A 53325-nucleotide genomic window follows, 5' to 3' on the forward strand; every position below is an offset into this window, starting at 1 on the left:
GCCAGTCCCACGGGGCTGGATGTATAGGTCAGGGTGTTGTCATAGTTGTCCACGGTGTTGGTTGCGTCCCCTGCGCAGTCCTCGGGCGTGACGGTTATGGCCGGTGCCGCGGGTGAGGTGTTTATGGTAATTGTGAAAGGTTCCTCATCGAAGCAAACTCCACTCTCATCGTAGATGTAGTAGGTGCCCGAGCTAGTGATGTCCTCGCCTGGGAGATACTTCATTCCGGTACCTCCTGGATCTGTGAAATAGGCTTCATTACCTGTAAGGTTGGTTCCAGTGATGATGGGCAGGGTATAGGAGTCACATGCGATAATATCAGCTATGGGGTCGATATCCGGTGCCCCTGGTGATATTAGAGAGACACTAGGGTTTAGAGTGGAGGTACATCCGTTGACAGTTATCCTCAAATTATTATAGTTGCCCGCAGGTAGGCCATCGATGGTTGCACCGCCTGATTCTATGTTAACATTAGGGAAACTACCGCTGTCGTACACAATGGTATAGAAACCGTCCACTACCACGTTGGTGAAGAGCAATTCCATACTACCATCACTACCACCACAGGTGGTGGGGTCGGTAAAGACGTCCACACCAATTGTTGGTTGCAGATTATTGGTTATTGTGACCTCGTCGAATGAGTCCGGGCATGTTCCATTTGATATGGTCCATCTCAATGTGGCCGATGACCCCACAGGTGGTCCTGAGACACCGGTTATAGAACTAGCGGGATCGTCTATGGCGACAGCGGGACCTGCAATTTGGGTCCAGATTCCCGTGCCCACCATAGGTATGTTGGCATCCATAATGAAGGTACTGTTGTCGCATTGCAAGATGTCAGGTCCTGCATTGGCGGGTGTGGGGTCTTGATAAAAGGTGACGGTTATATTGTTTGAACTGGAACAGCTCCCGTTCACGTCGGTCCACGTGAATACATAAATTCCGTAAGCATTGACCGTAAGAGTCTGGTCCGGGTCGTTGGCGTTAGTTCCAAAAGCTAGGGCGCCTGGTCCGCTAGTCTTTGTCCATGTTCCTGTGCCTACGGCCGCAAGCGCATCGACATCGTGTGTGAGCCCGCATTCTTCGAACATGTTCTGCAGGGAGGGTTCATAGGCATCAGCCGATGGTTGTAGGTCATTGGTAATTGTTACATCATCGGAGGATGGGGCACATGTACCGTTGCTGATGGTCCATCTGAGTGTGGCTGTGCTTCCGGCGGAGAGTCCCGTTATTGTTGTCAAGGGGTCGCTCGGGTCGGTTATTGTTATTCCAGAGGGTCCTCCGACTTCAGACCATGTTCCGGTCCCCACCAAAGGGGTGTTTGCGGCCATATTGAAGGTGCCGTTGTTGCACTGTACAATATCCAGTCCAGCGTTGGCAGGTGTGGGTTCTTCATAGAAAGTGACGCTTATCTCATCGAAGTCGGAGCAGCTCCCGTTTACTTCGGTCCACTGGAAGGTATAGGTGCCGTAGTTGTCAACGGTGACATCGGTTACCGCATTATTTTCATTAAGGAACATGGCGTTCCCGACCAAAGGGCTTTCGTTGGTCCAGGTACCAGTTCCGATAGATGCCACCGCACTCGTGATAAAGGTATTAGCGATATCACAAACATCTCCTCCAGAACCAGCATCGGTAGTAGTTTGTTGATCTATTGTCAATATCATTTGGTCCTGTACATTGGGACAGGAACCATTTCCAATTGCTGTAATTGTGAGTACAACTGATCCATTAGAGATGTCGTTGGCTCCGGGGTTATAGGTAGGCATTAGGAGTGTGCTGTTGGGGGAAAAGGAACCATCCCCTGATGTGGACCATGATAGAGAGCTGGTGTTGGACTCACTTGGCACCGTTGTTGAAGTAGCGAGATTGTGAACACCACCCTCACAGATTGACGCATCTGACCCTGCATCCACAATTGGAGCAGATGTAATGGTCAGTATCATTTGGTCCTGTATGTTTGGGCAAGGACCATTTCCGGTTCCTGTGAGAGTGAGCGTTACCGATCCTACCATGATGTCGTTGGGCCCAGGAGTGTAGATGGGTGTGAGCAGTAAACTGTTGGAGAACGACCCATCTCCAGATGTGGACCATGATAAGGAGGTGGTGTTGGACTCACTTGGTACCGTCGTCGAAGTGGCCAGGTCGTGGACATTTCCTTCACAAATTTCCTCGTCTGAGCCCGCATTTATGTTAGGGTCTGGAATTATAGTAACGGTTACCGTTGCAGTGGCATCAGTACAAGGTGCAGTTGCGGTTACGGTATAGGTAAAGTCGTAGCTTCCGGGGAATACTGTGGAGAAGTCCATGTTGGTGGGGTCTCCCACGACAGAGTTTGCTCCGTTGTTGAAGGCATCGTTCTCATCGGTCCATGTGCCAACACCGTCCTCTCCAGCAAGCTGAGCGTTAAGGTCATAGATGGTGGCGTCGCCCTCACAGATGTCCAAATCGGTAGGGGTGCCGGCATTAGGCGTTGTATAGACCTCTATTGTATGGGTTACATCAATGAAATTACCAGAGGTATCTGTTACTCTGTAGGTACGTGTAATGGTTTCTGGATTAGACAAGCCGTCCGATACATCGCTTATATGGGCCACAGAATCCACGGCACAATTATCATCTTCATCATTGACTACATTAGGGTCTGGAGCCAGAACGGTATCACAAACGACTATTGAAGTAGGATTACTTGCGGTTGGGGGTTCTACATCAGCAATATAAGCAACTGTAAAAACGTCAACCCCACTGAAATTGACGTTGTCAAAAAATGCATGGTCAGCTACTATGCTTGTTGCCTCTATCAATGTTATTGCTCCATTGGTAAAATCACCATTTCCATCTTCGTCTATCATCAAAAATATCTCACAGGGATCGTTGGGTAGTATGTCCGACCCTGTAAGATCAACCCGTACACTTACATTTGAAATAGGATCAGCCGAAACAGACCGGGTTTCATCAATTTTCCAACGTCTTTGAATCCTCCCATCAACACCAACGGGGTTGTTCAGGGCCGTAACAAGCATTGAAGCGTGATCATTTCCCCAGACCAAGTAGTTATGTTCAATGGGTGAAAAGTGTCTTGCGTCAATTGGAGTTCTAGCGTCATCCAAATTATCTTCAGAGAAGTCCATATTTGTGGATATGGTAACCCTTGCTTCTGCATTTACACTTTTTGAGATGCGTTGGTGGAGATTATATCGTAATCTGTGGGCACCAGCGTCATTAAACCTGTCTTTACCTATGCCTGCAATGTCGTAGGGGTAGGTAGCATCGAACATCCATATTGTTGTACCATCAGCTGCTAGGTAGTTGAATGAATCATTTCCATTGATACTGCCCAAGGTTCCTGATGAATTAAGGGTAATGCCATATTTGATCGCTAAATAGCTTTCCATTCTTTGGATGTGATTTACATCAGCAATACCATCCATCAGCAATATTTCTGCAATATGACCAGATAGATTACTTGGATCTGAACCACCACCGGGATCTGTATCGTTAAAGTGTTTCCCCATTCGGTTGTAGTAGAATAGGGATTCATCTGCTGTTGGATCATTTCTAATTAACCCGTTTATGCTAGGATCTGTTAGTCCATTTACACGTGTGGAAAGGGTTTCTTGGTCTACACCCACTTGTCTTACAAAAGTTCCTATTGTAGGCCGGCCCAATAGATCAATACTGCCTGCTTGGAAAAATGTACCCGTGTCCCAAGTCCTACCAACGGAAAAACTATTATTGCTGGACACCCCTAAAGAAAGGTTGGTAAGGTAACTTATGTGTGAATCTATGTCTCCACCAAACAAGAGACTTTGTGTTTCTGCGGTGTTGCCTTCGCCAGTTGCGGAGAAAACGATAAAAACCACTATATTGTCCCTTGCATGGGATCGAAAATAGAGTGCATCACCCGTTCCAGACCCATCAAATTCCACCGCGGGGTTAAAGTTCCATACATCCCTTTGTAATGTTGGTATGCCTGGTATTGCTCCGGTTGGGGTTAAAAAACCAGGACCGCCAGGATGCTCAAAACCATGGTTGGGATAATTTTCCCAAGGTTGGTCATAATTGATTGGGTTAGGATGTTCCATAGCATCTTGGCGAAAATCTGGAATAACAAAATCAACTAAATCATACCATATGTTGACAGGTGTTACACCAGCGGGAGGATATGGAGTAAACTCATGCAAGGCTGAAGGAGTGGAAGGAACATTTATGGCCCTATCTGCAGAATACCAATTGTCTACCTCTTGGGCAGATAATTGGAATCCAGTGATAAAGAGTAATAGCCATAATATTAATTTTTTTATTCGACCGTATGACAAATAGAAGAGGTTGACCAAATTATTGGGGAGCAAATAATTGATAGAGTGTAAAAATTTAGTCATAAGCAAGTAGGTTTTGGCCTAGTATTCTTGGGAAGAAATACAAGGCTTTATGTTAACATAGATTTAAAGTAGCATACCTACCTTATATATAATGGGGTCAATTAACCTATGCGAGGTTAGAATTGATGAAAGGCATAAATGGATTTACGGGACAAAACTCGAAATGAGGTATTTTAATGGTTTATACGGAAGGTGTGCCTTAGTTCATTCTTGGTGTATCCATGTGCTTTTTGGAGTGATGGAAGACATAAAAAAGCCGCCAAGAAAACTTCTTGGCGGCAAACTATCACTGCTTTTTAAGAATACACGAGTTACACCAAACCTTACATTCTTAATTGAATTATGGACAGGATAGCTATTTGATCAGGTTGATTTCCACTCTTCGGTTTTGTTGTCTTCCAATTCGGGTAGCATTTGAGGCTATTGGTTTTTCCTCACCATATCCAATTGCGGACAGCCTTTCTGATGTAATACCCTCATTAATCAAGAAATCCCTAACCGAATTAGCCCTGGCCTCTGACAGTCTTTGGTTGCTTTCGCTGCTTCCCACACTATCGGTATGGCCTTCTACGGTAAATTTAGCGTTGGGGTATTCATTCAAGATTTGAATAATGTCCACCATGGTTGATACCGATTCAGGTTTAATGGTAGCTTTTCCGGTATCAAAAAGTATGGTACGGGCGTAATCATTCAATTGTTTTTGAACTTCCTGTGTTACTTCAGGGCATCCTTTGTTGCTCACTGGGCCTGCTATGCTGGGGCATTCATCATCAATATCCGCAAGGGTATCGCCATCCGTATCCGGGCAACCTTTGTGTTCGGCACTTCCCGGGATGTTTGGACAACGGTCTTCATTATCTATGATGCCATCTCCGTCCGTATCTGGACAGCCATTATACTCGGCTAAGCCAGCTTCGGTAGGGCAGTCATCATCTTTATCCAATACACCATCGCCATCGGTATCTTTCCAGGGGCAACCTTTGTTTTCTTCCGGGCCAACTTCGCTGGGACAGTCATCGTCCTTGTCCAAAATGCCATCGCCATCAGTGTCTTTCCAAGGGCAACCTTTGTTTTCAATTGGGCCTGCAACATCAGGGCATTGATCTTCTTGATTTATGATACCATCATTGTCTTTGTCTTTTAATCTATTTTGGTATACAGGAATTTTAAGCCCGGCATATAGATCAATGGCTTTTGTGTTTTTACCAGCCATTGCTGAAATGATGGACCCGGACCCTAAATATATTGGCCCCAATCTAAGTCCAGCCCCCCATTGGAATCCTGCTCCTTCAAGAATGCTTAACGGGGAATAAACACCAAGCCATGTACTTTCAAATCTTGGGGTAAGCCTAAATTGGTTCAAAATTCGGTTGGTGTTTATTTTTGTTTTTGATGTTAGGGAGACATCAGCATTTAGATTAAGGTAGAATTTGGAATTAATGTTCCAATCCGCATTGGTATGCAATGCGGTAGGTAAAGTAACACTGGCAGATTTGGTTTCTGAAATAAGCTGAAAGTTGTCCAAAAGCGCTTCTTCCAATACATCACCGTCAAAATTATCTATGTCTTGAGTGTTGATAAGGTCGTAAAATCGATCAACACCACTAACATCTTTTATTTTACCAATATCTGTGATCGATGCTCCAAATTTTAGTTTGTACTTGTTGGCACCTCGATCTATAATAGAATTTCCGTTGACATCGGTTTTAGTGTATTTGGCATATTGGGGCCTCCACTCATAAACAAATCCTATATCTGTGCCAATACCTCCACCTCCACTAAAATCAAAATATTTACCGCCATTACCTTCATCGTCAAGACTTGCTGTATTCCCATAGTGTAATTGGCCGGTAGTGGTAACTTGTCGGGAGCCTGAGTCATAATCTACTGTAATGTCGGATCCATTTATATAAACATTACCCATGCCTTGAATGTATTTTAAGGAAAGCCCCCCTTTTATAAAATGTTCTTCCTTGTCCAAAAGAATCCTAGCATACGTAGCGCCAATTTCGCCCCATAGATTAAAGGAACCTGCGATATTACCTTCATCCAAAAAGAAATCCTCAGATTCATCAAATCCTCCTTCTTTGTCCAAAAGTTCTCCATTTATCTCATTTACATTGAAAAACGCCCTTGCCCTTGTGAAAAAGGAGAAAGAATGCTTTTTGCCGAGACTGAGCATTACAGATGGGCCAAGCACATCAATGTTCCATCCTATAAAATTATCTTCGGAAGGAAAGGTTGCTGCATTGTCAAATGCTTTACTAAAATCACTGAAAGCATCATCAAGGTTAAAACCCACATAATTGTTTCCAACAAACGAACTAACCCCAATTAGGTTAATGTCTGTTTTAAGTCTGGAATCTGCAATATTGGCTGGGTTGGAAATAACACCATGAACCCCATTGTAATTGTCTTCCAATAAGCCGACGTAGGATTGAGCATGGCTTATTGCTGTTGTTAAGATGAGAAAGAATCCCATCAATACTATTCTTAAATTCATGTTTACTGTTTTTTGGTATAAAGTTGATTTACAGCCATCTCTCGATCGGATAGGCATTGTACAAAGAGAAAGGAAATATGTGTGGGAGTTTTATGGAAATGAACAAACGCTCCCTTTCAATTGATAAAACAAAAAGCTGGGTTCACCGTAGCTTTCCAAGGGAAGGTAAAAGACTGTTTATAGAGTAAGAAAAAACTTATAAATAATTGGAATACATAAATAGGTTCTCTGTTTTAAAGCCACAGATCTTTACAGGTGAAGTGACAGGTAAGGGTAAAAACAAAAAAACCATTACAACCAAGGAACCACTCTGATTCCTTGGCGTAACGGAAACCTCAACTAAACTAAACACTTTTATGACCAACAGTCTAAAAAAAGTGCATTGCTATATGTGCATGCGTTAAAATTGATCTTGCTTTTCAATGTGCTTTAACGCGTAATTGCACAACAAACATAAGTTGTATTAATAATTTATAGCTGTGCTATCTTATGGATGCCCCTTCTCAGCTAATGGATGGGCAATCTGGTTTGGTGGTTAAAAAAAAAGAATGAGATAAAATGCGCCTATTCATACCATGAAATAAAAAAGGCAGCCCATTTGAGCTGCCTTTTTGTATTCAAAAATATTTTTAGCTAGGAAGAAACTTCTTCGACAGCGGCATCCGGGGCATTTTTCTTTACAGAAGCAACACCATTTTCCATGGCCGATTCGCTGGAATACATCTCGCTGTTCCCAATAACCTGTCCATTGGATGCTTTTAGGTTAAAGTATGGACTTCCATCTTTTGCAGTGTTTCTTTCAAAATTTCCATCGTCCTGCGAATGTTTTCTCACAGACTCGATGCCATTATCGCAGGCAGCTTTGGTGGTATACCCTTGACTGCTTAAAATTACTTGGCCGTTTCCAGCTTTTAAATTAAACCTGAACTTGCCAGATTTATCTGTTTTAATCTCAAATTTTCCCATGGTAATATGTTTAGAGTACTAAATCTAGATATTTTCTCAAAAAATGACCAATATTTCAACCAAAAATTGCCTTTTTTATACTTATTCCAGTTTACAAATAAAAAAAGGCGCTGAAGTCTACCCCAACGCCTAGCTTATTTTAAGGAGATATTTTTTAAACTCTCACCTGCCCATCACCAAATACGTAGTATTTGTTGGTGACCAATTCATTCAATCCGAGCGGGCCACGATGATGGAGTTTATCTGTACTGATAGCCAACTCAGCGCCAACGCCCATCTGTCCACCGTCTGTAAATCTCGTGGAAGCATTTTGGTACACTGCAGCGCAGTCCACATTTTCCATAAAGGTTTGGGCCACACTGTCATTCTGGGTCATAATGGTGGCCGAATGACCGCCAGAGTTTGCGTTTATCTTTTCAATGGCCTCATCCAATCCAGTCACTGAACCAATGACGCATTTCATGGCCAAGAACTCTTCTTGCCAAACCGATTCATTTGGTATGATTTCCTCTCCGGGCAATATCTGTTTGACCTTCTCATCCACCAAAATGGAAACCCCTTTATCGCTTAAAAGTTGTTTCAGTTCTTTTAGTTTTTCCCCATAACCTTCAATCCCTGAATCCACCAAAATTTTGTCCAAGGCATTACAGGCAGAAATTTTATGGGTCTTGGCATTAACAATCACTCCTAAGCTTTTTGTCCAATCGGCCTCATTGTGAACATATAGGAAATTGTTTCCTCGACCACTCACCAGAACGGCACATTTGGCGTGTTCCTTTACAAAGGCGATAAGGCGTTCGCCCCCACGTGGTACGATCAAATCCAAGTCTTGATCAGGATTTTTTAAAAATTCCTGTGTCTGGGTCCGGTCCATTTCCAAAAATTGGATAAAATCTGTTGGCAGCTTATTCTCGGCCAAGGCCTGATGCCAAAACTTTACCAATGCTTTATTGCTATGATAAGCCTCTTTTCCACCCTTTAATAGGATTTTGTTGTTGGCTTTAAACGCTAGGACCGCAGCCTCCACGGTTACATCAGGGCGAGACTCATAAATGATCATTATGGTCCCAAATGGAGCCGTTTTGTTAATGATTTTGAGCCCATTCTCTAAATTTTTGGTAGAGATTTCTTGATTGACCGGATCTTTCTGCAATCGAACCTCTTTTACCGCCTGAATCATCTGGTCCACTTTTTTCTGGTTGACCACCAAACGATCATATAGGGCTTGGTCGTCCCGGTTGAACGCATCCAAATCTTTTTGATTGGCTTTGAGGAGCTCTTCACGATTCTCATCCAGAATTCGCTCCATATCGGCCAAGACTTTATTTTTTATTTCTGTATTCAATAATTTCATAGTTCTCATTTTTTATAGGGAAACTTTGGTCCCTACTTTTTTTCCTTCTACAATATCTAGTATTACATTATCTTTTTTTCCATTCACGATGTAGGACGGAATATTGTCAGCCGCGGCCATTTGGGCATAGCTTAATTTTGAGCCCATACCGCCACGACCTTCACCTTCGGCTTTGTTGCCTTCCTCAATGTACTTGTCCAAATCTTCCTTGGGTGCTACTTTTTGAATGACTTTTGATTCTTCCTTTTCTGGATGGCCGTTGTAGAGCCCATCAATGTCGGTCATGAGAATCAATTTATCGGCATTCATTAGCTGGGCAATCAATGTGGCGAGCTCATCATTATCCGAAAACATGGACATAGCCACGGAAACGGCATCATCCTCATTGGCGATGGGCACTACACCTTCGGACAGGAGTCCTTCAATGCAATTGATCATATTGTCGCGGTGCATCCCTGGATTAAAATCCCGCTTTGTGGGAAGCACTTGGGCGCATTTCATACCATAATCCCTAAAGATGTTGTAGTACAAACGCATCATTCTAGGTTGCCCGATGGCGGAGTACACCTGTCTTCTTTGGGTCTTGTCCTTAATGCTGGCTTTGCCCAATACTTCTTTTCCCGCAATTACAGAACCTGAGGAGACCAAAATGGTCATAATATCACGTTCGTATAGCTCCACAACTTGTTTTACCAGTTTTTTGAGCACGGGTCTTACAATTCTGTTGTCTTTGTTGGTCATCACATTGGTTCCCACCTTTATGACCACGAGTTCTTTATACATGATTTAGTATTCTTCGCCGAGTTCAACGGCACGATTAAAGGCTGCAAAGGCAGCTTCCTTGATCATTTCACTTACATTATTGTCTTCCATGGAGTCCAATGCGGCCCTGGTTGTTCCTCCTTTAGAGGCCACTCGGTCCATCCATGAGTCCGGGGTGAGGTTGTTCTGGTTGAAGAGTTCCACGGCCCCGGTAAAGGTCTGACTCACCAATACTTTGGATACATTTTCGGAAAAGCCCATTTGAAGGGCGGCCTCCATCATGCTCTGCATAAAGTAGAACACATAAGCAGGCCCACTTCCCGAAATTCCTGTGGAAGCATCAATATAGTTTTCGCTTTTTACCCGGAGTGATTTACCGGTGGTGTCCAAAAGGCCTTCCACCATAAAAAGCTCCAAACGGGAAACTTCCTCTGCCGAAACATAGCTGGTGAGTCCGTGACCCACTTGCGCGGGGAGATTGGGCATGGCTCTAACTACTTTGGTAATGCCCAAAGCTTCTTGGATATATTTAATGGTTACCCCAGCCATAATGGAAATGAACAATTGCTCGGGTTTTACCAGGTTCTTCATACGTTTGAAGAGATCTTCAGCATGATAGGGTTTCACGGCCAAGAATATGATATCTGCTTTGGGGACACAGTCCTCTAAGCGTTCCATGGCATCGAAATAGGCAATTTTGCCCACTTCTTCCAATTTTTCCTTTGACTTGTCCAATACCATAATGTTGCGTTTTTTCAACAGTTTGGATTTGGACATACCTGTGGCGTAGGTAAGCCCCATGTTACCTGCACCAATTACCAATACTTTCATTGTTTGGATTAAAAAGTTTATATAAAATTTAGATGGATATGTTGCAGTCTTCGCAATCTTTCACTTTACCGTAGTAGGTTTCCCTGTACTTGTGTAATGTACGTGTAGGGATTCCTAAAATATATCGCTTTATGTACGTTACCTGGGTGGTAAGTTCTCCCATTTTAACGCTATAGCGTTTTTCATACTTGGTTTCCCTTTTAATCTTTGAAAGTTTCATTTTGTTGTTAATGGTGTTTATACTATTCGTTTTCCCTTTCGTTAAGGTATTTGGCCTTGTATTGGGCCTTTTTTAATGTTTTTCTTCGTTCTACTGATTTTTTGGTGTATTCCTGACGGTCACGGATTTGCTCCAAACGCTTGGTGTTTCTATATTTCCTTTTATAGCGTTTTAGGGCTCTTTCTATGTTTTCGCCGGGTTTTACTTCAATTTTGAGCATATAGTGTTTTATCGGTTCAATCTCATTTCTGTGTGGGTTTCACCAAACCCGTATTTTTCAAAAAATTCTTTGTTTGGGCATTGGTTTTCGCTTGTAATATGGATGGCAACATCGCCTTTGCAATATTGTAAGGTATAGTCAAGAAGTTTTTCCTCAATACCTTGATTCCTGAACTCGCGGTGCACTACAAAGAAGACCATAAAGTTTTCAGGGATATAGTCTCCCATACCAGTCTTGTTCACTACGGCCAAAGCAAGTATGTTGTCCTTATCTTCCATGGAGAACACGTAACCTCCCAAACCAGGTATTTCCTTTGTGGAATACTGAATGGCCTTTCGAATGGCCTTTTGGGTGGCTCTTTTACCTTCTTGGTGTTCAAAAAGAAAGTTGGTGAACCGTGTGGCTTCCATGGTTGAAAGTCGGGTATAGGCATCGTAGGTCTTGATTACCATGCGTATGTTTTGCGATAAAATGATGTTGTAGTTTTTGGTTACAAATAGGGCTTAGTGCCATATCCAGAAAAGCATCGCTTTCCAAGATTGCGCATTGCAAGAGAAACCTTGGTTAAAGGTTGGAATTAAAGAGTAGGTGGGATGAATTTATCCGGTTGGTTACGAAATACCAGATAGGTAAAACTTAGAATCCTACAGTTTTTTCTCTCGTGGAGCTTGATTTTCATCGGGGCAAAGATAAGGCATGCAAGCCGTAAATCCCAATTTTACTGGGTTTTATATTTTTTATAACGTTTGAAAGACTGTACTTCTTAAAAGTTTTGAGCACTTTATACATACTGTATGTCCCTCCGGAAATCTTTAGGATATCCGTATAAAACAACAAAGGACTTTAGGTATTTTGTGTTAAATCAAATTTGTAATTTTAAAGGAATTACAAAATAACTACTTCAAGAGAGGTCTAATTTCAAAACAAATAAGATGAAAACCCAAATGGACAGACGCCTTTTTTTAAAATCTTCAACCTTGGCAGGCGGGGGAATGCTGTTGGGTTTTAGTTGGATAGTTTCCTGCAAGGATAAAACCAAAGGATTGGAAAGTGGTTTGCCCGAAAATTGGGTTGAGGTCAATGGGTATATCAAAATAGCTGAAAATGGGATGGTGACCATTATGTCGCCCAACCCTGAAGGAGGACAAAATGTGAAAACGTCCATGCCCATGATTGTTGCTGAGGAACTGGATGCAGATTGGGAACAGGTTATAGTGGAACAAGCTCCACTGGATACAGATAAATATACGCGTCAATTTATTGGGGGAAGTCAGGCTATCCGACAAAGTTGGGAGCATCTTAGGCAAGCAGGAGCCTCTGCAAAATATATGTTGATGCAAGCCGCCTCGGAGCTTTGGGAGGTGCCCATAGATGAAATTACTGCCCAAAAAGGGGAGGTATTTCATCCAGAAAGTGGGAAAAAGGCAGGATATGGCGAATTGGCTACCGCCGCTTCCCAAGTTGCCGTTCCAGAAACTGTTTCCTTAAAAGAAATAGAAGAGTTTGCCATTATCGGTACATCCAAAAAGAATGTCGACACACCGAAAATTGTGACGGGCAAGCCTTTGTTCGGTATGGACTATCAAAAGGAAGGGATGTTGGTTGCCATGATTGTACATCCCCCGGCCTTTGGATTAAAATTGAAAAGCTTTGATGCTACTACCGTTAAAGGAATGCCCGGAATTAAAGCTATTTTTTCCATAAAAACTTATGCTGAAGATTACAAATGGCAGTTTTTTGACACGAATTCTTTTACTGATTTGGTGGTGGTGGTAGGGGATTCCACCTGGCCGGTAATGAATGCCAAAAAAGCTCTTGAGCCCAATGTGGAATGGGAGGCCAGTTCTGATCTAACCATTACAAGAGATCGATTTGGAACTGAGCAGACCTTGTTTTTCCCTGCGGGACTGGAAAACACCTCAGACCATGATCGGAAAAAGAAGGAAATGTCCAAACAAAAAGGTGAGGTACAACGAAAGGATGGCGACCCGGAAAGGGCATTGCGTTCGGCATCCCAAATTTTGGAACGCTCATACACTGCCCCTTTCTTGGCGCACAATTGTATGGAACCCATGAACTTTTTTGCTGATGTGACCGAGGAACGGGCGAATTTTGCAGGGCCATTGCAAAAACCTGAGTTTACCGAAAAAACCTTATCCGCCCGTTTGGGGATTCCCTTGGAGAATATTGATATTAAAATGACCCGTTTAGGAGGGGGTTATGGTCGCAGGTCATACGCACATTGGTTGGTTGAGGCAGGAATCATTTCCCAACGAATGAAAGCTCCCATAAAATTGATGTATACCCGGGAAGATGATATGACCTCGGGAATTTATAGACCCACCTATCGTGCCACTTATAAAGCAGCATTGGATGCCAATAAGAATCTAACCGGATTGAGTGTTAATGCGGGAGGTATTCCCGAAAGTCCATTGTATGCCAATCGATTTCCAGCCGGAACTTTAGATCATTATTCGGCTGAGAGTTGGGTTGTTCCCTCCAATATCACTGTAGGTTCGTTTCGAGCGCCAAGTTCCAATTTTATGGCCTGTGCCGAACAATCATTTTTGGATGAACTTGCAGAGGAGATGGGGAAAGACCCCATAGAATTTCGATTGGAACTGCTTCGTAGGGCTGAAAATGATCCTGTTGGTGAAAATAATGATTATGACCCTTCACGCTACAAAGGGGTCCTTGAGTTGGTTAGGGATAAGTCCAATTGGGGAGAAGAAAAGCCCGGAGTTTATCGAGGTGTGGCAGCTTATTTTTGTCATAATACCTATGCAGCCCAAGTTTTGGATTTGGTGATGAATGATGGTCAACCCCAAGTTCAAAAGGTATATTGTGCTGTGGATTGTGGGATTATAATCAACCCCGATGCGGCTACTAATTTATTGGAAGGTGCCATTGTGGATGGAATTGGAAATGCCCTGTTTGGTTCATTGGCCTTCAAGGATGGTAAACCCAACAAGCAAAATTTTGATCGCTACCGAATGATTCGGATGAAGGAAGCTCCCAAAGAAATTGAAGTCCATTTTGTGCAAAACCAAATTGACCCAACTGGATTGGGAGAGCCGGCCTTTCCACCTGTGTTCCCTGCATTGGCCAATGCCATGTACAGAGCCACTGGAAAACGATTGTACGATCAGCCTTTTATTGCGCAGTAAGGAGCGTGATTATTGGTTCTTCAGCGTAAGGAAAATCTTTTCTTAAATGATTTACCATACCCGTGAAACCCTAAAAACATTGTTTCCAGCTTAAACTCCAGGGTATTCCCCCAAGTAAATCAAAATAAAAGCCAAAGTGTTGGAGACTCCATGGGCTATTATTGGAATAGTGAGGTTTTTATTTGATTTAAGAAAAATGATACCTAAAAAAAGGCCACTCAATCCTTCTTGGATCCATCCAGTGATGCCTTGTTCTGTGTGCCCCCAGCCAAATAGGATACTGGAAAGAACCAAAGCCACTATCCAAGCGGCGTTATTGCTCCCAAATACGTTGGCAATCCTGTTCATTAAAAACCCCCGAAAGCAAATCTCCTCCCCAATGGCAGCCAAAACCCATGACAATATGGTAAATAGGAGTAACATGGCCAGATTGCCACGAATGCCTTTTAAATCACCGAGGTCTGGCTCCGTATTAAAATAATCGCTCAGTAGTGGAGTGGTGACATAAGTGGCAAAAAGTTCCAGCACAATTCCCAATCCAATACCAATGATTATGGCTTTTTTAAGGTCAATGTCCTTAAAGCCCCACCCAATGGAGGCAAATTTTTCCTTTTTTAATTTTAGAACAATCCAAATAAAGGGTATAATGTATAGCGTTTGGGAAATGGGTAGATAGCCCTTTGCATCCAAAACTACCAAGAGGACAAAAATTAAGATTTCAACTAGCAGTATTGCTTTTTTCATATTCAAAGTATTAAAGTTGTAATATTTTATTCATAATTATTTCTGTCCGTTGTACCACGAACATTCCTTTGGGTGCGGGAGCATCATTGAATCCCATAGATCGATACATCTTAAGGGCAATTTCCAGTTTGCCAAAGGTTTGGAGGTACAGATGCAGACCGCCTTGCTCTCTGGCAAACTCAATGCATTTTTGCACCAATTTTTTACCTATTTGCATTCCTCGGGCCTCTTTTGCCACCACAAGTTTGCAGAATTCATAATCGGTTTTGTTCAATTTTTTTACGGCCACCACACCTAAACACTGCCCTTCTTTATTGGCATAGAAAGCCATTCCCCCTGTATTTATATAGTGTTCAACAGGATTTTGAACTTCCAAAAGATCTTCTGCTTGAGGATGAATACCCATGGTATTTGTTAACCAATCTACCCAGATTTTTTCAAAATCCCCTTTATTACGTTCAGAATAAGAATCAACTTTCATTATTGGTCCAGAATTGAAGGTAAAATATCCTGCCAAAGCATGGGTTCGGATTTTCTTGTAATTGCCCCATTGCCAGCTGTGGAAACCACCACTAGACCTAAATGAGGGACTATCCAAATAAATTGACCGCCATATCCTACGGCATAATAAATATCCTCGGTGTTAATATGATTGTATACGTAATGGCTGCTCGAATATCTCCACCAATGATATGCATAATCATTGTACTCCGTGTTTTCAATCTTTTTTGAGGTGGAATTTTCCACCCAACTTTCGGAAATAACTTGAGTTCCTTCCCAACTTCCCCCATTTATGTACAACTGACCAAACTTCAACATATCAATGGGCTTTAAATAAAGCTCTCCTGAGGTCCAAGTGAGCCCGTCAGCACCATGGGCCCACTCCCAATTCTCTATTCCAATCTTTGAAAATAGGTTGGTTGCCGCATACTGTTCAGCAGACAGTCCAGTTTTGTTCTGAATGATTCCCGATAAGAGAATGCTACAACCGCTGTTGTAGTTAAAATGGATACCGGGTTCAGATACCAAGGGCAAATCCAACATGTATTTGATCATGTCATCACTGTCCCAAAGCTTGGTGGCAGAATTGTTTGGATGACCGTATGGATAGGAGAATTCATCCCATTCAAACCCAGCGCTCATGGTGAGAACATGTTGCAAGGTCATATTTTCTTTTCCTTCGGTTAAATTGGCTATGGTACTGTATTCGGAGAAGTAGCTGAGTATTTTTTCGTTTAGACTTTCAATTACACCTTGGTCAAAGGCAATACCAACTAAGGCAGAAGTGACGCTTTTGGTAACCGAAAATAATCGGTGCAACTCAGTTTTATCATACCCATTAAAATACTCTTCCAGTACAATTTCACCATTTCTTGAAATCAGTAGACTGTGTATATCTCCAAAATGACCATTTCTGATTTTGGTTGTCAGGCTTTGTAACTTAAGAGTATCAAGATTTTGTTGATGAGCTGCCAAAAAAGAGTTGCCCAAAGAACTTGCATTGGTATTGATTACTGGCTTGTCTTGACTACAGCCTACAAGGAATGTGAACGCAAGGCATAAAAATGTCATATTGGCTGTTCTATGAAGACCTTTCAAAATATACTTCATTTCTTATTTACTGTTAATACGAATCATTGCTGTTCTAAGAACTCTCCATCCAAGATCAATAGTTTTGCACCAGTACCGGAAATGGAAAGATGGGCGTCCATCCCATCCGAAACTATATAAGTCATCCCTTTTGTGAGAATGTGTTTTTCACCATTATCCAACTGGGTGGTCAAAACCCCTTCCAAGCAGTGTACAACATGTCCTTTCTTGCACCAGTGGTCAGCAATATAGTTTTTGGACATTTCCACAATCCTTACCCTAAGTCCACTATATTGAGTTGTTTGCCATTGTGCTGTTCCAGATTCTCCTTCATGCTCGGTTATTGGAACTGAATTCCAATCTATTGTCTGGAAGGGGATATTTTTTGTGCTCATATGTCTATTTCAAATAAATAAGCAGAAGTTGATTCGTTGTAAAACTAGGTTGAACATGCAACAAAAAGCTCTTGATTCCTGAAATATGGATATTAAAAAAGTGTAAAGGACCAAGGGCCTGGCGTCTAGATTTCCCAAAGATTTTTTAATCAAGTTTCCCTGGTAACCGTGCTACAATGAAGAACGTGAAAGTATTCTTAAAACATGTCTAGATTTAAGTAATCGGGATAAGCCTCCTCGGATAGAAATGTAAAGTTGTGAAAGCAAAGGTATTATGAAATCACAGCCTGTATTCACGACAATCTTTATCCTTTTTTCGCTATGGTCTTATACGCAGTCCACGCAATCCACTCGAGATCAATATAGATACCAAATGTCCGAAGTTGGGAATTCAATAGCTATTGATGGCATTGAAGGGCCAAACGAATGGGAAGCCATACCCATGATTGATACATTTTATAACCATGACCCAGTGGATAGCGGGAATGCCAAAAACAAGACTGAGGTTAAATTGGCCTACAGCAGGACCTCACTCTACATTTTGGTGAAATGTTATGATGAAGGAAAACGCATTGTTCAATCTTTGGACAGGGATTCAGATAATGGACATTGGGGCAGTGATTCTTTTTCCATAGCCATAGACCCTATCAACGAAAAGCAAAGTGGTTACTTTTTTGGTGTTAATGCGGGTGGTGCAGAAGTGGAGGGAAGTCTTGTGGTTGAAGCGGCCAATACAAAGTTTTCGTACATCTGGGATGAAAGATGGTTTTCATCGGTAAAACAGTATAAAGACCATTGGTTGGCTGAGATGGAAATCCCCTTTACCAGTATTAGATATAATGCCAATAATCTAGAATGGGGCATAAGTCTTTTACGAGGTGACAAAGTTGAAAACATGTATTATACTTGGACTCCGTTTCCGGTAAATTTTAGTGGGTTTGATGTAAATTATATGGGGTCATTGGTATGGGGTAAAATCCCAGAAGTCAAGGGTAAAACAATCTTTGTGAAACCTTATTCAACGGTATCTTCCCTAAAGAACAATGTAGCCGATGATAGTGCTGCTCGAACCGAAATAGATGCTGGTGTTGATTTAAGGGTGGGCATTACCAAATCTGTAAATGCTAATATTGCCATAAATCCTGATTTTTCGAATGCAGATGTTGACCAAGAGGTAGTCAATATTACCCGGTTTGATATTTCGCTACCTGAGCGGCGTGAGTTTTTTATAGAGAATGCAGACTTGTTCACCAATTTTGGAAGCTATGATGTTAAACCATTTTTTTCTAGGCGAATTGGTCTTAAGGATGGCAAAAATATTCCCATTGTCTATGGTGCCAGGGTCACCGGAAATGTTACAGACAATACAAGGATAGGTGCCATGAACATACAGACCAAAGCTGAGGGAGGGGTAGATGGTCAAAATTATACCGTGGCGGCAGTCAACCAAAAAGTGTTGAAACGCTCGCAATTGCAAGCCCTCTTTATCAATAGGCAAGAAACAGGGAACGATACCATTAATGATTTCAACAGAAACTATGGAGCGGAGTTTACTTTTATCTCGGACAAGGGAAACTTCAACACCAATATAAAATACCACTCCACGATTACCGATGAAGGGCAGAAGGGCGCTTACTATGGATTAAAGGGGAACTACATCAACAGAAGATTAGGAACTGGCTGGTTGATTGATGTGGTGGAAGATGGGTATAGAGCAGAACTGGGATTTGTTCCCAGACAGAACAGTTTTGACCCCAATGCCAACGAATCGGTAAGGCGCGGTTATTATTTACTGAACCCTTGGGTCAATTATCGTTTTTTTCCAAAAAGGGAAGATCATATTCTTACAAAACAAGCTATAGGCTCTTGGCATAATATGTACTATAACATGGATGGTAGTTTAAATGAAAGCGACAATAACCTATCTTACGAATTCTTCTTTAAAAGTACCGCCCTTCTTGCAATATGGGCAAACAGAAGAGAGGTGAACCTAAGATATGAGACCGGTTTGTTGGGAGGGGATTTTGATCCACTTCCTGCAGTAAATTATGGCTTTTGGAGCGGAAATCTATCCTATGATTCAGATATCAGAAAACGGTTTACTTACAATACTGTACTGTCCTACGGAGAGTTTTATAATGGACACATTACGTCTGCCTCCATTACCGCCAATATGCGCTTTGGGTTCTGGGGTAATTTCAATATAGCGTATTCCTATGATAAGGTAAGCCTGCCCGAAAATTATGGGGAGCGGGAGTTTAATCTTGTAAAGTTCAATGGACTATTGAGTCTTACAAACAAATTGTTTCTCAACAATACCGTTCAATACAACACACAGAACAACAATTTCAGTGTTTTTTCAAGATTGCAGTGGCGGTATTCTTCCCTATCCGATATATTCTTGATTTTTAATCAAAACAACGATACAGCAAACAGTTTTGGACTCGCCAATAGGTCTATCATTCTAAAAGTGACCTATAGATTTGGTCTGTAATTCAATTTAATCTAGGTCACCATAGGCCTACAAATAAGCATTATTGCCAAAGCTTTGGTCTTAGAAAACAAAAAAGCTCCGATTTCTCGGAGCTTTTTGCGGTCTGGACGGGACTCGAACCTTTTACCAGAAGAGCCCATTTTTCAGGGCTTCCCAAAGGGTTAAAATCAAGAGGCACCGAATTGCTCACCTTTTAACAAATTTTAACCTTTTTAACATTAAAAATGATGAATTTTAATACTTTAAAGACTCCAGGTTTCAATATTTTCGAATTGCGGATCTATAGATTCGAAAAACATATTAATTTGTGCGGTTATTGAAATGGATTTTTACTGCTCTATTATAGCCCATAAGTTCTCACTTGCTTTTCAATTTTTCTGTTAATCTTAAAATGTCAAGTTAAGCGAATATCGTGTGCTTTTGAGTTCACCTGTTTTGAGGAGTACCAGTTTGTCGACCAGGTCCTTTAGGTCCCTTGTGGCAGTAGACGCAGATGTTTGGGCAATCCGGATATAATTATCCGCACTGAGCCCCCCTTTAAAGCCCTTATATCCTGCTTTGAACATACGTTGGACTACTTTTAGCTGACGCTCGTTCATCAATGTGGAATATTTATCAAAGAACCTGGCTTTTTGAATCAAAAAGTCAATGGTTTTGATGGTGTGTTGTTGTGCCGCAAGGATTGTTTTCCCAAAGTATAGTAGGAATTCAGTAAGGTCTAATTTGAAATTATGAGCTTCTATGGAAGAATAATATTCATTTTTGTTTGCCTCGATGGTCTGTGATAGGGATATAAGTGCCGGTCTTCCCAAATCCATAGAAATGGATTTTTCGGAAAGCCCTCTAGCAATACGCCCATTTCCGTCTTCAAAGGGGTGGATGGCCAAAAAATAATAATGTGCCAATCCTGACTTGGCCAATGGAAGTATTTTGGATTTGTTTGTCGTGTGGGTTTCGTTGAACCAACGAACATAGGCTTCCATTTCATGTATCATTTGTGATGAGGGAGGGGCCTCATAATGGACTGTCTGTTTGTCGAAGCGTCCTGAAACGACCTGCATGGGGTCTTCATGGGTGCGATATTTTCCAATGTCCATTAAATCCCTTCTGCCATTGGTGAGCATCTGATGCCACTCAAAAAGTTGTTCATGGGTTAATGGTACTGCATATGTTCGATATAGATTAACCATCACTTCAGATATTCCATATTCAGCTTGGGGAAGTTTCTTTCTTTCCGTTTCAAGTCCCAGGTTTTTTTTGATGGATTCCTGAATACTCCCACGGTCAAGATATTCCCCTTCAATGGCCGAAGTAGTTAGGGCCTCATCCGACAGAACTTCAATTAAAAGCTCATTTTTGTCTTCCTCATCAATATGTTTAATGGAACCTAGAGCTACTCCACTAGTTTGGACAAACTGATATTCCAGGTCCTCCAAAGCTGCCTCATCATACCTGAAATTGGGCCAGTCTTTTTGTTTCCAGTTCCATTTAAAAGCTGTCATGAGCTAAATAATTAAGTTTTATAGCTCAAAAATAACAAAAAAATGAGCTATAAATTACATATTTATAGCCCAAAAGGAGGTGTAAACTCATTTTTAAGTCTATATTGAATCAGCCGGATGGTTGAGATTACCAAAAACGGAAAATGAGAACCACCTAATTTTTGGATTTAGTGATTTTAAAATCAGGCTTTTGCGTTAGTCTTGAGGGTGCTCAATTCTATCCGGCGAAGGTGGTATACTATGTCCAGCGTTTCCATATTGACATTGTATTCCCGTAATTGAATAATACGTTTTGGTAATTTTCCGAATCAAATTTTCAACTCGCTTTTTTTATTGTAGTTGCTCCAACCTTTAGGACAGGTTTTCTACAAAACTAGTATAATTATCGAGCTGCTTTTTATTAGGTTTATTGGTCTTTGATAGTCAATGAACAGTTGTCTACTTTTTTTGTTGTATTGTTCTGAATAAACAACTCAACTCTTTAAGGATTTGATCCGAATAGAAAATCTAATCGGCTCATTAGATATAATAGACAAACTAAAATATGGAGGGACCAAGCTTCAATTCGAGGAATAGTTTTATTAAAGAAGCCTAACGATATTTTGGACATCGCCCGGAGGCTCCAGAACCTATAGCTCAAAACCCTAATAAATAAGGGATTTTCGGCCTTTCAAAATTTTATGCTCACCGAATAGGTGACTTTAGATAAATGAAGGGACTGTTTACTTAGAACTGTACTTAATTCTAAACCTATTTGATTCGATTTACCCTTTCTTCAATTAGAGTATTGAATTTCTTTTTTTGTTCTTCCTTTAAAAAGCTTTCATCAATTAAAGAGGGCCATTTTTTTGCTCCCACTACCATTCTGCTCCAAAGGTTTTCCATTGCCTTTTGAGGAACGCGAGCTTTGGCCATTGCCATATCGAAATCTTCTTTTGAGATTTTTCTTTTTTTACCGTTCAAGGCCAAGGCCAACTCCTCAGGATCATCAGGTATCAATAATTGGGCTGAAATCATATCATAGGCAGGAGCCAAGGAGTAAGATTTTCCATTCTTTGCAATAAGAGAGAAGTTTTTAAGATGCATATCATTATTTCCCATCAAGAATGATGCAATGACTTGCTCATAAAATCGGACTACATCGAATAATGGGTTTTGTGAGTAGGCCATTATGGCTTTGGCAATCTGTTCGTAAGAACCTCTGTATTTATGTTCAGTGAGGCGTTCTGTAAACTGGCATGCGTCTTCCATGGCAAATTTGTTACTCTTTGCATCCCGATCTATTCTTCTGGTCAGATAGGCCAAATACCCATCTTTTAGTGGAATCAACAAAAAAGGTACCGTATCAATGCCACATGCCTGTGCCAACAACATCGATAATGCTTCCGTCTCAGGCATTTGAGGATATTCGGAAAAGGGTGGTTTTAAAATGTATCTTCCGTTCAAAGCGCCGACAATGGTCAGTCTGGAATTGTTTTCTTGGGTGAAGCCCAACGAAAGCTTGGGTTGAACCCCGGTTACAATGACGCGTTGGGCCACATTTTCTTTGGCCAGTTCCTCAATTTGTGAAAGTTCATAATCCAATGCAAGTACGGGCGTGTCTTCTTGCCAAAAGGACTTTAGGCAATCTGGGTGATATAGTTCCTCTTCAGGGGAAAGTTGTTTTTGACAGGCTAGACAGTTGCTCATTTTTCCAATACACTTATGTTGCCGATACAATCTTTACAGGTGGCCAATAAAAGCCCCATACGGTCCCGTGGATTTAGTTTCCAATTCTTTTGTGCAATTTCCAATAGCCAGCCTTCGGGTATCAATCCATCAAAAAAAGAAAACAAAAAATCTGAATGAAATGGTTTCTCTTGCAAGGGCAATGTCAGGGATACAGCAATGGGATTTTCTGATTTCAGATATTCATTGGAATAGGTAAAGTGATACCCTTCCTCATCTTCCATCAGGATTCCTGCCAAATTATTATCCACCCAAATTTCTCCTTGTCTCATCACTTATGGGTGTAGGGGTTAATTCATGTCCAAAGAATAAAAGTACCTGATTGATCTTATCCGTCATCAAGTTGGGTTTTCCTTGCTCCAATTCACGGACAAATCGTAGCCCAACTCCAGTGGTATCTGAAAGTTCAACTTGGGTCAAGTTAAGTGCTTTACGTCTTTTCCTGATAAATTGAGCTATGGGATTATTTCTATTCCAATCTTCCATAGATATACCTTAGCGGGTACAATATAGATAAAATAATTCAAATTATACCTTTTAGGGTATAAAACATGTTTTTTTATAGTAATTATACCTTAAAGGGTATAAAAATAAAAATGTGTCAAATGAAACAAATAAAATAAAAAAACCTGTAAATCAATAATTTAAAGGTTTACGTTTTGTTTTGGATGTGTTTTAGTGGAGTGGATTGGATCAACTGTTTTTCATTGAAAATGTGCACATGTGGAATCTTTTTTTGGAACTAATCTTTTTTTGATTCTTTTCAAGCTTTAAAAGTGCCCTTTTAATTTTATAATTCCTCCAAATATTGGATAGGACGGTTTTAGTATACCACCCGCGCCGGGTTAAAGAGAGCATAGCAAAAATTAATATAAACTCTTTTATGACATAGTCTGAAACGGTTTTTTGGATGGCTTAAAGAATTCCGTTTTCAGTGGTTCGCTTTGACCGTTTTTTGCACTATATCTCTTTTTACTGGTATATATGGATTTATGATTTCGTGGGCTTAACTTTGAGTGAAGCTTTTACATTCATCAATTATCAGGATAGGTGCTAAAACGGGAAGGTCGGATAAACCTGGCACTCCATAATGACCATTCGTTAATATGGTCTCTTCCATCCTGAAAAGCCATGGCCATGAATTCTCCCGAAAAATCGAAATTATCCAGAAAATTTGCGTAACTTAATAAGGAAACCTCCTGCCCGATTTTGATATCCACCTTCCCCCTACGGAACAGTATAAGAAAGTGGCTCCCTGATTTTTCGTCCAGTAAAAAACATAGAAGGCCATGAACCCATTCAATGTGACCCAAAAACTGATTGACCACCACCTTATTGAAGGCGAAGCCATCCCCGGAAGGGAAATAGGGATAAGGATCGACCAGGCCCTTTTACAGGATGCAACCGGAACCTTGGTCCAGCTTGAACTGGAAGCCATGGGCCTTAAAAAGGCTAAAACAGAAATAGCGGTTCAATATGTGGACCATAACCTGTTGCAAACCGACCATAAGAATGCGGACGACCATTTATTTCTTTATACGGCAGCTCAACGGTTTGGTTTATGGTACAGCCGTCCCGGCAATGGTGTAAGCCACCCCGTCCACATGGAACGGTTCGGAATCCCTGGAAAAACACTGGTTGGTTCCGATAGCCACAGTTGTGCCGCTGGATCGCTTGGAATGCTCGCCATAGGAACGGGAGGACTTGATGTGGCGTCGGTGATTGTCGGGGAACCGTTTTATGTCAAAATGCCACAGATCATGGGAGTGAAGCTTACGGGGAACCTTCCCGAGTGGGTCAGTGCCAAGGATATCATCCTGGAAATGTTGCGGAGGTATGGGGTAAAAGGAGGTGTCGGCAAGATTATGGAATATTATGGTGACGGATTGAAAAACCTTAGTGCCATGGACAGGCATGTTATCGCCAATATGGGGGCGGAACTGGGCGCCACCAGTACGGTGTTTCCCAGTGACCATGAAACATACCGCTTTTTAAAGGCGCAGGGGAGACCTGAGGACTGGGTCGAAATCATTTCAGATAAGGATTGTAAATATGACCTAAACGAAGAAATTGTCCTGGATGGGTTGGAACCTTTAATTGCGCTGCCGTCCAGTCCGGGAAATGTGGTCCCCGTAAGAGAGGTGGCCGGAAGACCCGTTGGACAGGTCGTAATTGGATCATCTGCCAACCCCGGACTACGGGACTTTTGGATCGCTGGTCATATTGTTAAAAACAGAACGGTCAATAATGGGGTGTCCTTTGATATCAACCCGACATCGAGACAGCTTATCCTGAATATGATCAAGAACCATAGTTTTGCAAATTTGATCAAGGCAGGAGCAAGGTTCCACCAATCAGGATGCATGGGCTGTATCGGGATGGGACAGGCTCCATCTTCAAATACCATAAGCTTGAGGACTATGCCAAGGAATTTTCCCAGCAGGTCCGGAACTGAAGATGACCAAGTGTACCTGTGCAGTCCTGAAACGGCAGCCGCATCAGCTTTGACAGGGAAAATTACCGATCCCAGGGATTTGGGGAAATTATTCGATATACCGTATCCTACCTATTCTAGCCCCGAAAAAGAGATCATAAATTCCGACCTTTTGGTGGCACCACTTGAAGATGGGTCTGGAGTTCAATTGGAGAAAGGCCCCAACATAAAGGAGCTACCGCATTTTTCACCTATGTCCGATCAATACAATATCCCTGTATTGTTAAAAATGGGGGATAATGTATCCACCGATGAAATTCTCAAAGCAGGAGCGGATGTGTTGCCATTTAGGAGCAACATCCCAGAAATCAGCAAGTATACCTATTCAGTAATAGACCCCACTTTTTACGAAAGGGCGATCAAGGCCAAACCAATATATGGGGGGCATGTCGTCATAGCAGGCGAAAACTATGCCCAAGGATCCAGTAGGGAACACGCTGCTTTGGCCCCAAAATATTTGGGACAGGTATGTGTAATAGCCAAGTCCTATGCAAGGATTGCTTGGCAAAACCTGATAAACTTTGGTATACTCCCCCTTGAATTTATACATGAAGAGGACTATGATAATATAGAGCAAGGAAGTATGCTAAGTTTTGAAAACTTGCGAGCTGGTATCAAAAGCAGGATCGGGATCCCCATAAGGGCAACCAATGCGTCCGGACAACTGTTTGAATTTGAAGCGGTACATACCATGAGCGATCGACAGATGGAAGTCCTTTTAAAAGGAGGGGTGATCAGCGATTTTCAAGAAAAATTAAAACGCCGAACTGATTGAACCCCAATAGAAAGTACATCTGGTTCTTGACCAAAGGTTCTGGGCAAGTGCCCCATGATAAGAAAACCAGAATGGTTTTCAAGATATAAATGTCCCCTTTAACGTTAACATTCCATACCATGATCGACACACAATTTTCAAAGATGATCTCCCATGACATAACAGAAAGATTGGCCTATGCGCCCAACGCCATATCCACGATCTCGGTGCTAAAGAAAAAAACGGGGGCAATCAAGGCAATGTCCTTTGATGTGGGAATGGAACTGAAGGGCAAGGGGTCTACTAAATCCATATTTTTTGAGATCATAGAAGGTAAGGCTCAAATAACCATGGACAACGAAACGACCCTCTTGAAATTGGGGGACACTGTAGTTATCCCAAAGTTTACAGATTATTTGATTGTTGCGACACATAGGTTCAAAATGATATCCATAGATTTGAATTTAACCCTGAAATGTTTGCGACTGAACAAAAAATCCACTGTAAACAAACTGTACAAAGCGGGACAAACCGTCTATTCCAGTAAAAACCCAAAAAAGGCATTGATCGTCAGGGCATTCCTGAATAAAATATACTACTGCTATGTCAAGGATTCTCCTGATGATAAGGAAGAGGTGTATTTTGAAAGGGAATTGTCCCTTTGACTTTCTTGCACCTTATAAGGGTTATTTCCCATCACCTCCGTACCCATGGAAAATCCATTGATCAAAGTTCCCATATCAATTGCTTCAAGGGAGTTTTTGATTGACAAGCCAAGGGGAGTCCGTTAGGTATCCGGGCATTTGATGTCCGAAGTTTCCTTTGGTACATTTCATTGTCCTTGGGCCAGAAAGAGGTAAAAGAAAGGTGTGGAAATTAGGGCAATTACTGCCACAATAAATAGAAAAATCCCTATTTCTAGGGATTCCGCATCAACAAATCAAATAAATTCCATTTATTCGATACTATTAAATTCGTCAACCATAAAGAATTCTCTATCCGCCGTATTCGCAAACTGGATTCCCTTGCCCATGATATATTCCATGGTCCTATTATCTACAGATATGGCAAAACCCTTCCCAGTGGACACCAACATAAAGGTATCTGCAACCTGTTTGTCATATCGTAAGGCTATGACACTATTGTCCCTTGGATTGGCATTGTTTGTGACGGTAATGAGTTTCGATACTTTGACAGGAGTGTTTATCCTGTCTTTATCAACTTTTCCCATATCTGCAAGAGCAAACATGGTTTTGTAATTCCGGCTCTCTTGTACCGTAACGGAATAAGGCATTTTAACACCTTCTTTGATATAGTTGAAGGTGTTGGTAGTGGTTGAGTTCAGGACCCCTGTCGGTCCATTTTGGGCGTGCGCCTGCATCATGGCAAGCAGTACTATCATACTCGCGATCTGTTTTAAATTTTTCATGTTTTCGTTATTAAAGGGTTATACTTGTTTTTTTATTCAATGGGACCTGTACCAGGCCCGTGGCCAATGTTGAAATGTTGGCTGTTCGGGATTGCTATGTTGTGGGGAGGTCTATACATTGCCGCGTCATAAAAACCCACCCTGATTCTATTCTCGGGACCAAAGGGATATCCTTTATTTTTTACTCCCAGATATCTTCGAGAGTTCCATTGGGAACATGATCAAGGGAAGGGCAAGTGGATGATCATAGTGGAAGAACTATCGGGGGAGATCCATATGGGACTTGTTTTCTTAAGGCAATGGGGTGGTCAACCTTCTAGGATTTTCTTCTTTTCGTGGTACTCTTCCTTATTGATTTCCCCGGAAGCAAAGCGTTTTTTCAGTATATCACTTGGGGTGTCTTTCTTGGTTCTTTGCCCAGGAATTTTATAAGGTATGGCAAAAATCCAGAAAAGTAGGATGCCCCAAACGAACCACCATATAAAGTGCATTCCCAAAAAATGATAACTGTTGTAATACATGGTGGCTTTATTTTGTTAAATGTGAACGCAGGAACCAAGCCATTTTTTCATGGGTAATCATAAGACTGGTAATGAAATCACTGCTGCCCGCATCATGAAAATCATCGATAAACGATTTTATATGACCTCGTAAATCCATATTAATACGTTCGTGATCGGCCAGTAGTTCTTTGATGAACCCTTGACTATCGTTTTTCTCACTTTCTGACTCTGTCAGATGGGTCAAATTTAGATACGATTTTAATGTAGCCGGTGCATAGTGGCCAATGGAACGTATGCGTTCCGCGACGCTATCCATGATTTCATCCAATTGTTTGAATTGAAGTTCAAAGAATTTATGCTTATCATAAAAATCGGCTCCTTCAACATGCCAATGGGCCTTTTTTGTCTTGATGTAAAGTACCGTTTCGTCCGCTAAATTTTTTGCCAATACCTTGACAACCCCCTGCCGGTTGATTTCAATTAGACCTGTTACTATTTTCATGATGTTCTGTTTTAATGTTATCCATTTTTCATCTCGTTTCCCATGGCTTTTTCCAATCGTCAGGTCCAATATTGGAAATATCCGGGCTTCCTTCAACCCACTTCCGTTTCCATGCTCCAACCTTATCACTTCTGTTTTTTCCCAATTGAATGGGGGAACCTTCAAATAGGGTTGGAGTCGCCAGGATTGGAATACATTACATACCCCTGTCGATGTAAGAGAAAAACGGTGGAAGAAAATTCCCCCACCATTTTGAAAGGGTTAAAGAACCAACAGGTAATCATATTCGACAGACAATTCATTTTTTACATCGCAGATACCACGAGCCTTCCATGCAATGCGGCCCGCTTCTTCTTTTTGATACCAAGAATTTACTTTTCCGCTCAATGTGACGGTTGTTCCGGATACGGATACGTCGATATCACTATCATCGATCGAACTTCTTCTCAGTGTACTTTCAATGGCACTCAGTTCAATTGTTCCGTTGCTTTCGGATTTGATCTTGATATTATTGCTCACACCTTTTACCCCTGAAAGACCATGTATGGCTATTTTTGCTGCTTCCCTTTGGTAATTCCAGGGCAACTCACCCGCCAATGTGACCCATCCATCCTCTACTTTTGCAGTCACCTTATCATTGGGAACATAGTGATTGGCCTTCAAGGCGTCCAAGACCTCAGTGGCGACTTCGGCATCCGTTTTTGCCCAATTGCTTGGAAACCTCACTTCAATATTTTCAACCAAGGCTTTCACGCCAATGACTTTTTTGGCCGTATCTTCCGCTTCCATTTTTTTTATGTAGCTGTCCACCACACCGGTCAAAGAAACAACACCATCCTTGGCTGTGACCCCAATTTCAGCTGCATGCAACAAAGGCTCCCATTTAATGGCATTCTGAACATCAACCTGTAATTCTGCATTCGTTTTCATAGGAATTATTTTTATGTTGTGAATGAATTTTCACAATGGCATAAAGGTCATCCTTATACCTGACCAATACGATACACAATGATCAAAATGAATTGCATAATTCACACATGGTATTTGGTCGCGCCAAAAAAACTATGGATAAAGTATTTACCGTTAGTTATATCATCATGATATTTGGAAGCAAGGACTCGAAGCCCCATAGCGGTGCCAAGTGGCCATGTCATGGGGAGATAATTGCAAAAAGATAAACCACAAAGATCGTTAAAAGTACGATTCCCTGCAGCACATTGGTACGCCCAGTGGCCAATGACAGTACAATGGTAAACTGGGCCAGTACCAATAAAACCATGGCTTTTGTATCAATGCCCAGTGTTATTTTCATTCCCGTTATAATGGACACAATGGCAACTGTCGGTATGGTGAGGCCGATACTTGCAAGAGCTGAGCCCAAGGCAAGGTTAAGGCTGGTCTGGAGGCGGTTTTTTCTGGCAGCGCGATAGGCGGCAAGTCCCTCGGGCAATAACACTACTGCCGCTATGATCACCCCGACCAGGGATTTTGGCGACCCTGCATTCAAAACGATGTTTTCTATATCGGATGTAAGGGCCTTGGCGAGCAGTACCACTATCCCGAGACACAAAACCAACAATAGGGCACTCATAAATGTTTCCATTACCGTCGGGGGAGGGGGCAGCACATTTTTGTTCTCAGTGGTTTTGGGGGATAAAAAAAAGGCGCGATGCCGTACGGTCTGCACCATTACAAATGTGATATACAGGACAAGACAAGCTATCGCAACAAAGAGCAATTGTGTAGGATTGTTTGTGGAACCATTCAGACTTGGAGTGAATTTGGGAAGGATAAGGGCGAACACCGATATGGCGGTAAGGGTAACCAAAGCCGCACTAACACCCTGGAGCCTGAACACCTGTTCCTTGTAACGTATGGCCCCTACCAGTATGCAGATCCCTATGATCCCCGTGAGGATTATCATTACCGATGCCAAAACCGTATCACGGGCAAGCGTAACTGCCTCAAGCCGCCCCCCGCTCAACATCAATGAAACGATCAGTGCCACTTCGATCACCGTAATCGCTGATGCCAGCAACAATGTGCCAAAAGGTTCTCCTACCCTATAGGCGATTACCTCAGCATGGTGTACCGCAGCGATGACGGATCCAATCAGTAAAATGCCAAGGAACAGAGAATAGAGTTCCCCCAGATCCAGCGGAATGCCAAAATAGGCGAGCCATGCCAAAATTGGTATCGCAATGGTCCACAATAGAAGGTATCGCTTTTTACTCATAATTGAATCAGGGGGTAAAGAGCTCCCGTTAAAGAATAATGGGGCATAAAAGAGAGTATCCAAGAACATGGCTGCATGTTCTTGGATACTCTGGGGATTGTACTTGTCGTTCTTATGTATAAATTGTGGTTACCCGGATTTTCGTCCCTGAACCATACTTAATATGATTGCAATGATCGCGATGACTAATAGGATATGGATGATTCCCCCGGCATGATATCCAAGAAATCCAATGGCCCATGCAATGATCAATACCACGGCCACCGTGTAAAGTGAGTTCGCCATAATGTTAGCTTTTTGTAGAGATTAGTTCGTATTATTTTTGGTCAGATCTTTTAATGCTCGTCCCAAGCTATCCATATCTTGATCAAATTCAACCTTAAATGATTCCCATTCATCATCGCCCTCATCCTTATAGTAGCTCATTTTTTCTTTCAACGATTGGTTTTTTTGTTCCAATGCGGCAAGTTCTTTTTCAAAATCCTGTTTGGCCGCATTGCTTTCCATTTTGGCTTTCGCCTTTAATTCGGCAATGACCTTTTCGTTTTCTGCAATTTTATTGTCCGATTCCAGTTTGAAAGCCTCATATCTAAGGACATATTCTTTCTTGGCCTCATCTAGACTTTCCTTTGCTTCCACTAGATTTTCCTTGGCCTCACCTGTATTTATTGTCTCCTTGTCTTTGGCGGGCGATTTGCAGCCATTGAACACTATGACGGCCATGGCAACGGAAGCCAATCCAAAGATCAGGGTTGATATTTTTTTTGTCTTGTAGTTCATGATTTAAATTTTTAAGTGAAACATTTCACAGGACAAAGATGGTCCGATAACCATTGATAAGTGTTATGCAGTAAGCTGTATTAGTTGCATGATTCACACATTTTCCTAGGGGCAGGTCCCATATTCTTCCCAATTGCTTGTACATTGAGGACAAATCTCTTGGAACGGGTGATAAAAGAAGAAACAACCAATGTAGACTTTTGGCAATTCCCACAAAAAATTGGAACCTTGGACCAAACCCATCCAAGCCCATCGAAAAACCCATACAACCCAGGCTTATACCTGATGGCCTTGCAATGGGACGGATTGGAGTCTAGGAAGGTTGTTGTTTTTTTACCATTTTGTGTGCATTTCAGCATGGAATGGAAATCAACTGGAATTCAGACCAACCCGAATGCTGTCAGGGTACACCAAAATAGGGAATACGTGTCCGTTAAGTGCTTACCGGAACAGTTTTTCCCAAGGAGCGCAACATCTTAATATGGTTCCAAATAGCACTGCCAAAGGTTTTTTGTGAATGGTAGGGCATACCGAATTCTTTGGCGGTCTCTGCCACGATACGGGATAGATTTTTATAGTGTACATGACAGATGTTGGGCAGTAGATGGTGTTCCACTTGGTAGTTCAACCCTCCTATCAACCATGAGAAGAGGGCACCCCTTGGCGCAAAATTAGTGGTTGTGGCCATTTGGTGCATGGCCCAATCGCCTGCGACCGTATTGTTTTCATCAGGCATGGGAAACTCCAAACTGGGCATGATGTGCGCAACCTGAAATATCGTACTGATCAAAAATCCGGTCACCAGGTGCATACTTATAAATGCCAGTATGATGATCCAGGGAGCTAGGGGGACCACGATCAATGGTAGGACGAGCGCGAAGGTATAGTAGACAAGCTTCCACATAATCAGTATGGAGATTTCCCTTTGGAACTCATTGCGCTTGTTCAAAAATCCCATTTTCCTATAGCGGTTCATGCGGACAAAATCCTTGGTGGTGACCCAGGAAATCGTCGATATACTATAAAAAAACCAGGCGTATATAAATTGGAACCTGTGCAGCGCATATCTTTTGGCATTCGGGGAAAATCTCAGAAAAAAGGGAGCATTGATATCATCGTCCGATCCCTTAATGTTGGGATAGGTATGGTGCAAAACATTGTGTTGTATCCTCCATACGGCCGAGCTAGCACCCACTAGGTTCATGGTGTACCCCATATAGCGGTTAACGGTCTTATTTCGTGAATACGATCCATGGATGGCGTCGTGCATGATCCCCATTCCTATTCCGGCCATTCCAAGTCCTCCTATAAAATAGAGCAGAAAAAGTTGCCAGGGACTTGAGGCCATTCCCAAATTGATGAGTAACAAGGGAACCACAAATAGCGATAACATTAAGACTGATTTGACTATCATGCTCTTATTGGCATATTTACTGATTCCCTTAGAATCAAAATACTGGTTGACCCTTGTTTTTAATGCTCTTGAAAAGTCGGATCCTCCTCTTTTCGCAAATTTTGGATTTTTGATACTGTTCTTTTTTTAAAGCCTTTGTCCGTTTTCCATTGCAATGGAAGCGTTTTTATCATGAGTCCCTATTGCAAACCAAAGGTTTGGTTGTTGTTTGAAACTTGTGGAACTGTGAGGAAATTAAATGGGATATCTATAATGAAGACGAATACTTACATCAAGAATAACATCAGATAACCTGGTCGCTATTCCTTAAAAACGTGGCTTAAACCGTTTATTGCACTATTGCATTGTTTTTCCGTGGGGGCAGGACCAAACCATGACCAAAATGAAATCCGGTAATGGATTGCACGTTGCACGGGACGATTGATACTAAAGGTAGGCTTAATTATAACGTGTCCTTTAAAAAGTATGTTAAATTGCTGTGATTTAATGAATTGCATATTGTAAAGAATAGTAGTTCCCTTGTCCATGGGACCAGTTAAATGACTACCTTTAGAAAATCATGCATAGCATCCTACACAGGTACTTGACATCCAAAAACAGGTAAGGGATCAGTACTTGCTTACGAACACTTCACGATTCAATTGGGAAACTACCGTATCCTTTTTAAACTTCAGTGTTTTTAACTGAAACCAACATGCGGAAAAGAAATAAAACCGCAATTATAAGAAAGGCACCCCAAGGATGCCTTCAAAAGAATTGAGTACTTAAACCTTAAATTAAAGAAATGGCCGATAAAAAGGATTTGGATTTTACCTACACTACCATAGACAGGATATTCCGTTTGAGCATGGGGGAAACCGCCGATTACAGCGGAGCCAAGTACGATGGTGATTTTTCAATGTCCTTGGAAGAGGCGCAAATGGAAAAACACCGGTTTATAGCGGATAGCTTATATATTAAATATGGAAGCAAAGTCTTGGACATGGCCTGCGGCTGGGGCCCCTTTATCAAATATGCTTCCCAAGATAGGGGAGGCATTTGCACAGGCTTGACCTTGTCCGAGGGACAGGCGGAAGCCTGTCAGAAGCATGGAATGAAGGTCCTTGTGAAGGATTGTCGCTACATCGTACCGGAAGATTTTGGAATGTTTGATGCCATTAGCTGCATTGGGGGATTGGAACATTTCTGTTCCGTTGAGGAATGGAAAGAAGGAAAACAAGAGAAAGTGTACAGTGACTTTTTTAAGACCGTTGCCAATTTGTTGCCAAAAGGTGGGAGGTTCTATATGCAGACCATGACGTTCAGTAAAAATATGATCGATTATGAAGAACTGGATGTCAAGGCCAAAAAAGGCTCCGCGGCCCATGTCATGGCACTGATGGTCAAGGAGTTTCCGGGTTCATGGTTGCCCTATGGACCTGAAATGGTGATACGGAATGCAGAACCGAATTTTAAATTGATCTCGAAAAGCAGTGGAAGACTGGACTACATTGAGACCATAGGCCAATGGCGAAAGAAGTTCAGGAAGTTCAACCTGAGAAAATATTGGCTTTATCTATCCCTGGTTCCCAAATACGTTATGGACAGGGAATTCAGGCATCAAGTGGCCGTCTTCAAGATCAGCCCGAACAAAATATGCTTTGAAAAGGAAATAATGGATCATTATCGGTTGGTGTTTGAGAAAATATAACCTGAAACAAATACATTGCATGAGGTTTTTAAAATGGGGCATTATCTTTTTTATAGTCTACCCCACTATTTATCCCAATACTTATGAGGGTTTCCGTAACACGTAAGCACGTAAAATTTCTGCCAGATGCCAGTAGGGTGGTGGCCCGTTCCTTTATGAACGGGGAACAACGGACCAAGGATTTGCTGTCCCTGATCTTCGGGATGAGCGAAAGTCAAGTAAGGGAATCCTTGGAACAGACCCTAAGGGAATTTGCAAGTAGGCACCGTAACATCACCAAACTTTTCCATAAACATTGTGATGGCATCAGGAATATCATCGGGCAAATGAACATGGATTTTGATGCTATTTCCTTGGAACGAAAATTGCTCATCGGTTCTTACCTTACCATGGAGTATTCCATAGAGTCCGCCGCTTTTTTTAATCCCTCCATCATCCAAGATTTTGACCAGTCCTATTTGGAAGAGGGTGAAATGCGCGTGATCCTTTCGTTTCGGGCAACAGGGGAAGGGCATATTTCTTCCATAGTTTTCAGAAGGGGGATAATCGATAAAAACAACGACCTGCATTTGATGGGTGTAGGCAATTCGATCGACATGGCAGAAATCTCCCATAAGAAACTCTATGATAAAGGACGATTTGTGAAAAAGATGCGGGAGATGCACATCCCCATAAAGTATTCAAAAAGTATCATGGAGGACCTGCCAGATAAATTCGAGTATTACGTGCTAAAGAACGCGGTAAGGAAAGTAATGGACGACACGGCCATTAGTCTTGAAAAAAGGTTGGCACTTGAAGAAATTACCTGGCTGGTGGATTCCTATTACGACATCGCGTTTGAGCATGATTCCGATTTGAGCGAACGCGTTATATTCCCTATTTCGGATTCGGAAAGCAAGGGGATCGAAGATGCCCGTTTTGTCCGCTTTGTTGAAAATGATGGCACCGAAAAGGTATATGCCACCTATACCGCCTATAACGGCCATGCCATATTGCCAAAACTTCTTTCTACGGATGATTTCTATACATTCAGGATCATGCCTTTGCATGGAAATGGTGCCGTAGGCAAGAACCTGGCACTTTTCCCCAAAAAGATCAAGGGGAAATACGCGATGCTTTCCAGGATCGATGGTGTGAACAACTATCTCATGTATTCAGATAGGGCAACGTTATGGAACGACCCCATCCTCCTTCAAAAACCAAGGTTTCCATGGGAATTTACACAAATAGGAAATTGCGGGTCCCCTTTGTGGACCGAACACGGATGGTTGGTCATCACACATGGTGTAGGGCCCATGAGAAGGTATTGTATCTCCGTTTCTTTGTTTGATCTTGAGGACCCGTCAAAAGAGATGGGCCGTTTGGAAGAACCTTTGTTAATGCCCTTGGAGGAAGAACGGGAAGGTTATGTACCCAACGTGGTCTATTCTTGCGGATCTATCATCCATAATGACAGTTTGATTCTGCCCTATGCCGTATCGGATTATTCCGCTACCTATGCCGTAGTGGAAATGGCTGCATTATTTAAAGCGTTAAAAAGTAAGGCTTCCCTCAATTAAAAATGTAGAAAGTAATTTACTGCTTTATTTTTCAAAAACACCGATAAACAAAATATCATAACTTCAGTTTCATAAAGCATGAAAAGAATCTTGATAAAGGATAATGATTCTTTTAATTATATAGGTAATCGATTTAATTTTTGACAATATCCTTGACCACCACGCGAAAGCTTATTTAAAATCATGATGGACTTTTAAGCCTCCAAGAGCTCTTTTAAGCGCAGGTTGAGAGAAGTACGGTGTATTGTATTTAAGAAGATAGTATCCTTAGAAGAGACATCTCTAGACTCCTTGCTGGCAAAAAAGCATTTATTCGTAATTATTTCATTTACAATACGTTAAACTCTTGCCAAAGATGGGTCACTTCTGATTTATTAATGTCATATTGAGTGTAGATAAAGGTATTATTGCCCCATCACAAGAAGTAAATAGAAATAAATGAAACATGAAAAAAGATTGCGAAACGATGTTAAAACTAGTTTTGAGAAAATATTGAGCCGCCACGCGAGCTGGAGGAACCAACGAAGACATACTTTGTTGAAACTAATACGGTTTTCTTGATAACAATTAAAAAAGGGGGCGAAAGCCCTTTTTTTATACTTCAGTATTGATGGCATCACCACAGGTAAAACGGATGAGTTTCCAATGGGCTTTTGCCAAAACTTTGGTGGAACCAAGACTACCTCATATTAGGGACATATGCTGTGCGTGTAGGTCCCAAGCCAAGACCGAAAACCCCTTTTTTTATATGTTACAATGTATTTGTCACCAGTTTTTTAGTATTTGAACCCTTATTTTCCTTAGATTGAAAAGACTCTTCATAGGCCTGCAGTACGGTTAAATGTGAGATAAGATAGGCCAACGAACTTTCGGCCCCTTGATTTCGGTTCACCCCATAATTTTCAAAACCATCACAGCACCCTTTGGTCTCAAAATCATACAGACTCATACGCATATCGTTTTCGCCCAAAAACCACATGAACGAGGTGAACAATTTTTTCAGAAAATCACGATTACCCGTCAATACATAAGCTTGATGGTACATTAGCACCATGGCCTCGGCATCGATGGGCTGTTGTGCGAACATGGAACGTTCCTTGTCCTTTACATACCAATCCTTGTTTCCGATGATGGATAAATAACCATCCTTCATCGTATGTTCGGTAAGAAAATCCATGGTGTCAAAGGCTACTTTGGAAATATCCCCGTCCTCCAGAACTTCCGCCGCGTGTAGGAGTGCCAAGGGTAAAATACCATTATCATACGCCAGAAGTGACTCAAACCACTTCCAATCTTCTGTATGGTTTTGATCATAATGGGAAACCAGTATATTGGCCAACTTATGCAAGGTCCCTTTCATGGCATCATCGGAAGCATTCGTCCTGAGATAATGGCTGATCCCGATCATGGTATTGGCAATCCCCCTTATGGATTTGATACTGTCAAAATAGGGAACGGCATCGAAAAAAACCAATTTGCCTGTTTGATAATAGGCATCGTTGGGCGCATTTGCCAAAAGATATCCCAGGGCCCAAATGGTTCGGCCAAAGGAATCCTCAGAACCTTTTTCATCCAAAAAATTACGGTTGAAGCTCAGAAAATTCCGAAAGGTGCCGTCCTTGTTCTGCATGTAATGGATATAGCTCAAATATACGGGCATGAATTCCAGGGCAAGTGGATCTTTTTTCTGTTTATAGGTCATACAGACCATTAAAAGCGCCCGGGCATTATCATCCAGACAATAGCCTTCCTTTAAGTTCGGAATCCCGAATTTTGCATGTTGGATAATACCGGTGTCATCGGTCAATCTTTTGATATGGACCAGGGAAAATGGGGGCAACAGCAAAGGATCTATGACGTTTTCTTTCTTTGGCAAGGGCTCCTTGGGTCTCGATAGTACCTGTGTTATTAGATCGGTATATTTTTGTCCGATTTTGGGCCAGGTGATGTCTTGCCCATATTCCGTTGCATTTTCTTGGATCTCGTGCAGGTTTTCTGGATTTTCCAGTAATTCGTTTAAAACTTCGGACAGGCCATCAGAGTCGTAAAAATCAAAAAGGCGCCCTTTGTTTTCCACAAGCAATTCCGCGGCATGCCAATAGGGGGTAGAGACTACGGCACAACCCGCACCCATGGCATAGGAAAGTGTGCCACTGGTGATCTGTGCCTCACTAAGGTAGGGGGTGATGTAAATATCACAGGCAGAAAGATATTTAAAGAGCTCATTTTCATCTATAAACTCATTGAGCAACAATACATGCTCATTGAGTTTCAGTGACTTTATAAGGACCTGGAGATAATTTCGATATTCTTCCCCCGAATGTCGCAACACATTGGGATGCGTTTTTCCCAAGACGATGTACAAAACTTCAGGATGCTTTTCAATGATTTGTGGCAAGGCCCTGATCACGGTTTCAATGCCCTTATTGCGACCGATGAAGCCAAAGGTCAGGAGCAACTTCTTTTCATTCAGTTTAAATTCCGTTCTCGACTCCTCCTTATCATAATGGATGTCCGGGACACCATGTTCTATAAGTACTATTTTTTCTTCGGGCACATCATATAGCTCTACAAGAAAGTGGATGGCCTTACGGCTCATTACCACAATTTTATCGGACATTTTGCAAATTTCCTTTAAGATGGCCCTTTCATTATAGGATGGTGTTTCCAGAATGGTATGCAAGGTTGTGATTAACGGGATGTTCAGGCGGTGTAGGAGGGGCAGGATATAGACTCCGCCCAGACCTCCATATATGCCAAATTCATGTTCAAGTATGCACGCATCCGCCCCACTGAGATTAATGTAGTTGACGGCTTCCAGATAATCGGTCTGTTGTTCTTGGTTGATGCTCAATTTTACTTCGGGTGGATAGTGATAGTCCTGGTTATGGTCGTTCATGGCGAAAACCATAATTTCTTTGACCCCCTTGCCGTTTTTCAACATGGAGTGGGCAAGGTTTTGGGTAAACGTGCCAATACCACATTCACGTGGTGGATAGGTGCCGATATAGGCTAGCTTCATCTTGGATGGGATTTTGTTGGAGCAAGGGGGCAACCCCTCTATAGGATGCGCCCCTTATAGTTTCTATTTACAATGCTTGTTTTGGTATCCCTGTGTGCACTTATTTTCTTTAGGTTCAGTGCGAGTTTTGGTTTGTTTGATTTTGAAGGGGTCTTGTTTCCTTTTGACATTTTCTTTGGGTTTAGTGAAATCCGCTTTTCCGAAACCACATCGGAAAACAAGGATAAGATATTGAAAATCAATAAAAAAAAGTTGAATAAAAAAGGAGTATAGTTGCATAAATCACAGATTTGTGCCGCGCTTGAAAAATGGGGGATTGGGTAGTTCCTTTTTTTGGGTTCCATTTTTGACCTTAATACGGAACACGGGATCCCACAAGAAAATCCATGTGTGATTTATGTAATTGCTTTCCGTTGGTGTATAATGGCACTACCGATGCAATGTTCGACCTTTATCAGGTTGTGGAAAGTGATTCCTACACGAAATAATCGGTTGATCATGAAAAGTAATGCAACATTGCGGATGGATGTTCAAAATGCCATTAAACGGCAGCCCCTGTTGCATGCCGATCAGATCGGGGTTACTGCCGACCATGGCGTTGTTTCCCTTTTTGGCACCGTGGATAGCTGCGCAAAAAAATTGGATGCAGAAAATGCGGCCAGTACGGTTATTGGTGTCAAGACATTGGTAAAGAACATCCAAGTGGAGTTCAGGGACGCCTTCAAAAACGCCAATGGGCAAATGGGCGGAAAAGTCTTGAAAATATTGATGTCCAATCCGTGTGTGCCCCATGATGGGTTGACCGTAAACGTTGAGGATGGTTGGGTCACATTGGAGGGTGAGCTCCCCTGGAACCACCAAAAAGAGGCCGCGGAAAGTGCTGTGTGTTTTCTGTCCGGTGTAAGGGGCATAACCAATAATGTTAAGATCGTCCCGTGATCATGCAATGGCATTGCATAAATGGATGTGGAAGATCATAGGGCACGGGACATACAGAACGTCTGGGATATAAAAAGCAAATTGGAAGGAAATTACGGTAATGCTTTGGTCGATCAAATGATATGGAAGGTATTTGAAAAGTGATAAAGGCCGTATAAGGAAACAAGATGTATGATTTATCAAGGGAACAATAAATGTACTGTTTTGTCCTTAATCGCGGTTGGACCCCATTTATAAGGTGCCTTCTTTTTATGACCATTAGCCTGGGACGTCAAAAAAAGGCGTCCTTTTTTCTGCCACACATCGGGCCGCATATAAGTAGTTTGATGCGCTCCAGGTCTGCCAGTCCTGCCCCATGGGTTTTCCGTCCTGGGCCCTGTACCATTCATTGAAACCGAATTCAAGTTCCTTGTTCCTGGCTTTTTTGATAAGCCGGGTCAACGCCAAGAGTTTTTTTTCCGCCAGACCATAGTTTTTGTTGGCCACAAGGGCCGCAATGTAAAACCCGGTTATAAAGGGCCATATACCGCCATTGTGGTAATTTCCAGGTTGGTTGAAATCAGCGTATCTAGGGACCCAATCCGAATCGCCCGGGCGGATAAAAGGGAAAAAATTAGGGGAGAGGTCAATGGACAGTTCCTTTGTTTTTCTCATCGAAGAACATGATGTTTCAATCCATTTGATTATGGCCTTTGCCCTTGATGGTGAGGCCATACCCGATAAGATGGCCATACTGTTGCCCAATAGATCGAAGCGCTCGCTACTATAGACCTTATAGGACCATAGGGCGTAATAGGGTTGACCGTCAATGGTCAGTCCTTCAGGTTCTTTGTTGCTCATTTTATCCGGATAAAAGATTGGTCGCTCCATTTCGAGCCGTAATTGTTCGGCCCTCTTGGTGTTTCCGTACAGTTTTAAATAGGTGTACGCCAATATGTTCACAAACAATCCATGGCCCAACACCCATTGCTCGTCCCGCCAATCACTGGTGGGCAAATGTGCCACGATGCATCGGTCGGACGGACTTTGATACTCCATCCATAAAAGGGCCTTTCGGATGGCAGCTTCCAAAAAAAGAGGTTCCTGGGCCACTTTTCTGAAAATATAGACAGCAATTAGAAACAAGGGGGTGGTATCGCTGGCACCCCGATCTTCCCTATCATGGACCAGAGAGGGAATATGGCCCCGCTTGGATTGGTTTTGGGCCAACATGAGCAAAACATGCCGTACAGTTTGCAACAGGTCGGCATTGTTCGTTACAGCAATCCCCAGGACGGAAACCAAAAGGTCACGGGTATAGGGTTCGGGATATCCCCAACCGGCTGTTCGCGGCAGATCAAGGAACGGCCCCTTTGAATTGTGCAGGAGCACTTCCAGAGCGGCCCTTTCCGCGGATTTTATGAATTGTTTGTTTTCCGAGGTCATTTACACAATACCTAATTTATCCTGTATTATTTGGATGAATTTTTTGGCCACGACCCTGTAATCAAAATGTTCCACCACATGTTCCCTTGCCGCACTGCCCATGGCTATCCGTAGTTGTTCATTGCCCATGAGCAGGAGCATATACTTGGCAATTTCCTGCACATTGGCCCGGTAATCGACCGTTCTGGGAATATCGAACACGATTTTGTGTTTGTTTTCAAAGCCAGATTCTTTTCCCAAAAGCACTTCCTTAACAACGATTTTTTGTGCCACCTCGGCGAGAAATGCCGTTTTTTCATGTAAAAGTGTGTCCAACATTCCCATGGCCCTGATGCCTATCACTGGTTTTCCGCAAGCTCCCGCCTCCACTTGGGGCATACCGAACCCTTCAAGACGTGAGGGGGCCGCATAAATATCACATGCGCCAATGAGATACGGCATGAAATTTCGGGAAACGGTATTGGTGGCGTAGGTGACATTCTTTTCAATGCCCAAATGGGTGGCCATTTCCAGGTCTAGGAGGTTCTGGGCCTTGGTCCTCGGTTGTGGCCATACTTTACAGACATATTTCCAATCAGGGGCCCTGGCGTCAATGATCGCCAGGGCCTGCATGACCTCCTGGGCACCTTTTGAAGCGGCATCACCACCAACGGTCAAGATCATTAATTGGTCCGGGGGAATGCCCAATGATTCACGTACCGCCACAATTTTAGGGTCATTTTTGTCAAAAGGGACAAAAGATGTGGTATCACAACCAACGGGCAACACCTCGATAGTTGAGGCCTTGATGCCATCCCTTACATACATTTCCTTGACCCAGTTTGAAGTTACCAGGATCAGGGGCAGATCGTTCAGGACTTCTTGATAGTTGGCAATGTAACCATCGGCAACCAACCAAGGTATGGGCACAATGCCATAGCGCTGGGGGTGCAGTACCAAGTGGGGGGTATGGCCCCAATAACCAATGCCCACCACCACATCGGGCTCGAACCATCTGTAATACCATTCTTTTTCCTGTGCCGACTCAAAATGGACCGCATGTGCGTCCACTCCAAGTTCCAGAAGCCCACGATAAAGCAGGTCGCCCTGCGTGGCAAGACCACCGGGAGAAGGTGGATAATCGTAAAGGACCAGAACTTTCATTTCCTGAATCTTAAGTGGGTTGCTGTTGAATTCCCTCGTGCTCCAGCCATTTTTGGGCATCTATCCGGTTTTCAAATTTCCAGAAGGCCTCTTCCTTGGGTGTTGTCTTTGCTTCAAATCCTGTTTTCTCAAATCCATACACCTCAGTGATTATCCGGTACTTTTCCTTCCAAATGGTTTTTGGAAGCGCTTGATGGATATTTGCATCCTTTATCGCCTGGGGATAGTATTTTCTGTATCCGTATTCAAAGGCAAAGTTCCATAACTGATCCGTGGAAATTTTTTGTTCGTTCCACAATTCGATTACGGCCCTTCCTATTTCTTCATGACGCAAATGCCGTGTATATTCACCTGTAGGACTGTGCGTTAGGACAAGATCGAATTTCCGTTCGGGAAGTAGGTCCAAGATGGCCTTCTTTACCATATTTTTGTTCAAGGGTCTTTGCTCCTCACCATCGTCCAGATCGCCCATACAGCCCTCAGCGTTATAAATGGCAAGGGCTTTTTTAAATTTTGGGCCGCGATCACGGTCATTTTTTCTGCATAGACAGGCAATGAACCAATGATGCCCTGGATACATCAGTAGGGTGCCACCGCACCACAAGGTCTCGTCGTCGGGATGTGCAACGATGACCAAGATGTTCTTTTTCTCCATGGTTTTGAGTGTTTTCATTGAACTATCGGGTTTATTCCATTTTGGATTTTTGGGTGATCGGAAGTACCGCTCCGGCCATTTCACCGATAATGTTTACCAGTTCACTGCCCGTGGGAACCACTATTTTGGTGTTCGTCTGTAAGGAAGTTTCCACAGCTTGCAGCTTTCTAAGGATCTGAGCGTTGCCGATAAAAAACTTGTCGGCCGCCTCGTTCACGAGCTTTATTGCTTCGGCCTCCCCCTCGGCGTGTAATATCTTGGCCCGTTTATATCCTTCGGCTTCTTTTATTTTGGCCCTTTTTATACCATCTGCCACAGTTTCCGCAGCTGTGGCCGAATCCACGGCCGCGATTTTTTCATTCTCCGCCTTTACCACTTTGTTCATGGTTTCCTGTACATCCTTGGGTGGGTCAATTTCTTTTAGCTCCGTTCTCACGATCTCAATGCCCCAACCCATGGTCTCCGTGTGGAGTGTTTTATATAGGTCCGCATTGATCTTTCCCCGCTCACTATTGGCGGATTTTAAGGTCAAGGTACCAATGATGTTCCTGAGCGTTGTACGGGCAAGGTTTACGATTTGATACCTATAATCGTTTACATTGTAGATAGATCCCTTAACACTTTCTTCGTCATCCTTCACCCTAAAATATACCTGGGCATCCACGCTGGCATTCAAGTTGTCATTGGTGATGATCTCTTGGGGCTGCGCATCCACCATTTGCTCCGTAACGTTGACAATGAACATACGGTCAACGATCGGGATGATCCAATGGAAACCGGGACCGGCAAAACCTGAGTATTTCCCCAATCTTTCTATCAGGCCCCTTTGGGTGGGGCGAACGATTTTAATCCCTATCAATAGGATGATCAATACGGGAACGATAATCATGGGATACGTATACATGTCAGACTAGTTTAATGTTGTTCGTTGATGGCTTTTTTCAAGATGGGGCTACTCATAACCACTTTTAATGATAGTGGAGATCATTTTGAACCGTTCGTTGGCCTTTATGACATTTTTGGAGTGGGCAGGGATGATAATGGCCTGTCCGGTCTCCAAGGTATGCGAATGGTCTTCGATCAAGATTTCGGCCCTGCCCTCTATGATTTGGATAAACGTATCGAATGGCAATGTTTTTTCCGTTAGGTTTTCACCTGAGTCAAAAGATACCGCAGTGACATTTCCAGTGGTTTTTTTTATGATGGTCTTGATGACCACTGCATTGGGAACGTATTCAATGATCTCGACAATGATGAAGACTTTTGATTTTTCGACCTCTATATTTTCCATATCCAAAGTTTTATGGGAGGAGGGTTATGCGTTTTTACATTCCTTCCTGCCACCTGAATAAAGGTGCGTCATTTCTAAGGATAATGTATTACACGGGAAACGGGAATAGTTACAGTTTTCCCACATTTATCAAGGGATTTTTAGGAGCCGGAGTAGCTTCGGTGGTATACCGCGAATACTGTCCGGATAATGTTCCTTTTTCCAAAAAGGATTAGATGTCCTCCAGGTTCTTAAGGCGTTTCTTTTTCAATTTTTTATAAAAGGAAGGGGTCAGCCCCGTGATTTTTTTAAACTGGTTCGATAAATGTGAGACACTACTGTAATGCAGCAAATAGGATATTTCGGTCAGGTTCAACTCATTATACAGCAAAAGTTCCTTTATCCTTTCTATTTTGTTCATGATTATGAATTGCTGAATGGTAATCCCCTTTACTTCCGAAAACGTGTTTGCCAAATAGGTATAGTCATATCCCAATTTTTCGCTGATGTAGTCAGAGTAGTTCACTTTGGGCAGTTCATCTGAATAGTGGATCATTTCGATGATCACCGCCTTGATTTTTTCAATGATGATCTTCCTATTGTCGTCAAGAAGCTCTAGGCCGGATTTCATAAGGCTTTCACGTAACTGCTCTCTTTGAAGATCGGTGATATCTTCCAAGATCTCTATGGTTCCAAGGTCTACATTGACATAATGGATGCCGAGTTTTTTGAGTTCCTCCTTTACTGCCATTTTACAGCGCAGGCTTACCATGTATTTTATATATAGCAACATTGTTTTTGTGTTTGTAGTTCTAGGGCAAGCGAAGCAATGTGTACGTTACTGGGTGTTTTATACGACCCTTTGTGGGAATCATGCAAACATCAGGAGCGAATTTCAACGTACCTTCTGCTGATAAGAGCAATAGGGCCATGTAAAATGAAGAAACAGAAAATCCACTGATAAATGAGATTTTTGACCTGACCCTTTCTTTCCAAATGGAGTTCTATGAAATATACGATAATTTAATGGAAACACCACTCTTTTTAAGCCATGAATACAAAGGTGTATACAAAAATCGGATTTGAGGGGCGCTACAAATTTCTCCAGGTACAACCACGGGTTTTCGAGAAGGGAACGGCAACGGGTTCGAACCCTATGGGATCAGGCTATGTCTGTGGTCATCTTGTTTTGGAAAATGCAATCCAGATTCCACCACCTAGGATATATGTAAGATTTATAAAGATTTGTGTTGTGGACTCCCTAAATGTATGCACCATCTTTGTATTGTTCATTTCTACTAAAAAAACAGTGATGACCTGTATATTATGAAAGAGAAGAATTTTACACATGTGACCCTTGAAAAGATCAGGCGTTTCTTTAGACCCATGTTTTATAATGGAAGAAGCGGGCAGATCCAGGAAGGACAAAAAATGGACAAGGATTTGCCCTGGTTTATTTAATGCCAAGGAAGATGAAAGCATTCACGGAAAAAGGAAAAACTTTCAGTTTAACAACAGTACTTGTTTAATTGGTCGGTAAATGCTTCTGAATTTTTGTCAGAGGCTCAGAAAAGGGCAGGAACTAAAAAACACTGCCCTTTTCAACCTCAGCGCCAAACTCCCCAAAGGGCAATGGCCTCCACGGTCTTGGCTTTATGAAATCCCAAGCACAGGATAGCGCCCAGCACTTTTAAATCAATACCCTGATGCGAAAATGTCTTATCCTTTTCATCGTCTACTTGGCAATGCTTTTTCTCCTTGCTGTACAATAAAATATATATTCCATATCAATTAAAAATATAATTCATGTCAAAAGAAAAAGAAGGAAAGCCAAAGTCGGGAAAAACACCGCCCTCAAAAACCCCTAAAGAAAAAAAAGCGGCCAAATGGGCCAAGCGCAACGCCAAAAATAGGTCGGAATAGCAGGAAGGGACCAATCTTAAATTATTTAATTATGGAAAAGGGTGAGTTTGAGGAATCCAAGACATTTAACCTAGCCGATATACTGGAGTTCAATTCCAATGCCATCGTGGTAAAAAACATAAGTGTCCAGAACAGCTGTATCATACAGGCATTCGCATTTGATTTTGGAAAGGTGTTGTCCCATAATGAATCCCCTTTTGTTCGGTTCATACATATCATTGAAGGAAAGGCAGAGTTGGTCATAAAAGGTAATTCCACTTTTATGCAGCGTGGGGATTCCATACTTATCCCTGCATACACTTCCAGTTCCATTGAAGCAAACCATAAGTTCAAAATGATCTGTACCACGATCCAAAATGAATGAACACTTTGACGAATTTAAAGATTCAAAAACAAGTGGGACCAAGAAGGAAGACCATGAAAAATAGATACAAAAAAGGAGATCTCGTTTTTGCCAAGGTTAGGCCCTGTGTCACACTTGTTGTGCGATTGTATGTCCGAAAGGTCTACTACTGTGCCATCCACAACGACCCTACCGCAAATGAACTGGTTTATTTCGATAGCGAGCTTAGACCGTATATAGGTACTCTATCTACTATTAAAGTTGAACAACTGACATTATGAAAGAAAGCGCATTGGTTTATTGTGAAAGTGAATTTGGGAGCATAGACGGCAAAGTGGCCAATGGACTCATTAGGCAATCGGAAAAGTATGCCATTGTTGGGGTAGTGGACAGTACCAAAGCCGGACAAGATGCAGGAGAGTATCTTGATGGCGTTAAAAACACAATTCCAATTTTTAAGAGCATTGAAAGTGCATTGGAAGAATTGGGCAGGATCCCAAAATACTTTATCTATGGTATCGCACCACTCGCTTCGTTTTTAAGCAATGAACAAAGAGAGGTTATCTTTATGGCTATCAAAAATAGGATGAACATTGTTAATGGCCTTCCTGAATTTTTTAGCGATGACCCGCAATTTTCCAAGATGGCCCATGAATATGGAGTGGCCATCCAAGATGTGCGAAAGCCGCCCGCACGTGAAAACCTCCACAATTTTACTGGACATATCCAATACATAAAGGTTCCGATCGTAACGGTCATGGGAACTGATTGTGCGGTCGGCAAAAGAACCACTGCCTTGTTTTTGGTGGAGGCGCTTCGGAATGAAGGTTTGAATGCCGTTTTTGTCACCACTGGTCAAACGGGCCTCCTCCAAGGTTCCGAATATGGGGTGGCAGTGGACGTACTGACCTCTGGGTTTGCCACGGGAGAAGTTGAGCATGCCATTCTGAATGCCTGTGAGAAAGAGGAACCCGATATCATTGTAGTGGAAGGTCAAGGGGCGTTGAGCCATCCCGCATTTACCTCTTCAAGCGCCATCCTTCGAGGTGCAATGCCCGATGCCATTATTTTACAACACCCCCCCAAGCGAAAAAGCTATTGTGATTATCCGAAAATTCCAATATTGGGGCTGGTAGGTGAGATCGAAATGATAGAGATGTTCTCCAAGGCCAGAATCATAGCTATTACCATTAATCATGAAAAGATGGACAATGCCGAAATAAGCCAATTCATTAAGCGATATGAATCCGAATTTAATTTGCCCGTCACAGATGTTTTGAAGTATGGGTGCGATAAATTGGTAAAAGCATTGCTCCGGACATTTCCGGAGCTTGCAAGGGAATCGGTATCCGTTTGAACCTTCCGAGAATAGATATCGATTCTGCGAAAATTGCACATAACGTCCAAAAATTGACAACACTATATGGTTCCAAGGGCATCAAGATAATAGGTGTAACCAAGGTCATTGGTGGAGATCCGACCATCGCTGGGATCTTGGTGGACAACGGCATCAAGATCCTTGCGGACTCCAGATTGGATAACATATTGAGAATGCGTAAAGCCGGTATAAGGGCACAGTACATGTTGCTGAGGTCTCCCGCACTCAGCCAAGTGGAGAAAGTGGTCACCCATGCCCATATCAGCTTGAATTCGGAACTCATAGTGCTCAAGGAACTTTCAAAGCATGCCTTGAAAAATCATAGTATCCATGAAGTGATCCTAATGGTGGAACTTGGAGATCTGCGTGAAGGGATCATGCCTTCTGAAATGGAAGATATAGTACGGGAAGTGGTTGGCTTGAAAGGAATTGTTTTGGTGGGAATCGGCACAAACCTTGCCTGTTTTGGTGGAATAGCACCTGACCCTGATAACATGGCCAAGCTATCCTCCATAGCTGTACATTTAGAAAACAAGTTCAATATTTGCCTGGACATTGTGTCCGGGGGGAACTCCGCAAACTACCGTTGGTTCAAATCGTCAAAAAAACTGGGCCGAATTAACAGTTTGCGTTTGGGCGAATCCATTTTTCTGGGTAGGGAAGCACTTTGCAGGGAACCCATCCCTGGGCTTTTCACCGATATATTTACCCTTGTGACCGAGGTTATAGAGGCAAAACAAAAACCTTCCATGCCTTATGGTAAAGCCTATCAAAACATGAACGGTGAAATCCCCTGTTTTAAAGATATTGGATTAATGAGCAGGGCCATTTTGGGCATTGGCCAACAGGATGTTTTGGTTTCCGGAATTGTACCAAAACAAGAGGTAACCATTTTAGGGGCAAGTAGCGATCATATTGTGGTGGATAACAATAAGGCAAATTTAACAGTGGGGGATACCGTGACATTCGACCTTGACTACAATGCCCTCTTGAGAGGGCTGAATTCTATACATATAACAAAAAACCATGTCAACTATCAAAAATGCCAAGAAGTATTGTGAAGCCGTGGAAGCCAAAGATGCCCGAAACAAGATCTTGGTCCCGACCATTCCGATCCGGGAAAATCACACCGCCCTTAAAAGTTTAAAAGCGACAGGTCTTGATTTGATTTTTGAACCTTCGTTCATGGATGATTATCAATATCTGGTCCGGGAGGATATGATCGAAAAAATAGCCCGAATAAGTCGAAAGTTGGGCGCACAGAACAAGATTCTGATCATTCGCTCCGCATGGAGGTCCTTTGAGCACCAACAACTACTTTGGGAAACCAAATTCATATCCTTTCAACGGATGCAAAGAATGTATCCTAAAAAACCTTCGGATGAGATCGAAGAGATGGTCAGCCATTTTATTGCTCCGCCCCAAAAGTCAATGCATACCACAGGCGGTGCAATAGATGCATTGATCTATGATGCCGTTCAAGATTGTGTCATGGACTTTGGAACGAATACTGGTCTGGAAATCAAGCTCTCAAAGCAATGTTACCCCTACCACCCGGGCATTGGCCCTGAAGCGAAGAAGAATAGGGCGCTGTTGATCGGATTGTTTGAAGATGAAGATTTTGTGTGTGATCTGAAAGAATATTGGCATTTTGATTATGGCAATGTCATGTGGGCCATTGGAAAAGAAAAGGAATATGCCATGTATGGTACCATAACCTAAATTATGTCAGGATACACTAGGAAAATGGATGTGCTGGACAAGAATATATTCCACAAAAAAGAGGGCGAAAGCCCTCTTTACGATTTATGGTATTAAGAAAAACGCATTAGCATCGGTGCAGTGTGCCTTCGATGGCTTTTCCAGCTCTCATGACGACTTATCGGTCTGTCAATGCTCGGACTGTTTTCCTGGGGCACTTTCTTTTTCGGCTTCATAACTCTTTCTCTATTTATCTACCTGTGATGGGGGCAAAACGCTCCCTTATAAACACTTGGATGTAGCATGTAAAGATAGTCTAAGCTTTACATAAAAGGGATGGGTTTAACATGGCGCTAAGACAGATAAAATGGGTGATGTGGACTATTTAATGGCCTAAGATTTTGAAATTGTCCCCGTACCGGCAAAGTGCTGTAAAGTCCATAATGCCAGATAATGATAAAACGCTCCCGAAACGCTTCGGAGGGGCTTAAAACACTCTTTGTTCCAGGAATGGTCTTTCGCCAAAGGCCAAATTCCCATAATCCCTTTTCTATCGGATTCACCTTTTCTTTCACAATTCTGGATTTTTTGGTTACCGGAATATGGGAAAGGGCCATGTACCAAGGCTTGACATAGTGTGATTTATGTAAGACCTTACCGATCAGGTATAACATATTGGGGATGCTAAAACCCATCTTTGCAATTAAACACAATTATTATGGATAATGACCCTTTGAGGGAGATAAAAAATGTACTGAAAAAAAGGCAATGGAGAGGTTTGATCATCGGTGTTGCGTTAGTGGTGTTCCTTTTCCTATTTAAACCATGGGTACAGATCGGTGCAGGTGAAAGAGGTATTGTCCAGAATTTTGGAGCGGTACAGGACGTGGTATTGGATGAAGGGATCCACTTCAAAATACCCATAGTACAGACCGTGATCCCCATGGATGTAAAGATCCAAAAGATTATGACCGATGCCGCTTCCTCATCCTCTGATCTTCAGGATGTGGATTTGTCCGTTGCACTTAACTATCATATCATACCCGATAAAGCCAATTTGGTGTATCAGACCATCGGTGTGGAATTTAAGGAACGTATCATCGACCCAGCCATTCAAGAGGTCATGAAAGCGGTGTCGGCCAAGTATACCGCAGAGGAATTGATTACCAAAAGACCTTCGGTAAGCTCGGAAATGCAAGAAGCCCTTACTTCAAGATTGCTCGCATCAAACATATCGGTTGATGCCTTTTCGATCATCTCATTCAGTTTTTCCCAGACCTTTACCGATGCCATAGAGGCAAAACAAACCGCTGAACAAAATGCATTGAAGGCCAAAAGGGACCTGGACAGGATAAAGGTCGAAGCCGAACAGACCATTGCTGCAGCAACAGCTGAAGCAGAGGCATTACGGCTACAAAAAATGAATATTTCACCCGACCTGATCGAACTCAGGAAAATAGAGGCAAACCTAAAGGCCATAGAAAAATGGAACGGGATCTTACCCCGGGTAACGGGTGCAGGCGCCATTCCATTTATAGGTGTGGGCGATGTTATCAAAACAGATAAATGATCCTCGGATATGAACATGGAGACCATGATTACAAAGTTCATTCTGATTCACTTCATAGTGGGATCCCTTAGAGGGTTTTATAGATACCTCATGATTGATAAACATCAATACAACTATTATGACCCTTCCATGAAACTTATAGGGAAATTGGCTCATAATTTGTTATACGGCACCATCAATTCAACCACTTTTCTCATTTCGGTTTGTTTGTCCGTCCTGGCATTTTTAACGCTTTAGTTTGATGGATACATCCCTTTCAGAAGTGTTGGATTGACTTGGGTTTCTTGTATGGTCAGGATTTGAACATATACAAAGGCAACTTGGAAAGTGCCCGGAAACTAAATGTAAGAGGGAAGCAATGACCCGCCTTGACCGTGGAAGCTTATCAAAAGGACCTATATAGGTTTTTTCCCTGTTTTAGGGCCCGGATTGGTATAGGCACTGGGGCAAGGTCTTTTTTGATATGATGGAAAAAGGATTTTTGGAAAATTGATATATCCGGTGTTCCTGATGGTTGACCTCCATTTTTTTCGTTATCAAATACGCCTGCAACAACACAAAGCATTCCTGTTTCAATCCCGTTTCACACGCTATATGGGGTCGGTCCGGTATTGGGCCCTGTCATCCCCTAATGATGGCACTCAGTATCTGGAGACGCTCTCCTATGGACATGCAAAATGGGAGCTGTCCCTTGGTACACTGCTAATCTTGCAATCCTATGGATTCGTATAGTATCTTGGAAACCTGACCAATATGCGGTTTTTTCATAGTGCACTTGACGACAGCTACCTATTTGCCCGTCTAGTTCTGGTTCTTTTGGTCTTTGCCATTTTCATTTGTTTGAGAAACTTGCTGAACCAAAAAATTTTCCTTGATATTGGCCGGAATACATTGTCCATTTATGTTCTCCATGCCATGGTCCTTTATGGTAGTATGACGGGTTATGGCCTGAGCAGATATTACCATCACTCCCTCTCCCTTTTGCATGTTGTCCTTGGGGCTGTTTTTTTCTCACTGCTATTTGCTCCATTGTTCTATTGGCCAACAAGAAATTAGTGCAACTTTTCAGCTAAAGACAATCACTTGGGCCGTAGGGACCAATAGTGCTTCTAGTGTGATTTATTCCTTTTCTGAAAGCTGCCAAGATCCCAATTGATGGCGTTTATATTTCGCCTTCCGTTTGTGATGTACGGATACAAATGTCTTCTTCATTAAAACGTAAAAGCAACAGATACGGCCCCACGGTCAAACTGTCAAATGAATTATTGATACTATAGGATTTGAAAATATACTATATTGATAGAATGTGATATAGGTTTAAACTTTGACGGTGTAAGTTTGCCTTGCGCCGTTCGAACGTTGTCTTTGCCCTACAATCCAACCCCGAAAGATAAGCCCGAAAACGATTTGTCGGACAAGGGACAACATAATACCGTTCCATAGGTCAGATTTGGAATCGCCTTGGGCCAAGCATCCTTATTCCCCAGTATTTTTTTAGGTTCATTTAATGGGTTTGGTTGCTGACCCAAGCTCATAATCGAATTTTAAACCCGCCGTTGACCACAAAACCCTCCATGGGTGCGTAGATGTCCAAAAACTGGGGATTGGATATGTTGTAGATACCCCAAAAATTAGGGCAGTAAGTTTAATCATTAAATTTACTGAATATGACACGAAGAAAATTCACCCCGAAGTTCAAGACCAAGGTGGTCCTTGAAGCCTTGAAAGAGCGGCATA

General features: G+C 42.3%; 48 protein-coding genes. 13 read left to right on the forward strand and 35 right to left on the reverse strand.

The genetic code is table 11. The annotated features are described in order from the left end of the window. The 9 genes from J0X14_RS16350 to J0X14_RS16390 form a co-directional block, all read right to left on the reverse strand. Nucleotides 1-4382: hypothetical protein (locus J0X14_RS16350; RefSeq protein WP_207098894.1), on the reverse strand; the 4382-nt coding region annotated here is incomplete at its 3' end. A gap of 355 nt (nucleotides 4383-4737) precedes the next feature. After that, complete coding sequence (locus J0X14_RS16355; RefSeq protein ID WP_207098895.1) at nucleotides 4738-6885, reverse strand: DUF5723 family protein; 2148 nt, start codon at nucleotides 6883-6885, stop codon at nucleotides 4738-4740. A gap of 633 nt (nucleotides 6886-7518) precedes the next feature. Continuing rightward, on the reverse strand, nucleotides 7519-7851 hold the full coding sequence (locus tag J0X14_RS16360) for a YegP family protein (protein ID WP_207098896.1): 333 nt from the start codon (nucleotides 7849-7851) through the stop codon (nucleotides 7519-7521). A 154-nt stretch (nucleotides 7852-8005) separates the two neighbouring features. Continuing rightward, entirely contained in the window at nucleotides 8006-9205 is a 1200-nt protein-coding gene (locus J0X14_RS16365; RefSeq protein ID WP_207098897.1) for a glutamate-5-semialdehyde dehydrogenase, read from the reverse strand. Nucleotides 9206-9217: 12 nt separating this feature from the next. Then, nucleotides 9218-9988: a glutamate 5-kinase gene (gene proB, locus J0X14_RS16370; protein WP_207098898.1), complete on the reverse strand. Its 771-nt coding sequence runs from the start codon at nucleotides 9986-9988 to the stop codon at nucleotides 9218-9220. 3 nt (nucleotides 9989-9991) lie between these two features. After that, nucleotides 9992-10798 (reverse strand): pyrroline-5-carboxylate reductase, encoded by an 807-nt coding sequence (gene proC, locus J0X14_RS16375; RefSeq protein ID WP_207098899.1) that lies wholly within the window; start codon nucleotides 10796-10798, stop codon nucleotides 9992-9994. Nucleotides 10799-10826: 28 nt separating this feature from the next. Beyond that, nucleotides 10827-11018, reverse strand: coding sequence for a hypothetical protein (locus J0X14_RS16380; RefSeq protein WP_207098900.1), 192 nt, complete (start codon nucleotides 11016-11018; stop codon nucleotides 10827-10829). 22 nt (nucleotides 11019-11040) lie between these two features. Next, nucleotides 11041-11238, reverse strand: coding sequence for a 30S ribosomal protein S21 (gene rpsU, locus J0X14_RS16385; protein ID WP_207098901.1), 198 nt, complete (start codon nucleotides 11236-11238; stop codon nucleotides 11041-11043). 8 nt (nucleotides 11239-11246) lie between these two features. Beyond that, nucleotides 11247-11690: a GNAT family N-acetyltransferase gene (locus tag J0X14_RS16390; RefSeq protein WP_207098902.1), complete on the reverse strand. Its 444-nt coding sequence runs from the start codon at nucleotides 11688-11690 to the stop codon at nucleotides 11247-11249. Between the two features lie 480 nt (nucleotides 11691-12170). Here J0X14_RS16390 and J0X14_RS16395 point away from each other — a divergent pair, with 480 nt between their 5' ends. After that, entirely contained in the window at nucleotides 12171-14405 is a 2235-nt protein-coding gene (locus J0X14_RS16395; RefSeq protein WP_242528068.1) for a xanthine dehydrogenase family protein molybdopterin-binding subunit, read from the forward strand. A 90-nt stretch (nucleotides 14406-14495) separates the two neighbouring features. On the opposite strand, the gene J0X14_RS16400 is transcribed toward J0X14_RS16395, so the two are convergent. The 4 genes from J0X14_RS16400 to J0X14_RS16415 are packed head-to-tail and all read right to left on the reverse strand — an operon-like array spanning nucleotide 14496 to nucleotide 17134. Beyond that, a complete protein-coding gene (locus J0X14_RS16400; protein ID WP_207098903.1) occupies nucleotides 14496-15149 on the reverse strand; it encodes a CPBP family intramembrane glutamic endopeptidase in 654 nt (217 codons plus the stop codon). A gap of 10 nt (nucleotides 15150-15159) precedes the next feature. After that, nucleotides 15160-15630 carry a GNAT family N-acetyltransferase gene (locus tag J0X14_RS16405; protein ID WP_207098904.1) on the reverse strand — a complete coding sequence of 157 codons (471 nt, stop codon included), beginning with the start codon at nucleotides 15628-15630 and terminating at the stop codon, nucleotides 15160-15162. Next, nucleotides 15630-16760 carry a serine hydrolase domain-containing protein gene (locus J0X14_RS16410; RefSeq protein ID WP_207098905.1) on the reverse strand — a complete coding sequence of 377 codons (1131 nt, stop codon included), beginning with the start codon at nucleotides 16758-16760 and terminating at the stop codon, nucleotides 15630-15632. The genes J0X14_RS16405 and J0X14_RS16410 overlap by 1 nt, the downstream gene beginning before the upstream one ends. Nucleotides 16761-16783: 23 nt before the next feature. Then, nucleotides 16784-17134, reverse strand: a complete 351-nt coding sequence (locus J0X14_RS16415) for a DHCW motif cupin fold protein (RefSeq protein ID WP_207098906.1) — start codon at nucleotides 17132-17134, stop codon at nucleotides 16784-16786. Nucleotides 17135-17408: 274 nt separating this feature from the next. Here J0X14_RS16415 and J0X14_RS16420 point away from each other — a divergent pair, with 274 nt between their 5' ends. Further along, on the forward strand, nucleotides 17409-19628 hold the full coding sequence (locus J0X14_RS16420) for a carbohydrate binding family 9 domain-containing protein (RefSeq protein WP_207098907.1): 2220 nt from the start codon (nucleotides 17409-17411) through the stop codon (nucleotides 19626-19628). 386 nt (nucleotides 19629-20014) lie between these two features. Here J0X14_RS16420 and J0X14_RS16425 read toward each other — a convergent pair whose 3' ends face one another. The 4 genes from J0X14_RS16425 to J0X14_RS16440 all read right to left on the reverse strand — a co-directional run bounded on the left by J0X14_RS16425 (nucleotide 20015) and on the right by J0X14_RS16440 (nucleotide 23344). After that, a complete protein-coding gene (locus J0X14_RS16425) occupies nucleotides 20015-21130 on the reverse strand; it encodes a Fic family protein (RefSeq protein ID WP_207098908.1) in 1116 nt (371 codons plus the stop codon). 750 nt (nucleotides 21131-21880) lie between these two features. Continuing rightward, nucleotides 21881-22819 (reverse strand): HipA domain-containing protein, encoded by a 939-nt coding sequence (locus tag J0X14_RS16430; protein WP_207098909.1) that lies wholly within the window; start codon nucleotides 22817-22819, stop codon nucleotides 21881-21883. Then, nucleotides 22816-23130 (reverse strand): HipA N-terminal domain-containing protein, encoded by a 315-nt coding sequence (locus J0X14_RS16435; protein WP_152131266.1) that lies wholly within the window; start codon nucleotides 23128-23130, stop codon nucleotides 22816-22818. The genes J0X14_RS16430 and J0X14_RS16435 overlap by 4 nt, the downstream gene beginning before the upstream one ends. After that, nucleotides 23102-23344, reverse strand: a complete 243-nt coding sequence (locus tag J0X14_RS16440; protein WP_129653157.1) for a helix-turn-helix transcriptional regulator — start codon at nucleotides 23342-23344, stop codon at nucleotides 23102-23104. Before J0X14_RS16440 ends, J0X14_RS16435 begins: the two co-directional genes overlap by 29 nt. A gap of 803 nt (nucleotides 23345-24147) precedes the next feature. Here J0X14_RS16440 and J0X14_RS16445 point away from each other — a divergent pair. Both J0X14_RS16445 and J0X14_RS16450 read left to right on the forward strand, forming a co-directional pair. Beyond that, complete coding sequence (locus tag J0X14_RS16445; RefSeq protein WP_207098910.1) at nucleotides 24148-26127, forward strand: aconitate hydratase; 1980 nt, start codon at nucleotides 24148-24150, stop codon at nucleotides 26125-26127. 119 nt (nucleotides 26128-26246) lie between these two features. Continuing rightward, a complete protein-coding gene (locus J0X14_RS16450) occupies nucleotides 26247-26771 on the forward strand; it encodes a hypothetical protein (protein WP_207098911.1) in 525 nt (174 codons plus the stop codon). Nucleotides 26772-27061: 290 nt separating this feature from the next. On the opposite strand, the gene J0X14_RS16455 is transcribed toward J0X14_RS16450, so the two are convergent. The 8 genes from J0X14_RS16455 to J0X14_RS16490 all read right to left on the reverse strand — a co-directional run bounded on the left by J0X14_RS16455 (nucleotide 27062) and on the right by J0X14_RS16490 (nucleotide 32949). Next, nucleotides 27062-27535, reverse strand: a complete 474-nt coding sequence (locus J0X14_RS16455; protein ID WP_207098912.1) for a hypothetical protein — start codon at nucleotides 27533-27535, stop codon at nucleotides 27062-27064. 308 nt (nucleotides 27536-27843) lie between these two features. Continuing rightward, nucleotides 27844-28056, reverse strand: coding sequence for an SHOCT domain-containing protein (locus tag J0X14_RS16460; RefSeq protein WP_207098913.1), 213 nt, complete (start codon nucleotides 28054-28056; stop codon nucleotides 27844-27846). Between the two features lie 7 nt (nucleotides 28057-28063). Then, on the reverse strand, nucleotides 28064-28540 hold the full coding sequence (locus J0X14_RS16465) for a Dps family protein (protein ID WP_207098914.1): 477 nt from the start codon (nucleotides 28538-28540) through the stop codon (nucleotides 28064-28066). Between the two features lie 261 nt (nucleotides 28541-28801). Continuing rightward, nucleotides 28802-29470, reverse strand: coding sequence for a BON domain-containing protein (locus J0X14_RS16470; RefSeq protein ID WP_207098915.1), 669 nt, complete (start codon nucleotides 29468-29470; stop codon nucleotides 28802-28804). Between the two features lie 220 nt (nucleotides 29471-29690). Beyond that, nucleotides 29691-30776 (reverse strand): calcium:proton antiporter, encoded by a 1086-nt coding sequence (locus J0X14_RS16475; protein ID WP_207098916.1) that lies wholly within the window; start codon nucleotides 30774-30776, stop codon nucleotides 29691-29693. A gap of 129 nt (nucleotides 30777-30905) precedes the next feature. Then, on the reverse strand, nucleotides 30906-31061 hold the full coding sequence (locus tag J0X14_RS16480) for a lmo0937 family membrane protein (RefSeq protein WP_207098917.1): 156 nt from the start codon (nucleotides 31059-31061) through the stop codon (nucleotides 30906-30908). A gap of 21 nt (nucleotides 31062-31082) precedes the next feature. Beyond that, nucleotides 31083-31556 carry a hypothetical protein gene (locus J0X14_RS16485; RefSeq protein WP_207098918.1) on the reverse strand — a complete coding sequence of 158 codons (474 nt, stop codon included), beginning with the start codon at nucleotides 31554-31556 and terminating at the stop codon, nucleotides 31083-31085. Between the two features lie 433 nt (nucleotides 31557-31989). Next, nucleotides 31990-32949 (reverse strand): fatty acid desaturase family protein, encoded by a 960-nt coding sequence (locus tag J0X14_RS16490; protein WP_242528069.1) that lies wholly within the window; start codon nucleotides 32947-32949, stop codon nucleotides 31990-31992. Nucleotides 32950-33754: 805 nt separating this feature from the next. Between J0X14_RS16490 and J0X14_RS16495 the strand changes: the two genes are divergently transcribed. Both J0X14_RS16495 and J0X14_RS16500 read left to right on the forward strand, forming a co-directional pair. Beyond that, nucleotides 33755-34660: an SAM-dependent methyltransferase gene (locus tag J0X14_RS16495; RefSeq protein ID WP_207098920.1), complete on the forward strand. Its 906-nt coding sequence runs from the start codon at nucleotides 33755-33757 to the stop codon at nucleotides 34658-34660. Nucleotides 34661-34743: 83 nt separating this feature from the next. Then, nucleotides 34744-36219: a glycoside hydrolase family 130 protein gene (locus tag J0X14_RS16500; protein WP_207098921.1), complete on the forward strand. Its 1476-nt coding sequence runs from the start codon at nucleotides 34744-34746 to the stop codon at nucleotides 36217-36219. A 751-nt stretch (nucleotides 36220-36970) separates the two neighbouring features. Here the strand turns inward: J0X14_RS16500 and J0X14_RS16505 are convergent. After that, nucleotides 36971-39241, reverse strand: coding sequence for a glycosyltransferase family 4 protein (locus J0X14_RS16505; RefSeq protein WP_207098922.1), 2271 nt, complete (start codon nucleotides 39239-39241; stop codon nucleotides 36971-36973). A 498-nt stretch (nucleotides 39242-39739) separates the two neighbouring features. On the opposite strand from J0X14_RS16505, the gene J0X14_RS16510 reads away from it, so the two are divergent. Further along, on the forward strand, nucleotides 39740-40180 hold the full coding sequence (locus tag J0X14_RS16510) for a BON domain-containing protein (RefSeq protein WP_207098923.1): 441 nt from the start codon (nucleotides 39740-39742) through the stop codon (nucleotides 40178-40180). A gap of 258 nt (nucleotides 40181-40438) precedes the next feature. Here J0X14_RS16510 and J0X14_RS16515 read toward each other — a convergent pair whose 3' ends face one another. The 7 genes from J0X14_RS16515 to J0X14_RS16545 form a co-directional block, all read right to left on the reverse strand. Then, entirely contained in the window at nucleotides 40439-41605 is a 1167-nt protein-coding gene (locus J0X14_RS16515; RefSeq protein ID WP_207098924.1) for a glycoside hydrolase 100 family protein, read from the reverse strand. Further along, entirely contained in the window at nucleotides 41606-42748 is a 1143-nt protein-coding gene (locus tag J0X14_RS16520) for a glycosyltransferase family 4 protein (protein WP_207098925.1), read from the reverse strand. A gap of 10 nt (nucleotides 42749-42758) precedes the next feature. Continuing rightward, nucleotides 42759-43421 carry a PIG-L family deacetylase gene (locus tag J0X14_RS16525; protein ID WP_207098926.1) on the reverse strand — a complete coding sequence of 221 codons (663 nt, stop codon included), beginning with the start codon at nucleotides 43419-43421 and terminating at the stop codon, nucleotides 42759-42761. Nucleotides 43422-43434: 13 nt separating this feature from the next. Then, nucleotides 43435-44307 carry an SPFH domain-containing protein gene (locus tag J0X14_RS16530; protein ID WP_207098927.1) on the reverse strand — a complete coding sequence of 291 codons (873 nt, stop codon included), beginning with the start codon at nucleotides 44305-44307 and terminating at the stop codon, nucleotides 43435-43437. Between the two features lie 48 nt (nucleotides 44308-44355). Further along, nucleotides 44356-44694 carry a cupin domain-containing protein gene (locus J0X14_RS16535; RefSeq protein ID WP_207098928.1) on the reverse strand — a complete coding sequence of 113 codons (339 nt, stop codon included), beginning with the start codon at nucleotides 44692-44694 and terminating at the stop codon, nucleotides 44356-44358. Between the two features lie 211 nt (nucleotides 44695-44905). Further along, complete coding sequence (locus tag J0X14_RS16540; protein ID WP_207098929.1) at nucleotides 44906-45466, reverse strand: helix-turn-helix domain-containing protein; 561 nt, start codon at nucleotides 45464-45466, stop codon at nucleotides 44906-44908. An 814-nt stretch (nucleotides 45467-46280) separates the two neighbouring features. Continuing rightward, on the reverse strand, nucleotides 46281-46442 hold the full coding sequence (locus J0X14_RS16545) for a hypothetical protein (RefSeq protein WP_207098930.1): 162 nt from the start codon (nucleotides 46440-46442) through the stop codon (nucleotides 46281-46283). A 185-nt stretch (nucleotides 46443-46627) separates the two neighbouring features. Here J0X14_RS16545 and J0X14_RS16550 point away from each other — a divergent pair, with 185 nt between their 5' ends. Genes J0X14_RS16550 through J0X14_RS16570 form a run of 5 tightly spaced genes read left to right on the forward strand, consistent with a single transcriptional unit; the run spans nucleotide 46628 to nucleotide 50039 of the window. Continuing rightward, on the forward strand, nucleotides 46628-46960 hold the full coding sequence (locus tag J0X14_RS16550; protein ID WP_207098931.1) for a cupin: 333 nt from the start codon (nucleotides 46628-46630) through the stop codon (nucleotides 46958-46960). Then, entirely contained in the window at nucleotides 46957-47220 is a 264-nt protein-coding gene (locus J0X14_RS16555) for a hypothetical protein (RefSeq protein ID WP_207098932.1), read from the forward strand. The genes J0X14_RS16550 and J0X14_RS16555 overlap by 4 nt, the downstream gene beginning before the upstream one ends. After that, nucleotides 47217-48296, forward strand: coding sequence for a DUF1611 domain-containing protein (locus tag J0X14_RS16560; RefSeq protein WP_207098933.1), 1080 nt, complete (start codon nucleotides 47217-47219; stop codon nucleotides 48294-48296). The genes J0X14_RS16555 and J0X14_RS16560 overlap by 4 nt, the downstream gene beginning before the upstream one ends. Further along, complete coding sequence (locus J0X14_RS16565; protein ID WP_262897112.1) at nucleotides 48293-49378, forward strand: alanine/ornithine racemase family PLP-dependent enzyme; 1086 nt, start codon at nucleotides 48293-48295, stop codon at nucleotides 49376-49378. Before J0X14_RS16560 ends, J0X14_RS16565 begins: the two co-directional genes overlap by 4 nt. Further along, the gene (locus J0X14_RS16570) at nucleotides 49344-50039 is read left to right on the forward strand and encodes a M15 family metallopeptidase (RefSeq protein WP_207098935.1); all 696 of its coding nucleotides are present in this window, start codon (nucleotides 49344-49346) and stop codon (nucleotides 50037-50039) included. The genes J0X14_RS16565 and J0X14_RS16570 overlap by 35 nt, the downstream gene beginning before the upstream one ends. A 332-nt stretch (nucleotides 50040-50371) precedes the next feature. Here J0X14_RS16570 and J0X14_RS16575 read toward each other — a convergent pair whose 3' ends face one another. Continuing rightward, nucleotides 50372-50713 carry a hypothetical protein gene (locus J0X14_RS16575; protein ID WP_207098936.1) on the reverse strand — a complete coding sequence of 114 codons (342 nt, stop codon included), beginning with the start codon at nucleotides 50711-50713 and terminating at the stop codon, nucleotides 50372-50374. A gap of 23 nt (nucleotides 50714-50736) precedes the next feature. Here J0X14_RS16575 and J0X14_RS16580 point away from each other — a divergent pair, with 23 nt between their 5' ends. Continuing rightward, complete coding sequence (locus J0X14_RS16580; protein ID WP_207098937.1) at nucleotides 50737-51588, forward strand: prohibitin family protein; 852 nt, start codon at nucleotides 50737-50739, stop codon at nucleotides 51586-51588. Nucleotides 51589-52389: 801 nt separating this feature from the next. On the opposite strand, the gene J0X14_RS16585 is transcribed toward J0X14_RS16580, so the two are convergent. After that, nucleotides 52390-52575, reverse strand: coding sequence for a hypothetical protein (locus tag J0X14_RS16585; protein ID WP_207098938.1), 186 nt, complete (start codon nucleotides 52573-52575; stop codon nucleotides 52390-52392). Between the last annotated feature and the right edge of the window lie 750 nt (nucleotides 52576-53325).

Origin of the sequence: Allomuricauda sp. CAU 1633, from assembly GCF_017313225.1 — a bacterium.
Taxonomy (GTDB): domain Bacteria; phylum Bacteroidota; class Bacteroidia; order Flavobacteriales; family Flavobacteriaceae; genus Flagellimonas.

Bases quoted from the DNA above. Each gene is read 5' to 3' on its own strand.
- J0X14_RS16355 (WP_207098895.1), bottom strand. From the start codon at position 6,885: ATGAATTTAAGAATAGTATTGATGGGATTCTTTCTCATCTTAACAACA.
- J0X14_RS16360 (WP_207098896.1), bottom strand. From the start codon at position 7,851: ATGGGAAAATTTGAGATTAAAACAGATAAATCTGGCAAGTTCAGGTTT.
- J0X14_RS16365 (WP_207098897.1), bottom strand. From the start codon at position 9,205: ATGAAATTATTGAATACAGAAATAAAAAATAAAGTCTTGGCCGATATG.
- proB (WP_207098898.1), bottom strand. From the start codon at position 9,988: ATGTATAAAGAACTCGTGGTCATAAAGGTGGGAACCAATGTGATGACC.
- proC (WP_207098899.1), bottom strand. From the start codon at position 10,798: ATGAAAGTATTGGTAATTGGTGCAGGTAACATGGGGCTTACCTACGCC.
- J0X14_RS16380 (WP_207098900.1), bottom strand. From the start codon at position 11,018: ATGAAACTTTCAAAGATTAAAAGGGAAACCAAGTATGAAAAACGCTAT.
- rpsU (WP_207098901.1), bottom strand. From the start codon at position 11,238: ATGCTCAAAATTGAAGTAAAACCCGGCGAAAACATAGAAAGAGCCCTA.
- J0X14_RS16390 (WP_207098902.1), bottom strand. From the start codon at position 11,690: ATGGTAATCAAGACCTACGATGCCTATACCCGACTTTCAACCATGGAA.
- J0X14_RS16395 (WP_242528068.1), top strand. From the start codon at position 12,171: ATGAAAACCCAAATGGACAGACGCCTTTTTTTAAAATCTTCAACCTTG.
- J0X14_RS16400 (WP_207098903.1), bottom strand. From the start codon at position 15,149: ATGAAAAAAGCAATACTGCTAGTTGAAATCTTAATTTTTGTCCTCTTG.
- J0X14_RS16405 (WP_207098904.1), bottom strand. From the start codon at position 15,630: ATGAAAGTTGATTCTTATTCTGAACGTAATAAAGGGGATTTTGAAAAA.
- J0X14_RS16410 (WP_207098905.1), bottom strand. From the start codon at position 16,760: ATGAAGTATATTTTGAAAGGTCTTCATAGAACAGCCAATATGACATTT.
- J0X14_RS16415 (WP_207098906.1), bottom strand. From the start codon at position 17,134: ATGAGCACAAAAAATATCCCCTTCCAGACAATAGATTGGAATTCAGTT.
- J0X14_RS16420 (WP_207098907.1), top strand. From the start codon at position 17,409: ATGAAATCACAGCCTGTATTCACGACAATCTTTATCCTTTTTTCGCTA.
- J0X14_RS16425 (WP_207098908.1), bottom strand. From the start codon at position 21,130: ATGACAGCTTTTAAATGGAACTGGAAACAAAAAGACTGGCCCAATTTC.
- J0X14_RS16430 (WP_207098909.1), bottom strand. From the start codon at position 22,819: ATGAGCAACTGTCTAGCCTGTCAAAAACAACTTTCCCCTGAAGAGGAA.
- J0X14_RS16435 (WP_152131266.1), bottom strand. From the start codon at position 23,130: ATGAGACAAGGAGAAATTTGGGTGGATAATAATTTGGCAGGAATCCTG.
- J0X14_RS16440 (WP_129653157.1), bottom strand. From the start codon at position 23,344: ATGGAAGATTGGAATAGAAATAATCCCATAGCTCAATTTATCAGGAAA.
- J0X14_RS16445 (WP_207098910.1), top strand. From the start codon at position 24,148: ATGAACCCATTCAATGTGACCCAAAAACTGATTGACCACCACCTTATT.
- J0X14_RS16450 (WP_207098911.1), top strand. From the start codon at position 26,247: ATGATCGACACACAATTTTCAAAGATGATCTCCCATGACATAACAGAA.
- J0X14_RS16455 (WP_207098912.1), bottom strand. From the start codon at position 27,535: ATGAAAAATTTAAAACAGATCGCGAGTATGATAGTACTGCTTGCCATG.
- J0X14_RS16460 (WP_207098913.1), bottom strand. From the start codon at position 28,056: ATGTATTACAACAGTTATCATTTTTTGGGAATGCACTTTATATGGTGG.
- J0X14_RS16465 (WP_207098914.1), bottom strand. From the start codon at position 28,540: ATGAAAATAGTAACAGGTCTAATTGAAATCAACCGGCAGGGGGTTGTC.
- J0X14_RS16470 (WP_207098915.1), bottom strand. From the start codon at position 29,470: ATGAAAACGAATGCAGAATTACAGGTTGATGTTCAGAATGCCATTAAA.
- J0X14_RS16475 (WP_207098916.1), bottom strand. From the start codon at position 30,776: ATGAGTAAAAAGCGATACCTTCTATTGTGGACCATTGCGATACCAATT.
- J0X14_RS16480 (WP_207098917.1), bottom strand. From the start codon at position 31,061: ATGGCGAACTCACTTTACACGGTGGCCGTGGTATTGATCATTGCATGG.
- J0X14_RS16485 (WP_207098918.1), bottom strand. From the start codon at position 31,556: ATGAACTACAAGACAAAAAAAATATCAACCCTGATCTTTGGATTGGCT.
- J0X14_RS16490 (WP_242528069.1), bottom strand. From the start codon at position 32,949: ATGTTATCGCTATTTGTGGTTCCCTTGTTACTCATCAATTTGGGAATG.
- J0X14_RS16495 (WP_207098920.1), top strand. From the start codon at position 33,755: ATGGCCGATAAAAAGGATTTGGATTTTACCTACACTACCATAGACAGG.
- J0X14_RS16500 (WP_207098921.1), top strand. From the start codon at position 34,744: ATGAGGGTTTCCGTAACACGTAAGCACGTAAAATTTCTGCCAGATGCC.
- J0X14_RS16505 (WP_207098922.1), bottom strand. From the start codon at position 39,241: ATGAAGCTAGCCTATATCGGCACCTATCCACCACGTGAATGTGGTATT.
- J0X14_RS16510 (WP_207098923.1), top strand. From the start codon at position 39,740: ATGAAAAGTAATGCAACATTGCGGATGGATGTTCAAAATGCCATTAAA.
- J0X14_RS16515 (WP_207098924.1), bottom strand. From the start codon at position 41,605: ATGACCTCGGAAAACAAACAATTCATAAAATCCGCGGAAAGGGCCGCT.
- J0X14_RS16520 (WP_207098925.1), bottom strand. From the start codon at position 42,748: ATGAAAGTTCTGGTCCTTTACGATTATCCACCTTCTCCCGGTGGTCTT.
- J0X14_RS16525 (WP_207098926.1), bottom strand. From the start codon at position 43,421: ATGAAAACACTCAAAACCATGGAGAAAAAGAACATCTTGGTCATCGTT.
- J0X14_RS16530 (WP_207098927.1), bottom strand. From the start codon at position 44,307: ATGTATACGTATCCCATGATTATCGTTCCCGTATTGATCATCCTATTG.
- J0X14_RS16535 (WP_207098928.1), bottom strand. From the start codon at position 44,694: ATGGAAAATATAGAGGTCGAAAAATCAAAAGTCTTCATCATTGTCGAG.
- J0X14_RS16540 (WP_207098929.1), bottom strand. From the start codon at position 45,466: ATGTTGCTATATATAAAATACATGGTAAGCCTGCGCTGTAAAATGGCA.
- J0X14_RS16550 (WP_207098931.1), top strand. From the start codon at position 46,628: ATGGAAAAGGGTGAGTTTGAGGAATCCAAGACATTTAACCTAGCCGAT.
- J0X14_RS16555 (WP_207098932.1), top strand. From the start codon at position 46,957: ATGAACACTTTGACGAATTTAAAGATTCAAAAACAAGTGGGACCAAGA.
- J0X14_RS16560 (WP_207098933.1), top strand. From the start codon at position 47,217: ATGAAAGAAAGCGCATTGGTTTATTGTGAAAGTGAATTTGGGAGCATA.
- J0X14_RS16570 (WP_207098935.1), top strand. From the start codon at position 49,344: ATGTCAACTATCAAAAATGCCAAGAAGTATTGTGAAGCCGTGGAAGCC.
- J0X14_RS16575 (WP_207098936.1), bottom strand. From the start codon at position 50,713: ATGGGTTTTAGCATCCCCAATATGTTATACCTGATCGGTAAGGTCTTA.
- J0X14_RS16580 (WP_207098937.1), top strand. From the start codon at position 50,737: ATGGATAATGACCCTTTGAGGGAGATAAAAAATGTACTGAAAAAAAGG.
- J0X14_RS16585 (WP_207098938.1), bottom strand. From the start codon at position 52,575: ATGCAAAAGGGAGAGGGAGTGATGGTAATATCTGCTCAGGCCATAACC.